The sequence below is a fragment of the Gordonia sp. (in: high G+C Gram-positive bacteria) genome (genome assembly GCF_020438995.1).
In the GTDB taxonomy this organism is placed as follows: domain Bacteria; phylum Actinomycetota; class Actinomycetes; order Mycobacteriales; family Mycobacteriaceae; genus Gordonia.
Map to the genome: position 1 here is coordinate 1 of NZ_JAGQTN010000239.1, position 57,671 is coordinate 57,671.

Sequence of the window (57,671 nt, forward strand, 5' to 3'; positions counted from 1 at the left end):
AGATCTGCGGTTGCCGCAGTCGTCTTCTTTTGATTCACAACCTCAGATCATGGCGCGGCAACCGCCCTGACCAGGGTAAACACACGCGTGATCGTCACCACTCCCGATCTACGGCTGTAGTACTAGCGGCCTACTAAAGACACCGAAGAGGTAATCGTGTCCGACACTATTCGACACTTCCAAAGCAATAACGCCCACGGACCCGTAATAATGTATATCGATGACCATGGTCGAGTGGCTCTGGTATGCGAGGAGGACGGGACATCCTGGGATCTCGGCGTCATCGCGAAAGCGACGAAGGAGCCTGCAAAGACAGCCACCAAGCGCTTGGCGCGCCGAACTCCAGCAATCAGAGATTCAGAGACAATTGGCTCTGACTTGGAATCTGACAAATCTAAGAAATCTCGGAAGCATACCGGCCCTAAACCCACGACTGACGAGATCGCTAGGAATCTCTGGCGATCGTAGCCGTACATCACCTAACACGTGACAACGTGTTCCCATATAGGTCCGATGACATAACCAAGCCTTGGCGATTGTTCGACCACCACACACTCCTGAATCAGGTCTTCCAGGTAGACGAGTCACGACATCATCGACCGCCTATGGTCCCGCCCACCGAAGTGCACAAACACGTCCCGCGCGGATAGGAAAAGGCTATGAAAAGCGCACGCAGGCGTATGAGATACTTGACGTTGGTTATGTCGCTGGTCACGGCGACCTGGATCACGGTGGTGGATTCAGGGCCCGCACATGCTGTGGTATCCAATAAGACCGGGATCGCCGGATTCGCGCAGATTCCGGGTCACGCCAGTTGTTCCTACATGCGCACCAATACCGCCGGGTGGTTGGCATTCTCGGGGATCTTCCCGAGCATGTCGGACAACTTTGCTGCCAGTTCCGGATTCCGGAACTGGCAGCAAAGTTTGTCCTCGTTTCCACATCGAGCGAGAAGCGGCTACGGCCGCACGGTGTGCACCCGCACGGATGGGTATCGTGCGGCGAGTTTGCGGTCGAGCGTCGCCAGACCGGCGACCGCAACCCGCTGATCCCGGAATCCGGAACCAGCGGCAAGGTTGTACGGCGCCTTCCTTCGACGCTAACGGCCGAAGACGTCGTCGAGGGTCGCAGCGCCCTCGACGAGTCTTGAACTCCATCGAATGATCTGCTCTTCCGTTGCGCCGGCCACCAGGTCGTGAGCGCCCTTGTCGAGGGTGCCGAATTTGCGGGTGAGCATGCTCGTCAGCAGCGATGCCAGGCCTTCGGCGTGCCCCTCGGCGCGTCCTTCGACTCGGCCTTCGACTCGGCCTTCGATGAAGCCCTTGGCACGGAGCTGTTCTGCGGTTGTCATAGCGGCCTCCTCTGCGGCGGGTCCGAGCGTCGCTCCGAACCGGATCAAGTGGTCGACGGGTGTTGTGCCGGTCCTTAAAAGATACGTGAAAATCCCTTTGAGCAGCCGTTCGTGATCCCACAGACCCGTCAGCCGGATGAAGTCGTCGAACCACTGACCGAGCCAGGTGGTGACATCATCGTCTCCCGGCGCCTTCGTGATCACCACGAAGGTGATGCGGGCCGCCGGAGTGAGCGGACGTGCCCGCAGTGCCGCGTCATCGAGGGTCGTCAGGTCGTCGACGAGGTAACTCACATGAGGCACGAGCTCACCGGCGTCCGCTTTGAGTTCGTCGTCGGCGTCGATGAGGCCGGCGATGTCGGTAGCTGCGGTCCACCGGCGTGGGCCTTGATAAATGACTACCGGGATGATCAGCGGCAGCGGTCCCGACGGTGCCGCAGTCCGGTCGGTCCTCAGGTGGTGGTCCCAGATTCGGGTCTGATAGGTCATCATCCTCAACGCCATCCGCGGGTCGGATGTGCGCTGATGCTCCACGAGCAGGTACAGGTAGCCATCGCGGCCACCGGCGGCGGTGGTCCGGAACAGCAGGTCGACATGTCGGTGCCGTAGTTCGGGATCGACAAACGTTCCCGGCTGTGGCTGGAGGTTGTCGAGGTCGATGCGGGCGGCGAGCCGCGGCGGCAGGACCGACCGAAGTTCGGAGGAAGCGTTGTCGGGGTCGGCGAAAACCAGCCGGAAAAGCGCATCGTGCGGTTGGCCGTTCGGCTCTTGGGTCGTCACACACAGGACCATACCGATGGGTTCTGACATGCCGGCGTGGCCGACGAGCACTGTTTTACGAGTCGCCCTGCCGGACAGTGCATACACGGACGGATGGGTATCGTGCGGCTGACTTGCGGTCGAGCGTCGCCAGACCGGCGCCCGCCGAATGCGCGAACGCCAGGTCTGCGCCATCGCGTAGACAGGTATCCGCAAATAGTCGTGCAGCAAGTTCGTAAATAGTACAGTATCTATGCCGTGAATAGTAGTGTAGGCAGCTCGCATCCCGGCTACCATCGGGGTATGGACTATCTGCTGCGCACCGTCGACCGAGAGCTTGACGAACTCCTGCCGGCCGCTGCGGCGATCGCGGTCGACGGACCCAAAGGTGTCGGCAAGACCGACACCGCCCGGCGCCGGGCGGATGCTGCCCTGTATCTGGACGACCCCGCTCAGCGCGAGGTTGTCCGGGCCGACTTCACCCTTTCGTCGCTGCCCACCGGCACCGTCCTTCTGGATGAATGGCAGAAGCTTCCACAGGTCTGGGATGCGGTTCGGCGACAAGTCGATTCCGGCGCACCGGCCGGACGCTTCCTGCTCACCGGGTCGGCCACACCGACCGATGCCGCCGGTACCCACAGTGGCGCCGGCCGAATCGTATCGCTCCGGATGCGGCCGATGGGTTTGCACGAGCGAGGGCTGGTGACCCCCACGGTCTCGCTCTCGTCGCTACTCGACGGAACCGGGGAGATTTCAGGTGAAACAACCTTCGGCATAACCGATTACGCCGAAGCAATCGTCAGCGGCGGTCTTCCCGGAATCATGAGCGCCCCACCACGGCTGCAATGCCGACTCCTCGACGCATACCTACAGAGAGTCATCGACAGGGACCTGCCAGAGCTGGGCTTCACAGTTCGCCGACCCGAAACTCTTCGCCGCTGGATGTCGGCATACGCCGCCGCGTCATCGACAACCACCGCATACTCACGGCTACTTGATGCCACCACCGACGGCGACGGACAGCAACCGGCCAAAACCACCACCATCGCCTACCGCGATCACCTCAGCCAACTCTGGCTCCTCGACCCGCTGCCCGGCTGGCTGCCGGCGAGCAACGAAATCAACAGGCTCCAACAAGCGCCCAAACACCAACTGGCCGATCCGGCACTCGCCGCCCGGCTGCTCAATATCTCCGCGACCTCGCTGCTCGGGCCGCAAGGCGCACATATGGTCGGCCAACTCTTCGAATCACTTGTGGTGCTGGGAGTTCGAGTGATGGCCCAGGCAGCCGAAGCCCGTGTCAGCCACCTCCGCATCACCGGAGGCGACCGCGAGATCGACCTCATCATCGAAGGTGTCGACGGCCAGATCATCGGCATCGAAGTCAAACTCGCACCCGAAGTGACCACGAAAGATGTACGTCACCTCGCCTGGCTCCGCGAAAAGATGCCCAACCGGGTCGTCGACCTCATAGTGATAACTACAGGCCGCACCGCCTACCGCCGCTCGGACGGGATCGCCGTCATACCACTGGCACTCCTGGGAGCGTAGCCCTCCACACTGCTAGGCGATTCGCCGGGATCGGGCCTTTCTTCCCCGCTAACGATCGAAGACGTCGTCGAGGGTGGTAGCGCCCTCGACGAGTCGGGAGCTCCATAGAATGATCTGCTCCTCAGTGGCCTGAGCCACGAGGTCGTGAGTGTCGATGTCGAGGGGGCCGAACTTGCGAGTGAGCATGCTCGTCAGCAGCAATGCCTGGCCTTCGGCACGTCCCTCGGTGCGCCCTTCGAGGCGTCCTTCGGCGCGACCGTCGGTACGTCCCTCGGCTCGGCCTTCGATGTAGCCCTTGGCGCGGAGTTGTTCTGCAGTGGTCATTGCGGCCTCCTGTGCATCGGATCCGAGTGTCCCAGCGAACCGGACCAGGTGTTCGACGGGTGTAGTGGTTGTCCTTAGAAGATACGTGAAAATACCCGTGAGCAGCCGCTCGTGATCCCACAACCCCGTCAGGTGAATCAAGTCATCGAACCACTGGCCGAGCCATCTTGTCGCATCATCGTCCCCCGGCGCTTTCGTGAACACCACGAAGGTGATGCGGGCCGCAGGAGTGAGCGGCCGCGCGCGAAGCGCCGCGTCATCAACAGTGGTCAGATCATCGATGAAGTAGCGCACACGCGGGACGAGATCACCGGCGTCGGCTATGAGATCAGCGTCGGCGTCGATAAGGTCGGCGACGTCGGTGACAGCACCCCAGCGACGGGGACCCTGGTAGATCACGACCGGGATGATCAGCGGTAACGGCCCCGACGAGGCAATCGCCGGGTCGGTGGTGCGGTGATGTTCCCAGATGCGAGTCTGGTAGATCATCATCCGCAACGCCATCAACGGATCGGATGTGCGCTGATGCTCAACAAGCAGGTACAGGTACGCGTCGCGGTCACCGGCGGTGGTGCGAAACAACAGGTCGGTGTGCCGGTGCCGCAGCTCCGGGTCGACGAACGTTCCCGGTTGCGGCCGCAGGTTCGCGAGGTCGATACGGGCGGCAAGGCGTGGTGGTAGCACCGACCGCAGCTCGGAGGCGGTGTTGTCGGGGTCACCGAAAACCAGCCGGAAAAGAGCATCGTGCGGTTGGCCGTTCGGTTCATGGGTTGTCACACCGCGAACCATACCGACGGGTTCTGACATTTTCGGGACCAGTCCACGAGCACGACCACCGGGGGAAGTCCTGCTTGCTCGTCGTCCGGCCGTGCGATGATGACTCGAACCGACGGGTATCGCGCGGCGAGTTCGCCGTCGAGTGTCGCCAGCCACGAGGATCCAGCGACAAACGTGTACACCGGGATTACGAGATCTACGACGCCCGAACGGGTGAAATCGGTAGGCGGTGTCGCTGCGACCTGGGCAGATGTCGGTTGGGTAGCCTTCATGTGACAAGCAAGTGGCCCGTTTTCGATCATTGCCCCCCCACTTTCGGCAATGGTTGACGGCAACAGGCTGACCACAGGAAGTGCCATGCGAATCTCAAACAAGAAGCGTGCTCGCCTGATCGCCGCCGCGGCCGGAATCGACCTGCCCCGCAAGCGCGACCGGGCGACCGTCGACGACGTCACATCGCAGTCCGCTGCGGCCGGGTCCGGTACTCCAGAGTCCGGTACATCCGTGTCCGGCACGCCAGAGCCCGGTGCACCGTCACCGAGCGACACCGGTGGCGAATCCGGATCGCCGCGCGAGGAGCCGGACACGACCACACTGACCACGGTGCTGACCCGTGTCGATCAACCCGCCGATGAGGCCGACGCGGCAACCGCTGCCGCCCCCGGCCCCGCCCCCTGGACCTTGGTCTGGTGGACCCGCCGCACCCGATCCCTGGTGAACAATCAGGGATCGGGAGGCACGCCCACACTCACCCCCACCGCCGACGGCTGCACCATCGACCTCGGCATCGCCGGCCCCGTCACCATCAACGCACAACCTGCCCACGGCACCGTCGCGCTCAACGCCGACGGCACCATCGGCTACGTCCCAGGCCCCGGCAGCACCGCCGCCGACCAATTCACCGTCACCCTTCCCGACGACGCACCGTTCGCCGGTCAGAACTCCCACAACCGCGCGGTGACCATCACCGTCCCCTCCGTCACCGGCCTGCCGCTCGCGGTCGACCCGACCCGGCAACCGTCCGACGCCCGCACCGGCACTGTCGTCGTCACCGGCCTGACGACCATCATCGCCGACCCCGACGACGACCCGCTGACCCTGACCACCGCCGACACCACCATCGTCTTCGACTCACAGGACGCGGACGCCTTCACCTGGACTCCCGGTGTCGAAACCCTCAACAGCACAAGCGATTCCGATGCGCTGCCAACTCGTACCGTGACCGTCGTCTCCGATGACAGAGATGGCGCCACCATCGGCCTCCTGGTGACCGAGCCTGTCGATCCGACGATCACTACCTCGGCACCGTCGACACCGGCGGCCGGATCCGGAGTCGTCACCGGAACACTCACAGCGGCCGGTACCGGTCCACACGATCCGGCCTTCACCGTCTCCGGCGCAACGGCTTCCGGCACAGACACTTTCACCACCGCACGGGGTGGCACACTGATCATCGACCCGGACTCGTGCACCTACACGTACACCCCGTCGGGCGAACAACGTATGGCCGCCTCATATCTCAACGCCACCACCGCGGACACCGCCGAAACGATCACGGTCACCGCCGACGACGGCCAGGGCGGAACGGTCAGCGAGACCTTTACCGTTCCGGTAGACGGAATCACGCTCCCCGGTACGCCGTTCGACGTCACATCCGACAACAGCGCCCCGGCCGCCGGCACATATCGCATCACCACTGTCGCCCAAGCCGGCACCGCGACAACAACGCTCCCCGGAACGCCCACCGCCGACACGCAGGTCGCCCCCGACGGCTCCCTGTACCAGGCCACGTCGACCGGTACCACCTGCGACATCACCCACATCGGTCCCACCGGCACCACGACCACCGCTCTGGGCGGCAAACCGCACAACAGCATGCAGATCGCCCCCGACAGCACCGCCTACCAGGTGACCTCCGCCGGTACCACGCACAGCGTCGTCCACATCACACCTACCGGCAGCACAACCACCAAGATCACCGGTCCCCCGTACAGCAGCATGCAGGTCGCTGCCGACAACTCCGTCCACCAAACCACGCTCTCCGGAAAAACCCGAACTCGTATCACACACGTCACCGCCGGCGATGCCACGAGCACCACCCACCCCGGCACCCCACACGGCGGCGTCCAGGTCAGCCCCGACGGGACCGCCTACCAGATCACCGCCAAAGGCGACATCTACCGGGTCTTCGCCGTCGCCTCAGAGGACACGACCGCCACCACACTCACCGGCGAACCCTTCGACGTGGTCCAGTTCACCCCGGACGGCACCGCCTATATCGGCACCCGGACGGGCGATGCCGACGTCGGCTACACCACCCACATCACTCACATCACCGCAACCGGCACCACGATCACCACCTATCCCGGCAAGCCCTTCGACAGCATCCAGATCGCCGCCGACGGCACCGCCTACCACACCACCTGCTCCGGCGACACCTACAGCATCAACACGATCACCCCGAAGGAAGTCGTGACCACGGCGCTCACCGGAACGCCGTATGGCAGCACTCAGATCGGTCCCGACGGCACCGCCTACCGAACCACCCGCACCGGCGACGCCGCCACCGGCTACGCCACCCACATCACACACGTCACACCCACCGGAACGACGACAACGACACTCCCCGGCACGCCTTCCGGCGGCATCCAGTTCGACGCGGATGGCGCAGCCCACCAAATCACTTGCAATGCAAGCACTTATGAAATCTCCACGATCTCCGAGACCGGTACGACAACCACAGCCCTCCCCGGGGCACCCGTCGGCGACATCCGCTTCGCTCCCGACGGGACGGTCCGCCTGACCACCTACGCCGGAGTCTCGACCACCCATATCACCACCATCGCCGCCGACGACACGACGACAACCGAACTCGACGGCGAACCGGTGGGCGGGATTCGGCTCGTCCCCGACGGCACCGCATACCAAATCACCACCACCGACAACACCTACGCCATCGCCGCCATCACGCCCGCCGGCGTCACTACCACCGCACTTCCGGGCGCCCCCCACGGCGACCTCCAGATCGCACCCAAAGGCTCCATACTCCTGACGACGGTGACGAGTTCCGGCACGACCAGAATCGTCGTGATCAAGCGCGCAAACTGACCCGCAAACATTGCGGTTGGTTCCGTAATCCGGAACCAACCGCAATGTTTGGCGACCACCGAATGCTTTGTACGGCAAATGAACTATCTTGTAGTCCGAACGGACCAACTTAACACTCGAGGACGCTCCCACCTGCGATGACCCCGGCAGGAGTAGTCAAAAGGCAAATCGGGCACCTCAGCACCTATCATTCCCGGGGAATTTCCGCCATCGTTGATTACATCTGTCTACCCGCAGGAAGAGCGCCATGCGAATCTCACACAAGAGCCGTGCCCGTCTGATCGCCGCCGCCGCCGGCGTCAGCCTTTTCCTCAGCCCCGGGCACGCCACCGCCGACGACGACACCGGTTCCCAGCCCGGCTCCTCCTCGCAGAGTGATGCCGGGTCCGGGTCAGAGTCGTCGAACGATGATTCCGCAGATGGACCCGGAGGCGCCGGCGCTGGTGATCCCTCGTCGGCGACATCGTCGCCTTCGAGTCCGTCCGGCGGTTCAGATTCGTCGGATGGTTCCGGTTCCGGGGGCGGCACGGCCGGCGGCGACAGCGGCGACGGCGGCGGTGCGCCGAAGTCCACCGAGCCGGGTACAACCGAACCCGCCGACGGCACCCCAGATACCGACACGTCAACCACCGACGTAGCTGGTACCGACACCGCAAGCACCAACACAGCGGGCACCGACACAGCAAGCACCAACACTACGAGCACCAACACGCCGCCGACGGACACAAGCGTGACGTCGACGACCCCTGCGGACAACACCACGTCGACGGGTGCCGATCCCTCAGTCGGCGGTACCACGACGACCACCGACACCGGCCCGTCGGAACCCGTCTATGCCCCCATCGTCCCGGACACCACCAACACCTGGACCGCCCGGACGACCACCGACACCGGAACCGGGACCGGGACCGGGACCGGGACCGGGACCGGGACCGGGACAGCAGAACCCGAAACCGGTGAAGCCGACAACAGCACAACCGGAACCGAACCAACCGAAGGCGCGGAAGGCAACTCGGAGCCCGACGACACCTCGACGTTTGCCGCGCGGCCCCTGGCCCTTATCGCTCCGAGCGTCGCCGACGACACCGAAACCACCGGCGATACCGAAACCCTGGATGCACCCCAAACATTCAGCAACGCAACGTTTTTCGTATCCACCTCGACAACACCGGGTAGCACCACCAACACCAGCACCCCGCTGACAACCCTGCTGACCTTCCTGGGCCTCCCCCAAACCGGCGGACCTTCCACCACAACCACCTTCGCCACCAGCCCCGCACCCTGGACCCTGCTCTGGTGGATCCAACGCACCCAATCCCTGGTCAACAACCAAACCCCCAACGCCGCACCAACATTGGCCCCCGCAACCGATGGCTACACCATCAGCCTGAACGCCACCGACCCCGATGGCGACCCACTCACGACCACCATCACCACCCAACCCACCAACGGGACAGCAACGGTCAACACCGACGGCACCATCAGCTACACACGTAACCAAAACTCCACCGCCGCAGACCAATTCACCGTCAGAATCTCCGACACCGGCCCCCACCTGCACGGTCTGGCCAGCATCCTGGCACTGTTCACCGGCCAGAACCCGCACAATCGCACGGTCACCGTCACCATCCCCGAAACCCCGTCCAACCAGGCCCCGGTCATCGACCCGGCACAGAACCCGACCATCGGCACACCGGACCCGACCACCGGTGCCGTCGTCGTCACCGGCCTGACCGACATCGTCACCGACCCCGACGGCGACCCACTCACCTTCTCCTCCACCGACACCAACGTCGTCTTCGACACGCAGAACCCGGGCACCTTCACCTGGACCCCGACCACCCAAATCCGCCACGACGCAGCCGTTCCCGGCGCACCGCAAACCCACACCGTCACCGTCACCGCCGACGACGGCAACGGCGGTACAACCACCTACGACGTCGCAGTCCCCATCGCCTGGCAAAACAACGACCCCACCGTCTCCGTGTCAGCGCCTTCGGCACCGGCGGTGGGCTCGGGAAGCGTCACCGGAACCCTCACCGCATCCGACTCCGACTCCGACGACCTGACCTTCACGGTCACCGGCGGAACTGCTTCCAGCACAAACACTTTCACCACCGCAAATGGTGGAACACTGGTGATCGACACGCTCCCGGGCCTCTACACCTACACCTACACGCCGTCGGAGGCACAGCGTCTGGCCGCCTCGTATGTCAACGCCACCGCCGCCCAGACAACCGAGACCATCACCATCACCGTCGATGACGGCCACGGCGGAACGGTGAGCGAAACCATCACGGTGACGGTCGACGGGATCACCGTCGTCGGCTACCCTGTCGATGCTCTCCACGTCGGCGCCGGCGGCACCGCGTACCAGGTGACCGAATCCGCGTCCGGCACCCAGATCACGATGATCACCAGCACCGGCACCACGACCGTCAACCTCCCCGGCACGACGTACTACGGATTGCACTTCGCCCCCGACGGCTCCGCCTACCAGTCCACCTATATCGGCGACACGTACTATCTGACCGCCATCTCACCCTCCGGAACCACCACGGCCACCCTGCCCGGCACGCCGTACAACCTCTACACCGTCATCGCTGTCGGCCCAGACAGCCGCGCTCACCAGATCTCCTACACGGGCGACTATTCGACCGGCTTCACGTACCACCTCACCACCATCACCCCCACCGGCAGCACGACAACGACGCTCCCCGGCACACCGGATTACTTGCCCGAGATGACGACCGGTTCCGACGGGACCGCGTACCAGTTGACCACCTCGAACGGCACCTATTACCTCACCGCGATCGGCCCCACCGGCACCCCGTCAACAGCGACGCTCACCGGCGCACCCTACGGCGGTACCCGCGTGGACCCCAACGGCATCGCTCACCAGATCACCCGCACGGGCAACTCCACCAGCGGGTACACCTACTACGTCACCACCGTCACCCCCACCGGTGTTTCCAGCACTGCGCTGCCGGGTTCGCTCCAGAACAATCTCCTGATCGCTCCCGACGGCACCGCATATCAGGTCACCGGTTCGGCCGGCACCTACTACATCAACGCCATCACGCCCACCGGTGTCACATCGACGGTGCTCACCGGAGCACCGGTCGGCAACATCGACATCGCCGCCGACGAAACCGTGTACCTGGCCTCTTACACCGGCGACCCCACCGCCGGCTACGTCACCCACATCACTGCGATCAGTTCGACCGGAACCGTGGTCACCGACTTCATCGGCATGCCCACCCATGGCGTCCAGGTCTCACCCGACGGAACCGTCTACCACGTCAGCTATGTCGGCGACACCCACTACCTCAGCACCATCACGTCCACCGGATCATCAACGACGACGCTCCCCGGCATCACCAGCGGCGCCCTCATGTTCGCCGCCGACGGCACCGCGTACCAGATCACGCGCAGCGGCACGCTCAACCCCACGTACTCCATCACCCGCATCACGCCCAACGGCACCACCACGACCCCGCTCACGGCGGCGTACGAGGATCTCCGGCTCGCGCCCGACGGAACCGCCTACCAGACCACGCGCGCCGTTTTTTCCCCCAACTTCTACTTCTACGTCACCACCATCAACTCCACCGGTTCCACAATCACACAGTTGCCCGAAGGCTCACGCATCGGTGGGATCGTGATCGGGCCCGACAGCGTCGGATATCAAACCACCCGCCTCGGCAACACCTACACCATCACCACGTTCAGACCGACCGGCACCACCCAAACCATCATTCCCGGCAACCGGATGGGCGACATCCAGGTCGCATCCGACGGAACCGCCTACCAAGCGAGCGTCGACGGCAACGAGTACAAGATCACCGCCATCAGACCTTCCGGCGACACGACCACCACGATTCCCGGCACCTACTTCCAGAACTTCCAGATCGCCCCCGACGGCACCGTTTACCAGACCAGTAGGACCACCGATCCGGTCACCGGTCAAGTCACCACCCATGTCACCGCCATCACCTCCGCCGGCGAAACAACCAGCTCATTCGCCGGCATGCCCCCCAGCGGCGTCCGGATCACCTCCGACGGTGCGGTGCTGCAGACAGTGATGACCGACGGCTACAACACCAGAATCGTGGTGATCAAACCCGCGAATCCGCCTACAGGGGTGTGACGCTCCGCCCCAAGACTGCACAAGCACGCGGTCGAGTGCTTACCGTTCACAATCGTTTTCGCAATCGCCAATCGCAACTGCCTGATCACCGGAGAGTGCCATGCGAATTTCACACAAGAACCGTGCACGCCTGATCGCCGCCGCCGCGGGCATCAGCCTCTTCCTCAACCCCGGCCACGCAACCGCCGACGACGAATCGGGCTCCGGCTCTGGTTCTCCGTCCGAGTCGTCCTCGCAGAGCGATTCCGGCGGTGGTTCGGATTCGTCGGGCGGGGATTCCTCGCCGGGCGGTTCGGCACCATCACCACCCGCCGGTGGTTCCCAATCGTCAAACAATTCCGAGGCAAGCAGCACCGGATCACCGGGCGGATCTGAATCCGGCGGCGGCGACAGCGGTACATCCGGTGACAGCGGTTCATCCGGTGACAGTGGTGCATCCGGTGACAGCAACGGATCCGGCGACGGCAGCCCGGGAGCCTCCGGACCAGGCGGGAACGAACCGACCGGCGACACCCCGGATACCGAAACAACAGAGACCGACACCTCCGGTACCGGCACGCCCACCCCAGACACGAATACGGTGGGCACCAACACGACGGACACGCCACCGGCTCAAAACACCACGTCGCCGGACACCGGGCCGTCAGACAACGGCACCACCACCTCGACCTACACCGAACCCGCAACCACCACCACCGAGACCACCGAGACCACCGAACCTTCGGAACCCACCTACACCCCCACCAGCCCGGACACCACCGGCAGCACAGGCACCTGGACCGACCCCACAACCAACAAAACACCCATCAGCACAACCGAACCCAACAACACCAGCACCAACCCGCCCACCGCGGACAACACAGACACCACCACCCCCGACAACACCGAGAACAGCACCGACCCCACCGACTCCCCGACCAGCAACCTACGCACCCTCGGCTTCACCGCCCTCACTCTCACCGACGACGACACCCAAACCGACGACACACAAACCACCGACGCACCCCAAACCTTCAGCAACGCAACATTCTTCGCCTCCACCACAGCAACCCCACAAGGCACCACCACAACCACCACCCCACTGACCACCCTGCTCAGCTTCCTCGGCATCCCCCAAACCGGCGGGCCTTCCACACCCACCGTCACCACCAGCCCTGCCCCCTGGACCCTGCTCTGGTGGATCCAACGCACCCAATCCCTACTCAACAACCAAACACCCACCGCCACATCCACACTCGCCCCCGTCACCGACGGCTATACCATCAGCCTGATCACCAACGACCCCGACGGCGACCCACTGACCACCACCATCACCACCGGCCCCACCAACGGCACCGCCACCCTCAACACCGACGGCACCATCAGCTACACCCGCACCCCCGGCACCACCGCCGCCGACCAATTCACCGTGCAGGTCTCCGACAACGGACCCCACATCCACGGCCTGAACACCCTCATCTCCCTGTTCACCGGAGCGGACCCCCACTCCACCACCGTCACCGTCACCATCCCCCAAGTCACCGCACCACCGGTCAACAACGCACCGTCCATCACCGATATCCACTACACCTACCTCGACCCGAGCGGCCTCGTCACCGGCTACGTCGACGGCCTCGACATCGACAACGACCCCATCACCTACTCCTTCACCTGGGACGCCGGCAAGGGCGCATTCAACTACGACGACGCCACCGGCGACTTCTACTTCATGCCCACGCCCGAAGCCCGGCACGCCGCCGCGGCCGACAACGCCACCGACGCCGACAAGAAGCTCACCGCCACCGTCACCGTGTCCGACGGAAGCCTCACCAGCACACAAGCTCTCAACATCACCATCACCCCCGACAACCAAGCACTCGTTCCGGTGGCACCCACCGGAACACTGGGCACCGTCGACCGCGACCTACAAGCCCCCACATTCGGCAACACCACCGGTTCCTTGACCGGTATCGCCACCGACGCCAACAACGACACCCTCACCTACACCGTCCCCACCCAACCCGCCAACGGCACCGTCACCATCACCGGCGACACCTTCACCTACACCCCCAACAGCGACAGTCGCGTACGCACCGACACATTCACGGTCACCGTCAACGACGGCCACGGCAGTACCACCGACGTTCCTGTCACCGTCAATACCGTGCCCATGTACTTCCACGCCATCGACCCCACCAACCAATTCTGGGATCCTTCGGATGCAGACTTCTACAACGGCTATCTGGAGGCCGGTTCACCGGACGGACTGGTCAACTATTCCGTCGACGGCGACGGCAAGGTCGTCATCCACAACATCGGCACCGAACCCATCATCGTCATGGCCGCCACCGTCGAGCAGATGTCAACAATGCAGTCCGGTGGTCCGGCGAATGTCGACTTCACCGTCATCGCGCCCGGCACCTCCCACACCATGCCGTCCCGGCCGGGGCTGCCCGATCCCGGCGGAACCGGTGACGAACTGATCTTCGTGCAGGCCCCGAGGAATCCTGCGGGCTCCGGGGTCGGGCTCGGCATGATCGTCCTCAACCAGGGCACCGTGTACAACTCAAGCATTCCCGTCAATCACGCACCGGTCGTCTACAGCTGGCAGTGGTGGTACAGCGGCCAGAAGTCTGTCGGTGGCGCGGTCATCGCCGGGGACCCGGACCCCGGTGACGTCCTCACGTACACCTATTACTGGGATGCCACCAAGGGCAACTTCAGCTACATCCCCACCGCCGCAGGATTCGCATTCACGCCCAACGCGGCAGCCCAGCATGCCGCGGCGGCCGACGACGCCCCCTACACCGACCGCTATCTCCAGCTTTCGGTGACCATATCCGACGGGACGCTCAGTACCAGCAGCACCTACGACATCCCCATCGTCCCCGCCAACCAGGCTGTCGCCGCCACACCGCCCATGGACCCGCTGGGGACCATCGACCGCGACCTCGGCTCCGGAACCTACGGCACCACAACAGGATCACTGGCCGGTATCGCCACCGACGACGACAACGACACCCTCACCTATACCGTCCACACCAACGGCGCCAACGGCTCGGTCACCATCATCGGGGACACCTTCACCTACACCCCGAACGCCGACAGCCACGCCGACATCGACACGTTCACCGTCACCGTCAACGACGGCCACGGCAGCACCACCAACGTCGTCATCGCGGTCGACACGGTCCCCATGTGGTACCACGCCATCGACCCCACCAACCTATTCTGGGATCCGTCAGACGAAGACTACCCCGCCCCGTCAGGGATGGAATTCCCTGACCCAACCGGACTGGTCGACTACCTCCAAACCGTTGACGGCATAGTTATCCGCAATACCGGACCCGACCCCATCATGGTCTGGTCGATGACCGGCGACGAATACCTGGCGGTCCTCTCGGGCGACCCGCCGACCTTCGACGCACTCGTCATCGCTTCGGGAACGTCGGCGACCATTCCCCCGCGGACCACCACACCCGGCTCCGCCTGGGACGGCTTGGTCCTGCTGCAATCTCCGCGCGGACCGGGCTACGTCAATCAACTCGGCTCTTTCCAGATCGGTGCCGGAGTCATCGTCGACGATTCCGGTATCCCGCAAACCCCGGTCACCCTCGCACCCAGTACCGACGGCCAGGTCACCGGACAGATCCTCAACCACCAACCAGGAACCACCTATTCGGTTCAGGGCGCCACCCCAACGACAAACCCCGGCACCTACACCACCACCGACGGCAGCACCATCGTCATCGACGACACCACCGGAACATTCACCTTCACCCCCAACCCCACCACCCAATTCTGGGCCGGTGCCGGTGGTCCCACCACCCAAACATTCACCATCATCGCCGACGACGGCACCAGCACCACCCCCATCGTCGTCTTCGCACCCATCACCCCAACCAGCCACGTCACCGTCGACGCCACAAATCTGAACACCACCGACTCACCGCGCTATTCGTACGGAATCACCGACAACAGCGGCAGCCCGGTGCTCACCGTCCTGGACCACAACACTGCCCAAACCGCCACCATCGCACTCCCCGCCGGCCACGACACCACATCAACAGTCACCTTCAGCTCCGACAACAACTACGCCCAGATCACCGACACCACCGGCACCAACGTCAGCGTCATCGACCTGACCACCGGGCAGATCGTCGGCGCCTACACCGTCACCGACAACGGCGACGGCACCAAAACCCTCACCTGGACCAACGGCGCACCCCAAGCATTCTCGATGAGAGGCATGGCCGCCCCCGACACCGACGGCCCCGGCTTCTCCCTCATGGGATTCACCACGAACTCCTTCGACACCGGCGACATCACCGGCACCGACTTCCGCGTCGTCACCGACGGCACCCAAGCCATCATCATCGCCCGGCAAGCCGACAACACCTACGACATCTACCTCGGCGACACCACCACCGGCACCCACACCCCGGTCTCCACCGGCACCCCCCTGGCCTACCCGGCCAGTCAGTACGTCCCTGAAGCCGGCTTCGTCCCCGGCACCACCATCGCACTGGTCCGCGACGGATCGACGATCACAAGCATCTCCACCACCGACGCCACCATCCTGAACCACTCCCAGTCCTCATACGACTTCACCGCACAATGGCAGATCACACCGGACGGCGAGTTCGCCTACACGACTGAGCGGTTTGGCGGCATCGGTGGCATCGGAGGACTGGCATCTGTCGATGTGCTCAACCTGACCACCGGGACCCTTTCCCGAATCGAATTTCCGGGTGGGTGGTCGGGTTCCAGCGGAGTTGTCGACGCCGCCCACTCAACGGCATACGGATACGACTTCGTCGACCAGTTCACCGTACGTATCACCCGCTATGAATTCAGCGACCCAACCAATACGGCTTCCATTACCGTGGACGGCACGAACACCATCACAATTCCGTATCAGATGTTGGGGTATTATCCCTTCGATGCAGATGGCAATTTCTACTACGCCACCTACACATGGACCACCGTCGAAGGTTCACCTGATCCTGTCGCAGAGAATAGCAAGATCCACGTCATCGACCCCGGACTCAACGAGATCGGTACCGTCTATCTGGATGCCGGAAACAAAGTCGCTCTCGGCGCCTTCGTGATCGATGGCACCCTCTACGCATTGATGTCGAACCTGACGGACACCACCGATGGTGGGACATATCGGGTTGCCCCAGACGGCTCCATCACACTCGTGATACCCGAATACGGCATCCTAGCCGCCGACCAACAGCACCTGTTCGTACCCGCGGTGGGAGCCTCGTACGAGCCGTCGTCGTTCAGTGTTTTCGACCTGACCATCGGCACCCGGTCCACACCGCTTGTAGTGCCCGCCAATTCACTGAACAACTTCCGAGTGTTCGGCGGGAAATACCTGGCGATCTCGGAAAAGGACGGCGCCGATACCCTCATCCACATCCTCGATGTCAACGGAAACATCACCACGGTAACCATCCCCAACTCATCATTCGCACAGTTCGACTACACCGACGACCTCTTCACCGTCACCACCACCAACGGCACCACCGACCAGCTCACCCTCATCCGGATGACGACAGCCGCCCCCAACCAGGCACCGGTACTCAATGTCGGCCAGGAACCGACAATCGATGAGATCAACACCATGACAGGCACGGTGACAGTGACCGGCCTGACAAGCTATGTCACCGACCCCGAAGGCAGCACAATCACCTTCACCTCCCCCGACAGCAACACCGTCTTCGACACCAACACCCCAGGCACCTTCTACTGGACACCGACCACCGAAATACGGCACGCCGCAGCCATCCCCGGCGCCCCACAAAGCCACGGCGTCATCATCATCGCCGACGACGGCAACGGCGCCACCCGCACCTTCACCGTCGACGTCCCCGTACTCGCCCAAAACCAAGCCCCATTCGTGACCGTCTCCACCCCGTCGAATCCGGCCGACCATACCGGCACAGTCACCGGAACCATCATCGTCACCGACGGTGACGGCGACACCACGATATTCACAATCGACGGCGGAACAGCCACCGGCGCAAATACTTTCACCACCCTCGGCGGCGGCACACTCGTCATCGACCCAGCTGCCGGAACATACACGTTCACCCCGTCCGGCACCCAGCGCCTGGCCGCCTCACATATCAACGCAACCGCCGACGACACCTCCGAAACGATCATCATCATCGTGGACGACGGTCACGGCGGCATCACCAGCGAATCGATCACAACCGCGATCACCGCGATCACCGCTCCCGGCGACTTGGTCAACACCGCCCTGTACGGCACCGACGGCACCGCCTATCTGCACACCTCAACCTACGATCCGGATACCGGCCTCTACAGCTACCACCTCGCCACCATCACCCCCACCGGGACGGTGGTCGCCACACCGGTGATCGGTGACCCGATCAACGACCTACTGCTGGGCCCCACCGGCATCGCATATCTGAATTCGGAAAGTTATGACGCCGACGCGGATGTCTTCACCTACTACCTGACGATGATCAACGCTTCCGCGTCGACGAGCAGCATCGAACAATTGCCGGGCAATCCGTACAGTCTGGTCCTCGGCCCGGACGGAACCGCCTACCAGTCCACCTGGGCCAACGACCCTGACACCGGGAGCACGATCTATCACCTGACGATCATCAGGGCAGACGGCACCGCGACCACGGCAGTCGTACCCGTCCCCCCGACATCCGATCTCCAGATCGGCCCAAACGGTAGCGCCTACCAGACCTTGGGCAACTGGGATCCCCATACCGGCAATACGACCTACTACCTCGTCACCGTGACCACTGACGGGGTCGTGACCACCGCGCAGATTCCCGGAGAAAATGCCTTTCTGCCCAGTGATCTTCAGATCGGGCCCGACGGCACCGCCTACCAGATCAGCTATCAGTGGGCAGTAAACCCCGATCCCAATGCGTCGCAGTACGTCTACTACCTCACAACCCTCACGCCCGCCGGAACCACAACCACCGTAGATCTGCCCGACTCTCCTGTGGAGACGATTCAGTTCGGCGCTGACGGCACAGCGTATCTGACCTTCTCGCTACACGACACGGCCACCGATACCGATACGACGCATCTCCTCGGTGTGACGCCGGAAGGAACCGTCTCCACCGTCGCCGTGGCAGCCGGAGCCGCTCCCTATGCCGCGCAAGTTATTTCAGACGGCACCATCTACCTGGTGACCCACACCGTCGCCGACGACAGCACTCACATCACGACCGTCGTCCCGGGCGGAACCCCCACCGCTTTGGCCACGCTTTCCGGCTCGCCTACCGGCCGACCGGCACTCGGCCCCGACGGCACCTTCTACCAGGGCACTCTCGTGCCCGACCCCATCAACTTCCAGAACACGTACTACCTCAATGCCGTCACGCCTTCGGGCACCGTCACCACCACCTCCGCGTTCCCCGGCTATCCTTCCAGTTCGCTGTCGTTCCGTCCCGACGGGACCGTCCACCAACTCACCTGGGATCTTGATCCCGACCCCGCCTACTACGGGGCTTCGTTCTCCTACTCCAACTCTTTCACGCCCGACGGAGTCGTCACCTCGACTCTGTTGCCCGCAACAGCCGACGAAGGCGTGATCTTCGGCCCCGACGGGACCACCTACATCGCCACCCGCGAGTACGTCCCCGATCCGGCCGATCCCGGTATCTATCGCATCACCGACTACATCACCGTCATCTCGTCCGCCGGAACCGTGACGGATATCCAGCTCGTCGGGATAGCTGCCGAAGGCGCACTACTCCAAGCCGGGCCCGACGGGTCGGTGTACAAGACCACAGATACCGGGGACCCCGACAACCCCATCACCTACGTGACCACCGTCAATGCCACCGGAATCGCGACAACCACCACCATCGTCGGATTGGCCGCCGGCACGGTGCGGTTCGGACCGGACGGCACTGTGTATCAGACCACGTCCGACCCCAATTCCGGCACTACCTACGTCACGACGATCTCAACCGATGGCACCACGACGACCGTCGCGATCACTAACGGCAGCCCTGCCGGCACAGTACAATTCGCCCCGGACGGTACGGTGTCGCAGATCGTGACCGGAAACGGCGCTACCCGGTTGGTGGTGCTATAACGATCCTGAATCTCCGCTGACCACAACGGTTTCGCAGAGTCTGGAGGGTGTCCCATGAACAATTCGGACAGAATCGGCGCCGGACCCGACACCAAAGACCTCCCGCGCAAAGGCATCTTCTTCGTCGAGCTGAGAACGCATGGTGTCAGCGGAACCCCGCCCGAGGGGATTCTCGACGCCGATGCCAAGGTGGTGCCGTTTGTCGGTGACAAGCTCGCCAACTTCTGGCACCGGAAGCGGCATTCCGATGCGGAGCGATATCAGCGAGCGGGCCTCACCGAATGGCAGGCCGGCGACGGCGACCCCACCGGCGATGCACCGGCCGTGATCATCGAGGGGTACCGGTGGGGCAATCTCACTGCCGGAAGCGTCAAGAAGGCCATGTGGGCGTTCCTGTTTCCGTTCGCGCTCACCAATCTCGCCGCCTGGATGGTGCCCCCGGTCCGCCAGGATGCTGACATGTCGGCGTGGCGCCCAAAGCTGCTCGGCTTTGTCCGTAGCGATAACGACCAGGCGTCGCGCCAGAAAGCCGGAATGTCTGAACGGCAGCTACGGTTCGTACGGCACCTACGTCGCTTCCGGCTCCTAAAGACCGTGCAGCTCGTCCGTCGATTGAAGAACAAGGACGCCGGTACCCGCAGCGGAGCACCTGCGGGGATCATCCGGATGTTCGGCGTTCTGCTGACCGGGCTGTTCGTGATGCAGGCCGTCGTCATACTGGCCGATCTGATGGCAGCTCAATGTATTTCGCGTAATACTGATGTGTGCTTGAACGTGCCGGCACGACTGTCGTGGGTACGCAGCACCATCAACCACTTCGCCGGTCATCCGCTGACGCTCGCCTTGATCATCGGGATACTCGTCGGCGTGCTGGTCAGCCTTGCGACACTGCTGACCGTCGTGCCCGGGCACCGGCCCGAGGCCGCCGAAGCACGCGAACCGGGTGCTGCCGGCACACCGACAGACGCCCGAGAACAAGCGGCAGCAGTCACAACCATTTCGCCGAAGCCCGGGTTGGGAGAGAACTCATTCGTCGACGGCGACGACCCACGGGTCCCCGCACTCCGCTCGCTGCACGCACTGGCGGCGTTCGCGGCGCCGATCCTGTTGCTGTCCGCCGATGACGGCATCCAGGACAACTGGTGGTGGTGGACCGGGTTTGCGATGGCGATGATCTCGGTGATCGGCGCGCTGTTCCTCGGCCCAGGGGCCGGTCCGGTGTTCACGGTCTACATGTGGGTATTCGGCGGGCACCGTCGAGGATGGGTGACGCTCGTCGTCGGCATCACGATCTGGCTCGTCTTCATCGGGTCCGCGATGCCCGACCGCCTCGGCAACGCCACGTCGTCCACCCTGATCGGTGGTGGTGGCGACTGGACACTGACCTTCGTGCTGTTGTCGCTGACCGGGTGCGCGGTGGCGCTGCTGCTGTCATTGCTGCCCTTCCGGATTCGGCGGAAGTATTCAAGCCGGTCGTCCGGCGTCCCGCCCGCCTTCCGGCCGTGGCTGTACGGGACCGCATCTGTCGCCGTTCTCGGGTTCACCTCGATGCTCGGCTCCGGTCTGGGCACGGGCCTGGCGATCATCACCACGAACACGCTGGCCGAGGCCTCCGAGAAGGACTCCGACGGAAAGCGGCTCCTGGTCCTGAAACTCCCCTCGGCATACGAGACGTTCGGAGTGTTCTGGGGCATCGTGGCCGTCCTGGTGTTCGTCACCCTCTCGGCCATGTTGGTGGTCTTCGTGTGTCGACCGTCGGCACTGCTGCGGAAGAATCTGCGGATGATCGCCCAGCGCATCCAGTACGGCGCGGAACTCGACAGTCTTGTGCGTCCGAAGCCCAGGATCCGTGCATGGGTAGTCGGTAACGCGAAGTCCCACGGCTACCTCATCATCGTCGGGCTGGTCGTCTTCGGCGTGATCGCGCTTCCGATCTCATTGTCGGATTCGCTACTGCTGCACGATGATCTGCCACATCAGGCGGTCAGCACACTCAAGGCCGTCGGTGTTCTTCTCCTCATCGCATTCGCGACGTTCCTCTTCGGTGCCGTGTACACCGCGAGCAAGAAGCCGAAGGTCCACGGCCGTCGTCTCGGTATTCTCTGGGATCTGGTGTCGTTCTGGCCGCGTGAGGCGCACCCGGTGGTACCCGGCGAGTACGCGCCACGCGCGGTCAACGATATCATCTGCCGCGTCCGTGCGTACCTCGCCCATGACAATGCCCGTATCATCCTCTGCGGCCATAGTCAGGGTTCGGTGATCATGTACGCGGTTGTGCTGCAACTGATCCGTACCGAACCGGAGTTACTCAAACGCATCGGGCTGATCACCTACGGTTCGCCGCTCCAGTGGGCGTACACCCGCGGCTTCCCGGCCATGCTGTCGTACGAATCGCACAAGGCGGTCGCCGAGCAGTTGGGTGGCGGCTGGCGCAACATCATCCGGGCCACAGATCCCATCGGCGGCCCCGTCCTCACCTGGAACCAGACCGCCGTCGTCGAGGACGGTGTCGTGCGGTCTATGACCGCCAATCATCTCCGCCAGGACACCGGTAACGCTCCCGAGGAGTTCACGCGACTCAAGCGCAGCAGCCGGAACCCGGGTGCGCACAAAGTGGGCAGCGAGTACTGGATCACCGACCCCGACCTAGGCGACCCGACGGAAACGACCCGCGGCCACAGCGACTACTTCCACGACCCCGTCTGGCCACGAGTCGTTGCCGACACCGTGAAAACCTTGCTGGCGGCTCCGGATTCCGAAACCAGCAGCAAGGTTTGACCATGACGCCACGCGCCCGCAGGGAATGACCACCGAATCGAGCCGGTACCGAAATTGACCTCACAAACGCAACAAATTGCATGTGAAATGTCCGGTTCCACGGCGCGGATACCGCGTTCACGTCCGGATTCGGTTGGATATGTAGGGTGTAAAGCGCCTAAAGCAGTGAGGCTTTGGTCCCAATGCCGAATGTCGTTGTCCGGGTGAGCGGTTACCTTTCGGACCCCGCAACCCCACACCCATCGGTGCCCGTGATCTATCCGCGATCAACGACAGCAGTCGCTCGTATGGTGAGCCCATGGCCCGCTCAACTGATGTTCAGGGGAAGGCCGCGACCGCCCTCCTCGACCTCGGCAGGTTCTTCACGCGCTGGGACGAATCCGACGACGGTCGGGTCGTGTTCAAGCGGGGTGGACGCGCCGGTGACGTGTTCTATCGGGACCGGTGGAGTCACGACAAGATTGTCCGGTCCACGCACGGGGTCAATTGCACGGGTTCGTGTTCGTGGAAGGTGTACGTCAAGGACGGCATCATCACCTGGGAGACGCAGGAAACCGACTATCCGTCGGTAGGGCCGGACCGCCCCGAATACGAGCCTCGTGGCTGTCCGCGCGGGGCCGCGTTCTCCTGGTACACCTACTCACCCACCCGGGTGCGCTATCCGTACGCACGTGGGGTGCTGGTGGAGATGTTCCGGGAAGCCAGGGCACGCCTGGGTGATTCGGTACTGGCGTGGGCCGACATCGTCGCCGATCCGTTGCGCCGGCGGTCGTATCAGCAGGCGCGCGGCAAGGGCGGGCTGGTGCGGGTGAGTTGGGAGGAAGCGATCGACATCGCCGCCGCCGCGCACGTGCACACCATCAAGACGTACGGCCCCGACCGCTGTTCCGGATTCTCCCCGATCCCCGCGATGTCGATGGTGTCGCATTGTGTGGGAACACGTTTCATCCAGCTCATTGGCGGGGTGATGACCTCGTTCTACGACTGGTACGCCGATCTGCCGGTCGCCAGTCCGCAGGTGTTCGGCGATCAGACCGACGTCCCCGAGTCCGGCGACTGGTGGGATGCCACGTATCTGATGATGTGGGGCTCCAACGTCCCGGTCACCCGCACTCCGGACGCGCACTGGATGGCGGAGGTCCGCTACCGGGGTACCAAGGTGGTGACCGTCAGCCCCGACTACGCCGACAACACGAAGTTCGCCGACGAGTGGCTGCCCGCGCAGGCCGGTACCGATGCCGCCCTCGCGATGGCGATGGGGCATGTGATCCTCAAGGAGTTCTTCGTCGACGCCCGCACCGAATTCTTCGACAAGTATGTGCGCACCTACACCGACCTACCCTTCCTCATTCACCTCGACGAACACGAAACAGGTTATGTACCAGGCAAGTTCGTCACCGCCGATGATCTCGGCAAGGAGAACGGGGGCGAGGAGGGTGACGACGCCGCCTGGCGCACAGTGATTCTCGACGACAACACCGGAAAACCGGTGGTGCCCAACGGCTCGATGGGCTACCGCTACTCGGCCGACGGCAACGGTAGATGGAACCTCGACCTCGAAGGTGTGACACCGGCGCTCTCGATCTACGGACGTGCCGGGGCCGAACCGGTCCCGGTGTCCTTCCCCGCCTTCGACACCCCCGACGGCAGCGGCGTCATCGTCTCACGAGGAGTTCCGGCGACCCGCGTCAACGGCCATCTGGTGACCACCGTGTTCGACCTGATGCTGGCGCAGTACGGCGTCGGCCGCGACGGCCTGCCCGGGCACTGGCCCACCGGCTACGACGACGCGAGCGCCCCCTACACGCCGGCCTGGCAGGCCGAGATCACCGGCGTTCCCGCCGAGGCCGCGATCCGGGTGGCCCGCGAGTTCGCCACCAACGCCGTCGACTCCGACGGTCGTTCGATGATCATCATGGGTGCCGGTATCTGTCAGTGGTTCCACGGCGATGCCACCTACCGCGCCATCCTCACACTGCTGATCCTCACCGGGTGCATGGGCCGCAACGGTGGAGGCTGGGCCCATTATGTGGGGCAGGAGAAGTGCCGGCCGATCACCGGGTGGATCTCGCTGGCCAACGCCCTGGACTGGTCGCGGCCGCCGCGCACCATGACCGGTACGTCGTACTGGTACATGCACACAGGGCAGTGGCGCAACGACGGCTACTCCACGGCCTCGCTGGCCTCCCCGCTGTCGACCGGCACGCTGGGTGACAGGCACACCGCCGACGCCATCGCCCAGTCGGCGCGGCTGGGCTGGATGCCGTTCTATCCGCAGTTCAGCCGCAACCCCCTCGACGTCGCCGACGAGGCGACCGCTGCGGTCGACGCCGGAGACGCCGAGAATCCGGGCGCCTACATCGCCGCAAAGTTGCGGGACGGGTCGCTGACCCCGGCGATCAGCGACGTCGACGCCCCGGAAAACTGGCCGCGCACCCTCGTGTTGTGGCGGTCCAATCTGCTCGGATCCTCCGCCAAGGGAAACGAGTACTTCCTGCGAACCTTGCTCGGTACTCATCACAACGTGCTGGGCTCGGAGAACCCCAATGCTCCGCGCCCGAAAGATGTGGCGTGGCACGATGACCCGCCCGAGGGCAAGCTCGATCTGCTGCTGTCGGCGGATTTCCGGATGACCTCGACCACTCTGCTCTCGGACGTCGTGCTGCCCGCGGCCACCTGGTACGAGAAGCACGATCTGTCGTCGACGGACATGCACCCCTACGTGCATGCCTTCTCCCCGGCGATCAATCCCCCGTGGGAGGCGAAAACCGACTTCGACCTGTTCCACCTGCTGGCCGGTCGGCTGTCGGAACTCGCCCGTACCCATCTGGGTGTGCGCAAGGATCTGGTGAGTGTGCCGGTGCAGCACGACACCCCGGGCGAGATGGCGCAGCCACACGGTCGCGTCATGGACTGGCAGGACGGGAAACACCCGATCCGGCCGGGCAGTAACGCACCCAACTTTGTTGTTGCCGAACGTGATTACACTGCGATCGCCGACAAGCTGGCCGCGGTCGGGCCGCTCGCCGACAAGCTGGGGTTCACCGTCAAGAACGTCACCTTCGACCTCACCGAGCAGACCGGGAAGCTGGCGCAGGAGAACGGGGTGATGCTCGGCGGTGCCGCCGACGGCCGCCCCGCCATCGACACTGACTCCAAACTCGCCGAGGCGATCCTGACGCTGTCGGGAACCACCAACGGCGAACTCGCGGTCCAGGGATTCCGCACGCTGCAGCGGCGCGTCGGATTCCTGCTCGACGACCTCGCCCGCGGTTCGCAGGAGAAGCGGATCACCTTCGCCGACACCCAGCGCGCCCCGGTCCCCGTGATCACCTCACCCGAATGGTCCGGCTCGGAAACCGGTGGTCGTCGGTACGCCCCGTTCACGGTGAACATCGAGCGGCTCAAACCTTTTCACACCCTCACCGGCCGCATGCACTTCTACCTCGATCACGACTGGATGATCGACACCGGCGAATCGCTGCCCACCTACCGCCCACCGCTGGACATGCACAAACTGTTCGCCGAGCCGACATTGAGACCCGATGGAGCGCAACAGATCACGGTGCGCTACCTGACACCCCATTCCAAATGGTCGATTCATTCGGAGTATCAGGACAACCTGTTCATGCTGTCGCTCTCCCGTGGTGGTCCGACCGCGTGGATGAGTCCCGAGGACGCCGCCGCCATCGACGTCTCCGACAACGACTGGATCGAATGCACCAACGCCAACGGTGTGCTGGTGGGGCGGGCCGTCGTCAGTCACCGGATGCCGAAAGGTGTTGTGTACGTGCACCACGCACAGGAGCGCACCATCGACGTGCCCAAATCGGAGGCCACCGGACGGCGCGGCGGAATCCACAATTCGGTGACCCGGCTGCTGGTCAAACCCACCCACCTCATCGGCGGGTACGCCCAACTCTCGTACGCGTTCAACTATCTCGGCCCCACCGGCAATCAGCGCGACATGGTCTCGACGATCCGCAAACGCAACCAGGAGGTGACCTACTGATGCGCGTCATGGCTCAGGTCGGGATGGTGATGAATCTCGACAAATGCATCGGCTGCCACACCTGCTCGGTCACCTGTAAGCAGGCCTGGACCAACCGCGCGGGCACCGAATACGTGTGGTTCAACAATGTGGAAACCCGCCCCGGACAGGGCTACCCACGTCGCCACGAGGATCAGGAGAAGTGGCGCGGCGGGTGGACACTCAACCGGCGGGGCAAATTGCGGCTGCGCACCGGTGGGCGGCTGCAGAAGCTGCTGACCCTGTTCGCCAGTCCGGTACAGCCCACCATCGCCGACTATTACGAGCCGTGGACCTACGACTATCAAACCCTTGTCGAGGCACCGCTCGGCGACGACTTTCCCGTCGCCCGGCCCAAATCGCTCCTCACCGGCGAGGACATGAAAGTCAAGTGGTCGGCCAACTGGGACGACAACCTCGGCGGCACAACCGAACTCGGACATCTCGACCCGATCGTCGCCAAGCTGCGCGCAGAGTCCGAGGAGGCGATCAAGTTCAGCTTTGAACAGACCTTCATGTTCTATCTGCCCCGCATCTGCGAGCACTGCCTGAATCCGTCGTGCATGGCGTCGTGTCCGTCGGGCGCCATCTACAAGCGCAGCGAGGACGGCATCGTGCTGGTCGACCAGGACCAGTGCCGCGGTTGGCGGCAGTGCATCACCGGCTGCCCGTACAAGAAGATCTACTTCAACCACAAATCCGGGAAAGCCGAGAAATGCACACTCTGCTATCCGCGGGTGGAGGCGGGCCTGCCGACGGTGTGCTCCGAAACGTGCGTCGGCAGGCTGCGGTATCTCGGGGTGTTCCTCTACGACGCAGACAAGGTGACAGCCGCCGCGTCGACACCGGACGAAAAGGATCTGTACCAGGCGCAACTGGATCTGCTGCTCGATCCGGCCGACCCGGAGGTCATCACCGCCGCCCGAGCCGCCGGAATCAGCGACGACTGGCTGGAGGCGGCGCGCAGATCCCCGGTGTACGCACTGGCCAAGAAGTACAAGGTGGCGTTGCCGCTGCATCCGGAATACCGCACTATGCCGATGGTCTGGTACATCCCGCCGCTGTCCCCGATCGTCGACCTGCTCGCCGGACAAGGCCACGACGCCGAGTCACACACCAACCTCTTCGGCGCCATCGAGGCGTTGCGGATCCCGGTGGAATACCTGGCCGAACTGTTCACCGCGGGCGACGCCGCCGTCGTCGACGGGGTGCTGCGCAAGCTTGCCGCGATGCGCTCGTACATGCGCGATGTGACCCTCGGCCGCGAGACCCGGCCCGAGATCCCCGCATCGGTCGGGATGACCGAGGAACGGGTGTACGAGATGTACCGCCTCCTGGCGATCGCCAAATACCATGACCGCTATGTGATTCCGACAGCCCACAGCGAACAGGCCGTCGGTCTCGACGAATCGGCCTGCTCGCTGGATTTCGACGGCGGCCCCGGAATGTTCGACTCGGGAATCTTCGGCGAAGCCAGCGGGCGGCCGGCACCGGTATCGGTGGAGACCTTTCACGCGCTCAAACAGCGGCAGACCAGCGACTCGGCCGCCGGGCGATCCGCCATGGCCGGGCGCACCAATCTGCTCAACTGGGACGGCAACGGCGCCCCCGCCGGGCTGTTCCCGGAACGGGTGCCGCGGTCATGAAAATCCCCCTCCTGCAACGCAAGGAATCACCGGAACAGGCCGGCTCGGCACAGTGGCCGATCGTCTACCAGGTCGCCTCGTGGTGCCTGAGCTACCCCGACGACCAACTGCTCGAACTCCTTCCACTGTTGACCGACGCCCTCGCTGAGCAACCCGGCAGCCGGCCGATCGTCCTGCTGCGCTCAGTGGTCGACGCCTTGCGCTCGGGTGCGCCCGACGAACTGCGCCACGACTACGTCGACGTGTTCGACCTGTCCCGCGCGCACACCCTGTACCTGACGTATTGGACCGACGGCGACACCCGGCGCCGCGGGGAGGCCCTGGCCGCCGTCAAACAGCTCTACCGCGACAGCGGCTACCTCACCGACCTGCACGGCGAATTACCCGACCATCTGCCCATCGTGCTGGAGTTCTGCGCGCGGGTCGACCACGACGGAGGACGTGAGCTTCTCGGCCGATTTCGAGGTGCGCTCGAGAAGATCGAACGGGCGCTGCGCGAGCGTCGCAGCGTCTACGCCGACGCGCTGGCCGCAATCGTCCTCACCTTGCCGGAGAGCGACACGAATCCGATTGCCCCGCAACAGACACCGGTCGAGTTCGTCGGACTCGAACCCTACGGTCCGCGGCTGCTGCCGTTGCAGCCCACGGGGCAGGCGAACCGGAGGTAGCAGATGAACATCTTGCTGTGGGGCGTGATCCCCTACATCACATTGTTTCTCGTCATCGGCGGCACCATGTGGCGCTACCGGTTCGACAAATTCGGCTGGACCACAAGGTCATCGGAGCTGTACGAGTCGCGGCTGCTGCGCATCGCGTCACCGCTGTTCCACTACGGTGTACTCGTGGTGATCGCCGGTCACGCCATCGGACTGGTGATCCCCGAGTCGTGGACCGAGTTCTTCGGCATCACAGAGAGCCTCTACCACTGGACGGCCGCCATATCCGGCCTGATCGCCGCCGCCGCAACACTTGTCGGCTGCGGTCTGCTCATCTACCGGCGCCGGCGTACCGGACCGGTGTTCATGGCCACCACCCGCAACGACAAACTCATGTACGCCGCACTCGTATCCGCGCTGCTGGCAGGAACTTTCATCACCCTCGTCGGCACCGTCGACCCGCACGGCGAAGGCGTCAACTACCGCGAGACCGTCTCGCCCTGGTTCCGGTCGATCTTCTACCTCAACCCCGACATCGACGCGATGTCCGGGGCACCGCTGCGTTTCCACGTGCATGTGCTGATCGGGATGACGTTGTTCTGCCTCGTCCCGTTCACCCGTCTCGTCCACATCTTCACCGCCCCACTGCATTACCTGTTCCGGCCCTACATCGTCTACCGCAGCCGTGACCGGATTCCGGCACCGGGCGCACGGCCGGCGCGGCGTGGTTGGGCGCCCATCGGAGTGAAGGATCGCGACCAATGACCACCGAGACAGCGGCACCGGCCATCACCTCCCGCGACCAGGCCACCAACCTCGCACTGGCGACGCTGGCGTTCGGCATCAGCTTCTGGGCGTGGAACCTGGTGGGCCCCTTGGCCATCAGATATGCCACCGACCTGAACCTGTCGGCGGGCCAGAAGTCCGTGCTGGTCGCTATTCCGGTGCTCGTCGGATCGCTTGGCCGTATCATCACCGGAGCACTCACCGACCGCTACGGCGGGCGGACCATGTTCCCGGCGCTACTGCTCCTGACGGTACCGTTCGTGCTGCTCATCGCCGTCGCCGGGGAACTGGAAAGCTACGCACTGCTTCTGGTGATCGGATTCTTCCTCGGTGTCGGCGGCACCACCTTCGCCGTCGGCATTCCATTCGTGAACGCCTGGTACGACCCCTCCCGCCGTGGTTTCGCCACAGGCGTTTTCGGTGCCGGGATGGGCGGTACCGCACTGTCGGCATTCTTCACCCCCCGATTCGTGAATTGGTTCGGCTATTTCGCCACGCATGTGATCATCGCCGTGGCGCTCGTGGTGGTTGCCGTGATCTGCCGGGTCTTCATGCACGACTCACCCCGGTGGTCACCCAACCACGATCCGGTGGTCCCCAAGTTGATGGGCGCCGCCAAGCTGCCCATCACCTGGGAGATGGGCTTTCTCTACGCGGCGGCCTTCGGCGGATTCGTCGCCTTCTCCACCTATCTGCCCACCTACCTCAACGACGTATACGCCGTCGACGCCCAGGGCGCCGGCACCCGCACCGCCGGATTCGCGATCGCCGCGGTGATCGCCCGCCCGTGCGGTGGTGTGCTCGCCGACAAGTTCGGGCCCCGCCTGATCACGTTCATCTCGTGCGCCGGTGCCGCGATCCTGGCCATCTGGATGCTCACCGAACCGCCCCTGGAGATCCCGGCGGGCATCAACTTCGTGCTCATGGCGCTGTTCATGGGCCTCGGCTCGGGGTCGGTGTTCACCTGGGTTGCCCAGGTCGCCCCCGCCGAACGAGTCGGCGCGGTCACCGGGATCGTCGGTGCCGCGGGCGGACTCGGCGGCTTCTTCCCACCGATGGCCATGGGCGCTACCTACGACGCCGACGCCCACAGCTACACCCTCGGCCTGGCACTGCTCAGCGTGTTCGCCGTAGCCGCAGCTCTGATCACCGCCTTCGTCATCCGCAAACAAGACCGCACCTGAGTGCGACAAGGTTGCTGACGACGCGACCCCACCTTCTGCAAGAAGGTGGGGTCGTCCGATGTCATTACCGGCTCAGTGAGCCGGAGGCGTCACCAGCTGGACTTCTGCACGCCCGGCAGCTCGCCGGCGTGAGCCATGTCGCGCAGGCACACGCGGCACAGGCCGAACTTGCGGTACACCGAGTGCGGACGGCCGCACTTGTTGCACCGGGTGTAGCCGCGCACGGCGAACTTCGGCTTCTTGGCGGCCTTGTTGACCAGAGCCTTCTTTGCCATGTCAGGCCTCCTTGGCGTTGTTGTCTTTGAACGGGAAGCCGAGGTGACGCAGCAGCGCACGGCCTTCGTCGTCGTTGGTGGCGGTGGTGACGACGGTGATGTCCATACCGCGCGGACGATCGATCTTGTCGATGTTGATCTCATGGAACATCGACTGCTCGTTCAGGCCGAACGTGTAGTTGCCGTTGCCGTCGAACTGACGGTCCGACAGGCCGCGGAAGTCGCGGATACGGGGCAGCGCGATCGACACGAGACGGTCGAGGAACTCCCACATCCGGTCGCCACGCAGGGTGACGCGGGCGCCGATCGGCATGCCCTCACGCAGCTTGAACTGCGCGATCGACTTGCGGGCGCGACGGATCTCCGGACGCTGACCGGTGATCAGCTCCAGGTCGGCGACGGCGCCGTTGATCAGCTTGGCGTCGCGGGCGGCATCGCCCACACCCATGTTGACGACGACCTTGACCACGCCCGGGATCTGCATCACGTTGGCGTAGTCGAATTCTTTGTTCAGCTCGGCCTTGATTTCCTCGCGGTAGCGGGTCTTCAGGCGGGGAGTGACTTTTTCGGTGGTGGTCATGCTCAGATGTCCTTCCCGCTCTTGCGCGAGATCCGGACCTTCTTGCCGGACTCCTCATCGATGCGGTACCCGACGCGGGTGGGGTTGCCGTCGGAGTCCACAACCATCACGTTGGACACGTGGATGGGGGCTTCCTGAGTCACGATGCCGCCGGAGGAGGCACCGCGCTCGTTGGCCGACGCGGCGGTGTGCTTCTTGATTCGGTTGACGCCCTCGACCAGGACACGCTGCTGCTTCGGGAAGGCCTGGATGACCTTGCCCTTGGCGCCCTTGTCCTTGCCCGAGATGACGATCACGGTGTCACCCTTGTGCACCTTCATGTCAGATCACCTCCGGTGCCAGCGACACGATCTTCATGAACTTCTTGTCACGCAGCTCGCGGCCGACGGGGCCGAAGATGCGGGTACCGCGCGGGTCGCTCTCGTTCTTGAGGATGACGGCGGCATTCTCGTCGAAACGGATGTAGCTGCCGTCCGGGCGGCGACGCTCCTTGACGGTGCGGACGATGACGGCCTTGACGACCTCGCCCTTCTTCACGTTGCCACCGGGGATGGCGTCCTTGACAGTGGCGACGATGACGTCACCAATGCCTGCGTAACGTCGCGACGATCCGCCGAGCACGCGGATGCACAGGATTTCCTTGGCACCGGTGTTGTCGGCGACGCGCAGACGCGATTCCTGCTGAATCACAGTGCGTAGTCTCCTTGACCTGGAACTTTATGTGCGCCGGATTTCCGACCCGACGCACACGGTCTGTCGCCACCGGACACGCGCCTGCCACCGGAAATCACCGAGGTGAGGAGCCGGAGGGGGTTCGCGAACCGATTCACGACGCACGCAGCGCCGTAGGCAACCCGTCAAGTGTAGAAGACTCGCAGGTAGAAACCAAATTCACCATCTATCCAGGCTGGTGTAACCGTCCTGGAGGGCCCGGGCGAACAGGTGGGTCTTGGTGGGGGCGGTACGGCCGGCCGCCGCGTACTTGGCCCGGATACGGGCGAGGTGGGTACTGACCGTGGACGCCGAGATGAACAGGGTGTCGGCGGCCTGTTCCTTGGATTCCGACGCGAGCCAGGTGAGCAGCACCTCGACCTCACGGGCGGACAGGTCGGGTTTGGTCAGCTGACCGAACACCGAGTCGGGGCGGTAGTCGGCCAGGCGCGCGAGCGGGGCCTCGCCCGACACGTCCCGACGCAGCGGCGCCCGGTTCATTCCCGCGGTGCTGTGCCGCACCGCGCGGGCCGAAGCCCTGCCATCAAATCCCATGTCCTAACCCCCTACGGATCGGCTTTGAGTCTTTATGAGAGACGACACCGGGGAGGGTGGTCTCACATGTGGCCAAAAGGCTATCGGGCAGGCGAACTTGGACGCTAGACCCAGAAATAGGGTCATCGGGGCCGCAACCGGCAAACGCTCAGGTCAGAGAGCCGTCGACACCGAATTCGAGACGAACACCACCGTCCGGCGAGCGGGAGACGACGGTCGCAAGGTGCTCGCGGCCCATCGGCAGGATCCGTACCGTCACCTCGTCCGGGCTGTCCGCCCCGGCGATGACCTCGATCGCCGCCTCGTGCACCCGTTCGAGCGCGTCCCGCATGACCTGTCCCCCACCGGACCGGTCGTCGAGCAGGGTCACCCGTACCCCGCGATCGCGCGCCGCCCAGACGGTGTCGGACAGTTCGGGGGTGTCCAGGCTCGGCGCCCGGATCCCGTCCCGCAGCCGGGCCTGGATGAGCCGGCAGCGATGGACGTCGGCGGCGGTGAACTCCTCGCCCGCCGCGATCCGTTCGAGCATGTCGCGGGTGTCGTCGTCGAGCCTGCCCAGTTGGGCGTCGCGTTCCCGCAATGCCGCGGCCTGCGCCGCCGCCGCGGCGGCCTCCTGCATGATCTGCGTGCGCATGTCCATCACGGCCGACACCGCGGGCCGGGCGATGATCCCGCACAGGCCGACCACCGCCAGGGCCGGCGCGAGATTGAAGTGCTGGACCAACTGCGGCACCGGGTCGATACCCGCGACCGTGGCCACCGACCAGCCCACGAGGATGTGCACCCCCATCGCCACACAGGTCAGCACCACAGCTCCGCGCAGGAACAACAACACGGCGCTCAGTGACCCGACGCCGATCAGGGTGAGCGCACCGATACAGGCCTGCCCGTCATAGGCGAGGAGGATCGCCGGATACGTCGTCATGGACAGCCCCGCGGCGAGCGCCGCGCTCCGGGTCTCGATCGGGTCACCCGGTGCCCGCGCGGCAACCTCGATACCGATGGTCGCCAGCATCAGGCCGGGTACGTAGATCCACCAATTCACCGGCGTCGGATCGACCGCCGCGATGATCACGCACATGACCACGAAGAACATGACCTGCAGCGCGAACCGGTACGTCCGCAGGCCCATCGCGTCGATCAGACCGTGTCGGCCCGGATCGAGCAGGTAGCGCTGTCTCAGCATCGACGTCATGAGCCGCTCCAGCCGACCTGCACCGTGGTACCCCGGTCGATGACGCTGCGCAGCCTGCCCCAGCCGCCGTCGATCAGCGCCATCCTGCGACCGATACTGACCGCGATACCGAGCCTTTCAGGAGGAACGGCGTCCGCATCGAAACCCTTGCCGTCGTCGGACACCGTCACGCGGACAAACCGGGACCTCATCTCGATGAGCACGGCGATGTTCGCCTCCGGACCGGCGTGCCGCAGGCTGTTGCGTACCGCTTCGCCCATGGCCTCGGTGATCGCATGGACCACCGGTGACGGATAGGACACCGGTCCGGAATCGTCAGCGCCGGGATCTTCAAGACCGGGAACTTCAAGATCGGGAACTTCCGGATCGGGACCGCGAGAGGCATCCGCGCCGAGCTGGGCCTCGACTCGCACTTCCACCCGGTCGCTGAGACCGGACACCGCATCGCGCATCCGGGCCAGGGCCTCGGTCCCGCCGAGCGTTGCCCCATCGGTTCCGCCCGAGGCCAGCCTGTCGAGTTCGCTCAGCGCGGACCGCGCCTGGGTGATGGTCGTGTCGCTTTGCGGACCCGGTTCGGCCGCGATGAGCGTGGCGATGACGCGATCGTGGACGAGGGCGTCAAATCGGGCGCGTTCACGGTTGCGCGCGACCAGTCCCGCCTCGATGACGGCCTCCTCGATCGCCAGCGCCCGCGCGCCGTCGTATTCACGGACCGTCTCCAGGGTCTTGTACGCGAGAGACAGCAGCAGTCCGGCGAAGATCAAGGGCCAAATCCCGGTCGCGATCAACTCCCGGCTCAACCCCTCCGCCGCCGTCGCGGCGTTCATCCAGACGCACCCCACGATGCTGGCGATGAGCACCAGCATCGCCTTCCCGAACGATCGGGTGATCACGGTCGCGAACGCCGCCATGCCGGCCAGCGTGGTCAGCCAGTTGACCGGCGTGTCCTCAATCCGCACACCGTCCCAAGCGGCAAACCACAGCCCGATGTCCGCGAAGTACGCCCACACGTAGCCGTTCGTGCCGATTCCCAGCAGGCGCATGTTGCGATTCCACGCCGCGATCGCCACACCGATGGTCGGAACGGTGAGCAGCGCGAGTGCCACCGGGTCGAACCATGCCGCCGCGTGCTCGGTCGGCATCGCCGGGATGGCGAGCCCCAGACTCACCAGCACACCGCTGAGCAACAGGTAGCCGCCGAATACCTGCAGACGCGCGGTCTGTGAGGCGACGATCCTCTTGCGATCGGTGCGCGGGCGCATCAGGATCTCGGCGACACGCGCCCGCAGCATCGTCTGCCGCTCCCGCCACCCTGCCGGCGGGTGTCCTGCGGTCAACGGTCGCCGTCGGCGGGTCCGGCGAGCCTGTCGGATCCGCGTTCGGGTACCGGCAGCCAGCCGTCCTCGACGGCACGTTTGAACAGGTCGACCTTGGTACGGGTGGGCCTGCCCGCGTCGGCGTACTTCTGCCTGATCCGTTTGAGGTACTCGTTGACCGTGTCGGCGGTGACGCCGAGTTCGCGGCCGACGGTCACCGACGTCTCCCCCGAGGCGTAGAGGGCGAGAACCTTCTGCAACTGTGGGCTGAGGTCGACCGCGGCCAGTTCCGGATCGCCGTCGATGGCGGCGGCCCACTCGGTGGTCAGCACCTCGTTGCCCTGGGCGGCGGCGCGGATGGCGCCGATGATCTCGGCCTCCGACGCCGACTTGAGCACCACTCCGAGCACGCCTGCCTTGGCCGCCGAACGCAGCAGCGCCGGGTGTTCACCGGAGGTGTACACCACCGTGCCGATCCCCGCGTCGGTCAGACGGTTCACATTCTCCCTGGGAGTGGACGCGTCACCGAGCCGCAGATCCAGGATCACGATATCCAGACCTTCGTTCTGCAGTTGCGAGTGCGCGAGTAATTCGTCGACGGTGCTCGCCGCGCACACGAGTTCCAGGTCCGGTTCCGATTCCAGCAGCCGTTCAATGCCCCAGATCGGCGATCGGTGGTCGTCGACCATCCCGACCCGCAGTACTCGGTCGCCCGATAGCCCCGTCATGGGTGTGGAGTTTAGTGCCCTGGGGCGCCGGTCCGATCGGCCACTCGGAAACTGCCGCGCATGGCATCATCAACAAAAGAGAACATGTTCTAGTTTTCTTCCCGATCACTCAGGAGCTGACCCGATGCCGCCGGCGACCCCCACTACCCACAAGGTCCTCGACCAGACCGTCACCATGCCTGTCCACATCCGTCACGCCACCTGCTTCGTCGCGGGATTCACCGCCGACGCGGACGCGGCATCGGCGGCGATCGCACGGGCGGGCGACGGCACCGCGCGCTTGCGCCCGCTGCAGATCCGGCCCGGCCGCACCATGTGCATGCTCGTTTTCGTCGACTACATCGACGGTGATCTCGGACCCTACAACGAGTTCGGGGTGTGCTTCCTCGTCGAGGATCCCGCCGACCCGCCCTCATCCAGGCTGGCCGCGCTGCGTTCGCTCGCCAAGGGCGATGCCCGCGCCCTCATCCACCGGCTCCCCGTCGACGGCGAGTTCACCATGGCCGCGGGCCGCGGCATCTGGGGCTTTCCCAAGATCCTCGCCGACTTCGACGTCGACCACGACTCCCCCACCAAACACGGCCGGGTCAGCGCCGACGGCCAGCTGATCGTCGACCTGTCCGTCCGCAAGGGCGTGCCCGTCCCCGATACCACCGGCGAGACGGTTCTCAATGCCTACTCGCAACTCGACGGTGTGCTGCGGTCGACACCGTGGCGGATGACCGCGACAGCGAACACCCGCACCCGGATCGGCGGCGCCTCGCTCACCGTCGGTGACCACGAGATCGCCCAGGAACTGCGCGGGCTCAAGCTGAGCAAACATGCCCTGATGACCAGTTCCGTCGGGCATCTGGAGATGACCTTCGGCGATGCGGAGGAAGTGGACACGACACAGGAGTGAACCCGCTCCACCACGGTGACAAAGACATGCAGCCGATGTGTCGTGTCCGCGCGAACCGTTAGAATCGCGCAACAGTGCGGCCATGCCACGACGCATCACCACCTGGGCCGCTCACACCAGGATGGAGCGAGATGACTTTCCACACCGCCCGGCCACGCCCGCACCAGCCGGGTCGTACTTCGCTGACCACGGTCGTCACGGCCCTGTCGGCCGTCTTCGCGACCGTGCTCGCGATGATCGCGGGGGCCGGTGCTGCGGCGGCCGCCCCCTCCCACATCGTCTACAACACCAAGGTCGACGACCAGCAGGTGACACTCACCGTCTACTCCGCATCGATGGACAAGAACATCCCGGTCACCGTCCTGGTGCCGCGCAACCGGAACCGGCCCAGCCCGACTCTGTACCTGCTCAACGGCGCCGGCGGCGGCGAGGACGGCGCGCAATGGGACCAGAGGACCAAGTACAAGCAGTACTTCGCCAAGGAGAACGTCTATGTGGTGACCCCGATCGGCGGCGCGTTCTCGTACTACACCGACTGGCAGAAGGACGACCCCCAGCTCGGCCGCAACAAATGGACTACCTTCCTGACCAAGGAACTCCCCCCGCTCATCGAGTCGACCTTCAACACGAGCAAGGTCCGGGGCATCGCCGGCATCTCGATGGCGGGTACCTCGGTGCTGGGTCTGGCGATCGCGGCGCCGAGGCTCTACCGGGCGGTCGCCGGCTTCAGCGGCTGCGCCCGAACCAGCGATCCACTGGGGCAGGAGTACATCAAGACCGTCATCGGACTCCGCGGCGACGCCGACGTGACCAACATGTGGGGCCCGCTCGACGGTCCGGGCTGGAAGGCGAACGATCCCTATCTCAACGCCGGCAAGCTGCGCGGCACCGGGACGAAGGTGTATCTGACCGCCGGTACCGGTCTGCCCGGGCCGTACGACCGGTTTGACAATCCCCGGGTCGAGGGCAGCCCGCTGGTGTTCGCCGACCTGATTGTGCAGGGCGGACTGATCGAGGCGGCCGTCAATAAGTGCACCCGCGAGGTCGCGGCCCGGCTACGTGCCCTCAAGGTGCCACTCGACCTGCGCCTGCGTCCCAACGGCACCCACTCATGGGACTACTGGGAGAGCGACCTCAAGGCCACCTGGCCCAAGCTGCGTGTCGACCTGGGAGCCTGACGGGCTTAGTAGGTTGCCCTGAGACCACTTTCGATGCGGCTAGATTGATGGTGGCCAACCCGAATACGAGGAGTGACAGATGAGAATTCGACAGTCCGCCGCGGCCGTGGCGATCGCCGGCGCGGTGGTGCTCGGTATCGGCGCCTGCTCCGACGATGCCGACGACACCAGCACCTCGGCGAGCACCTCGCAGGCCGCCGACGCCTCGGCTCCCGCATCCGGGTCGGCACCTGCGGACGAGTCCGGCGCCGAGACCCCCGCCTCCGAGCTGACCAGCGAGAGCGCACAGCAGATCCTGCGCGTCGCGGTCGATGCCAAGTCGAGCAAGGAGGATGTCGAGAAAGTCGTCGACACCACCATCCCCGGAACCGTGATGATGGTCCAGGCATACGCGAAGGCGTCCAACGCCGCCGGCTACACCCCCGACATCTACACGGTCAAGAGTGTGGCGGTCACCGGAGACAAGGCCGAGGCCACCATTGCCGTCAAAAGCCCGCACGCGCCGATGCCCGTCGACGTCAAGCTGAACTACGCGAAGATCGACGGCCAGTGGAAACTGAGTTCCGACGCCGTCAAGATGCTCGCCTCGTTCGGTCAGCAGTACGGAGGCTGATCCGGTCCCGCCCGGGCCTGTCCGATCAGTCGTCCTGCCCGAATCAACCGTTTGGGGGCTAACGTCTGCCCTTTTGGTGACGATAATGGTACAAGTTTGACGCTGAGCGGTTATTCCTATGCCGCCGCTCGACGTAAGCGCTGCCACAGCTACTGTGAGGCGGGGATTCGGGACACAGTCGGTGCCCCGGGGGTTGTCGTGCCACTGCGCGACAAGAACGGAGACGGTTGATGATTTCTGGGAAGACGCGCGCACCGGGCCTGCGCACACGGCTGCTGACCGTCACGGTGGCAGCCGCTGCCGCGGCCATTCTGCCGCTGGCTTCGGGCGGTGCGGCGGTCGCGGCACCCGAGAAGCCCAGCAGCATCACCAAGGTCACCGACGTCAACCCGCGGGAAGTCACCCTATCGGTGTACTCGAAGTCGATGGACAAGAAGATCGACGTCTCGGTCCTGGTGCCCAAGGACCGCAAGAAGGCCGCACCGGTCCTATACCTGCTGCAGGGCGCCAACGGCGGCATCATGAACTCCGGCTGGGCGGGACAGACCAAGTTCAAGGAGTACTTCACCGACAAGCAGGTGTACGTGGTGTCCTTCGTCGGCGGTCAGTATTCGTACTACACCGACTGGCAGCGTGATGATCGCAGCCTGGGCCGCAACAAGTGGGCCACCTTCATCACCGAGGAGCTTCCCCCGCTGATCGCCAAGCAGTTCAGCACGACGGGCGCCAACGCCGTCGCCGGCATCTCGATGGCCGGCACGTCCGTGTTCAATCTCGCGCTCAAGGCGCCCAAGTTGTATCGTTCGATCGCCGCCTTCAGCGGATGTGCCCGCACCAGCGACCCGCTCGGCCAGCAGTACATCAAGTACGTCGTCGAGCAGCGGGGCAAGGCCGACGTGACCAACATGTGGGGTCCGCTCAACGGCCCGGGCTGGCGGGAGAACGACCCGTACATCAACGCGGCCAAGCTGCGCGGCACCAAGATCTACATCACCTCTGGAACGGGCATCCCCGGCAAGCACGATCAGATCGACTACATCCACGACCTCAACGACGCGTTCTTCTGGTCGGATCGGTACGTCGCCGGCGGGTTCATCGAAGCCGTCACCAACCAGTGCACCCATCAGATGGTCGACCGCCTACACCAGCTCAAGATCCCTGTGACGGTCAACTACCGCCCCACGGGCACGCACTCCTGGGGATACTGGGAAGACGACCTGCACACCACCTGGCCGAAGATCGAGCGCGACCTCCAGTGACCAGCAGTCGCTGACCACTCAGACGGAACAAGGTGCCCCCAACCCATAGCGGTGGGTGCACCTTGCTTCGTATCACCTCTGTGGTGCGGATCCTGTCTCAGCTGACGATGCGGAGACCGCGCTGGGCGGGGGGTTCCAAACCGCGGCCGAGCCACAGTGCGGCATCATTGATTCGCCGGGCACAGGCTTCACCCGCGTCCTGTCCAAGACCTGGCGCGCAGTGCATGAGTGCGGCGGCGAACGAGGAGCCGTCGGACATGCCGTAACGCTCCAGCACTTCGCCGTACCCCGCAAGACCCTCATCGAGCTGCCGGTACGTGATGGCCCGTCCGGCCATCCGGACAGCAACCAGATTGGGCGTGCTTTGAGCACGCCGACGGATGTCGGTGATGACGTCTACGATCTCGGGATCGGTGCGCATGGCGCCTACCTCCTGCCCTTCAACTCCCGTGTTCGACGGGAATACCGCCGACTACAAGTTTGCCCGACTAACGTTGCTTCATCAATAGATACGGCGGATTCTGTAACAAATCGGTATCACGACGTAACAACAGCTGAGGCGCAACGCAAGTTGAGTGGCCAGTATGACTCCAGTGACTCACGTCATGTTGTCGAATCGTTATCTCGACCCCCCATTTCGGGGGCGGAACGATATGCACCCTGGACCCGGCGTCGACAGAGATCAGCGACTGCCGACCGAGGGTCGAGAAGGCAAACGCCCCCGCCGGCGGATGCCGGCCGGGGGCGCCCCGCGGAGAGTGCGATCAGCCCTGGGCCTTATCGGCCTCCATGGCGTCGATAAGGCTCTTGGGCCGCAGATCGGTCCAGTTCTCCTCGACATACTTCAGGCACGCCTCGCGACTGTCCTCACCGAAAACCTTGGTCCACCCCGCCGGGATGTCGGCGAAAGTAGGCCACAGCGAGTGCTGATTCTCGTGATTGACCAGCACGAAGAATCGGCCATTCTCGTCGTCAAAGGGGTTGGTCATCCATTTTCTCCTTCTCTCAGGGTCATATTGTAGGCGTCAGCGGTCCGTGGACGGACCGGCAGGGAACGCGGCGTCGGCCGCATCGAGTGCACGGCTGAGCTCGGGCCCGATCACCTCGAGCGACTGCGGGTCGGCCATCCCGAGATGGTAGGTGTCGACGAGGACCTCGCGGATCTCCCCGGTGACAAAGGCACGCCACGCCTGTGCCAGCGCCCTCGGGTCACTCTTGTCCTGGGTTGCCACGAACAGCTGCACGTCACCGGTGTAATCCAGCGGACGGTACCCGCCCACCAGCGAGGGTGCCGTCTGGAAGCCCTCGACGACACGGTCGACCTCGTCGGCGGTGAGCAGTCCCAGCGAGGCGATCTGGTCACGGATCATCCCGATCAGATCCTCCTCAGAGCTGATCTGGGTGCTCTCGTCGAGATTGAACAGTTCGCGCCAGCCGCCGAGCAGATCGGCCGCGATCCCGGTGTCGGTGACCCCCGCAGCCTCCTCCTGCCCGGTGACGCCGTCGATGTCGCTCCCGGGCACGTCAGCCCCATCGCCGACGACAGCGTCCGTGCCGACAGCGGATTCATCGGCGCTCCCGGATTCATCGGCGCTCTGAGATTCATCATCGACGGGCAACAGCACCGCATCCATCACACCCAGGTATGCGACGGTGTCACCCTCGCGCTGCAACAACGCGACGACCGCATGGGCGATCGTGCCGCCGAGCGACCAGCCGAGGACATTGTACGGACCCGCCGGCTGGATCTGCTTCATCTCCTGGACATAACGCTCGGCCAGTTCCACCACGTCGGTCGCAGCCGGCTCGTCGGCCACGACGTGCGGGTCCTGCAGGCCGTAGATCGGTCTGTCAGCAAGATACGGCACGAAACCGCCGTAGAACCACGCCACACCACCGGCCGGATGGACGCAGAACAGCGGCCGTCGGCTCCCCTGGGTCCGCAGGACCAGCAGCACCCCGTTGTTGGCCCGCACCCCCGATTCGATCAGAGCCGCGACGGCCCGGACTGACGGATCGGAGAACAGCGAGGCGAGCCCCACATCGATGGTGAACTCCTTGCGGAGCCTGTCGACGACCCGCACCGCCGACAGCGAGTTGCCGCCGAGGTCGAAGAACGACGCCGCCGCCGACACCTGCTCGAGGCCGAGGACATCGGCGAAGATCGCGGCGACGATGTTCTCGTAGTGCCCTTCCGGCGCGACGTAGGCCTCCTGCAGCAACGTCGGATCGTGTGCCGGCAACGCGCGCCGGTCGATCTTGCCCGCGCTGTTGAGCGGCAACTCATCGAGTGTCATCCAGGCCGACGGAATCATGTACTCGGCCAGCGACGCACGTGCCGACGACGCGACGGCGGCAACGTCCGCTTCGGCAGGCGAGACGTAGCCGACCAGGTAGTCACCGCCGCCGGGCGCCTTGGCGACGATCACCGCCGCGTTCACCACACCCGGTGCCGCCGCGATCACCGCCTCGATCTCACCCAGCTCGACTCGCTGGCCCCGCAACTTCACCTGGAAGTCGGTGCGGCCGAGGTACTCCAGCACCCCGTCCGCGCGGCGCCGCACGAGGTCACCGGTCCGGTACAGGCGCTCACCCGACCCGAACGGATCAGCGACGAACCGCTCGGCCGTCAGATCCGGACGCGCGGCGTAACCCCGGGCCAGTTGCACCCCGCCCAGGTACAACTCGCCGACCACCCCGTCGGGAACACGATGCAGCCTGCCGTCGAGAACGTGCGAGGTGCTGTTCCACACCGGCACACCGATCGGCACCGACGAGTCGGTGGCGTCGGCGCGTTCGATGCTCTCGCAGGTGATCTCGACCGCGGCCTCGGTGGGACCGTACAAGTTGTAGAACAGGATGTCCGGCAACGCCGAACGCAGGTCGGCGGCCACCGCCGGCGGCACCGCCTCACCCGTCAGCGAGATGATCCGCACCGAGTCCATCCGGGAGATGCGCTCGACCCCGACGACGTCGACGAAGACCGCGAGCATCGACGGCACGAAGTGCACCATCGTCGCCCGGGTCCGCTCGACGATCTCGGCGACGTAGAGCGGCTCGATGTGGCCGCCCCCTTTGAGCACCACCATGCGGGCGCCGATCATCAACGGCGCGAACAACTCCGGCACCGACACGTCAAAGGTGTACGGCGTCTTGAGCACCACCGAATCCGACTCGTCGATGGGTAGTTCGTCCAGTCCCCACCACAACCGGTTGAGCACCGCGGCGTGCGAGAGTGTCACACCCTTCGGCTTGCCGGTGGATCCGGAGGTGAACAGGGTGTAGATCGCGTTGTCGGGCCGCAGCGGCGTGAGCCGGTCGGCATCGGTCACCGGCGCGACGGACAGGTCGGCCGGCCCCGAACAATCGACCACGACGGTGCGGGCATCGCCCACCTCCGGCGTACCCGCGGCACCGACCAGCACGAGTTCCACACCCGCGGTCTCCATCATGTACTGCACCCGGTCGGCCGGGGCGTCGGTGGCGATGGGCACGTACTGGCCGCCCGCGGCCACCACCGCGTGGATCGCGACGACCATCTCAATGCTGCGGTCGATGCTCACCCCGACGGCGGCATCGGTGCCGATCCCTGCCGAGATCAGCTCGCGGGCAAGCACACTGACCCGGGCCGAGAACTCGGCGTAGGACACCTCGCGTCCCTCGTACCACAGGGCAACCGCATCCGGATTGCTCGCGGCCCGGGCAGCGAGCACGCCGGGCAGCGACCCTTCCGGGATCGTCACGGCGCCGCCCGCCGATTCCCGCGCCACCTGCTTGGCATCGTCTGCGGACAGCCAGTCGATGTCGCCGACGGCTGTGGACGGCTGCGCGGTCAGCCCCTCGAGCACCCGGACGAAGGTTCCGGCGAACGCGTCGATCGTCGACGCGTCGAACAGGTCGACCGCGTAGACGATGCCGCCCTCCCAGGCCGACCCGTCCGGCGCCGAGGAGACGACGACGGACAGGTCGAGCTGCGCGGGAATCAGCGGCAGCGGCAGGGTGGCGATCGACAGCCCGGTCAGCGACATCTCCGCATCGGTGGCCGAAGCCCCCGGATCGAAGGAGAACATCACCTGCGCCAGCGGCGAGAACGCCTCCGACCGCACCGGATCGACCGCCTCAACGACCGATTCGAACGGTACGTCCGCGTGGGTGAATCCGGCCAGATCAACGCTGCGTATCTGATCGAGCAGCGTCGTGAACGAAGCCGAAGGATCGACCTCGGCGCGCAGGACGAGGGTGTTGACGAACATGCCCACCAGCGGTTCCAGGACACTGCGGCCCCGGCCGGCGATCGGGGTGGCCACCGCGATGTCGGTGCTCGCGCTCAGCCGTGCCAGCAGTACCGACAGTGCGGCGTGTACCACCATGAACGGTGTCGCACCACTGTCGCGGGCCAGGCGCTCGACGACCTGCCCGATGTGCGCCGGGATCTCGAACGACACACTGTCACCCCGGCGGGAGGCCACCTGGGGGCGCGGCCGGTCGGTGGGCAACTCGATCACCTCGGGCAACCCGGCGAGGTGCTCGCGCCAGTACGCGAGCTGCCTGCCGAGCACCGAGGTCTCCTCGCTCGCCGATCCGAGCACCTCGTGCTGCCAGATGGCGAAGTCGGCGAACTGCACCGCCAGCGGCTGCCACGCGGGTTCCTGTCCCGCCGACCGCGCCGTGTACGCGGTCACGATGTCCGAGAGCAGCGGCAGCATCGACTCGCCGTCGGCCGCGATGTGGTGTACCACCAGACCAAGCAGGTACTCGTCGCCGCTCACGTGCAGCAGACGCACGCGCAGCGGCCATTCGGAGCTGACGTCGAAGCCCGCCGACACCTCGGTGAGCAACTGTTCCTCGGTGTCCACGATCTGCCAGATGCCGCGCTGCCCGAACTCGGTGACATCGCAGATCCGTTGTCCCGGAACACCCTCAACGGTCGGGAAGACAGTCCGCAGCACCTGCTGGCGTTCGACGAGGTCGACGAGGGAGCGTTCGAGCGCACCGGTGTCGAGGTCACCGGTCAGCCTCAGGACGGCGGGCACGTTGTAGGTGGACTGCGTGGTGTCGTACTGGTTGATGAACCACATCCGCGCCTGCGCGAACGACAACGGGATCTGGTCGGGGCGGGGTTCGACCGCGACGATCGGCGCCAGGGTCGCGGCATTGCCGGACACCGCGGCGATCAGCTCACGCACCGACGGCGCGTCGAAGACCTCGCGCACCGACACCGCCACACCGAGCACCTCCGACGCCCGCGCCACCACCCGCGTCGCCGACAGCGAGTTGCCGCCGAGGTCGAAGAACGATGCCGTGACCGACACCTCGTCGACGTCGAGGATGTCGGCGTAGATCCGAGCGACCGCCGCTTCGGCATCGGTGGCCGGCGCCACGAACCGGTGCGCCTCGATCATCGGATCCGGCAGCGCCCGCTTGTCGAGCTTGCCGACCGGGGTCAGCGGCATCGTGTCGAGGACCGTCACCGAGGCTGGCACCATGTGGACCGGCATCCGCTGTGCGACAAATGCTTTCAGCTCTGCCACGTCGACGCTGCCGGCGTCGCCGACCACATAGGCGGCCAGCGCGGTCGCGTTCTGTCCGCCGACACCGATGACCACCGCCGAACTCACCTCGGGGTGGCTGTTGAGCACCGCCTCGATCTCGCCGAGCTCGATCCGCAGACCCCGCAGTTTCACCTGGTCGTCGTTGCGGCCGGAGTACTCCAGGACCGGCCTGCCCAGGTGGTCGTACCGCCAGCGCACCACGTCGCCGGTGCGGTACATCCGCTCGCCGGGCGCACCGTATGGGTTGGCCACGAACCTGTCCGCGGTCACGTCGGGCCGGTGCAGGTAGCCACGGGCCAGCGGGCATCCGGCGATGTACAGTTCGCCGGACACGCCCACCGGGACCGGGCCGAGCAGCGCGTCGAGAACCATCAGGTCGGCGCCGGCGATCGGCCCGCCGAGGTCCACCAGGTCGCCCGGGCGCATCGCGTCGGTGATGGTGACACCCACCGTCGCCTCCGTCGGCCCGTACAGGTTGTGCATCGGCCAGCGCGATGCCCACTCGTCGACGAGCAGCTGACTGATGGCCTCGCCGCCGACGTAGATACGGTTCGGCGTCCTCAACGTGCCGGGGTCGAGGGTCGCGAGCACGGTGGGCGTGAGTCCGACCAGCGTGATGCCCTGTCCGTTGATGAAGTCCTGCAGCACCTCACCGCCGAGCGCGTCCTGCGGTCGGTACACCAGGGTGCCGCCGGTCATCGTCGCCATCATGTACTCGAACACCGACGCGTCGAAGCTCGGCGTCGCAAAGCCCAGCACCCGCGCGCCTTCGGGCACCTCGGCCCGCCGGACCTCCTCTGTTCCCAGATTCAGCAGACCGGAGTGGGTGACCGCGACGCCCTTGGGCTTTCCGGTGGAACCCGAGGTGTAGATGACGTAGGCGATGTTGGTCTCCCGGACCGGGGAGACGAGCTCGCCCGGCGCGATCGTCGCCGCGCTCTGTGCGGCGATCTCTCCGGCGATGCCCGGTTCGTCCAGCCGGGCCCAGGTCGCCGCACCGGTGACGGGGAATTCCCCGACAGCGGTGGTGCTCAGCCCCAGGATTGCGGCCGAATCCTCGATCATGTGCGCGACCCGATCGGCCGGATAGTCCGGGTCGACCGCGACGTAGCCGGCACCGGTCTTGGCCACCGCCCAGATCGCCGTCAGGCCCTGCACCGAGCGCGGGATCGCCAGTGCCACCAGGTCGTCGGCACCGACCCCGTAGCGACCGAGCAACCACCGCGCCAACCTGTTGGACCGCTCATCGAGCTCACGGTAGGTCAGCGTGATGCCGTCACCGGTGACCGCTGGGCGATCACCCCAGCGAGCCGCCGCATCGCTGAGCAGCTCGCCCAGCACCTTGGGTCCGGTCTTCGGGCCGCCGTTGACCACACCCAGCTCACCGGCGAGCCGGATCCCGCCCAGCGGGCGGTCCGTGTCCGCAAGGCCCTCATCGAGGATCCGCAGCAGGCTCTCGGCGAACACGTCCATGGTCGACTCGTCGAACAGGTCGGTCGCGTAGATGATGGATCCGGTCCAGTCGCCCGCGTCGGCCGGGGAGACGGCCACTAGGATGTCCAGGCGCGCGGGAAAGACCTCGGTCGGCATCGGCGTGATGGTCAGACCGGAGTCGGCTCCGGCCGCGGTGATCGACTCCCCGCCCTCATAATCGGCGATACCCGACTTCTCGAATGTCAGTGACACCTGCGAGAACGGTGCGAAGGCCCCGGACCGTGTCGCGTCCGAGGCGTCGACGACGGTGTCGAAGGGGACGTCACTGTGCGCGAACGCATCCAGGTCGGCCGTCCGCACCTGCGCCAGCAGTTCACGCATGCCGGAGCCGAGGTCCACTCGGGTCCGCAGGATGAGGGTGTTGACGAACATGCCGACCAGTCGGTCGAGTGCCTGCTGGCCGCGACCGGCGACCGGGGTGGCGATGGCGATGTCGTCAGTGGCCGACAGCCGGGAGATCAGCGCCGCCAGCGCCGCCTGCACGACCATGAACCGGGTGACACCGAACTCCGTTGCAGCGGCGTCGATCCGATCGGCGATGCCCGACGGCACACCGAAGGTGGTGTAGGCGCCCCGTTCGCTTGCCCGCGGCGGGCGCGGACGGTCGGTCGGGATCTCGACGAGATCAGGCAATCCGGCCAGCGCCGTGCGCCAGTAGGACAGCTGCCGGCTGGCGATCGACTCCGGGTTGTCGGGCGAGCCCAGAACCTCGTGCTGCCAGATCGAGAAGTCCGCGAACTGCACCGGCAACTCGGCGGGGTCGCTGATGCCGGGGGATGTCTCGGCCAGGTATGCCGTCGCCAGGTCTGCGAAGAGCGGCGGAACCGACTCTCCGTCGGCGCTGATGTGGTGCACGACCAGGCCGAGCACCCATTCGCCCGCGCCGTCGGAAGCGGTGGCACCTCCCGTGATCCGCACGCGCACAGGCCATTGCGATGACACGTCGAACCCTCTGGTGAGTTCGGCCCACAGGTCCTCGACCGTGTCGACGGCAGCCCAGTCGAGGGTCTCCTCGACGTCGTCGGCGTCCGAGATCACCTGGTACGGAACACCGTCCACGGCGGGATAGGTGGTGCGCAGGGACTCGTGACGCACCACCAGGTCGACCACCGAGCGGCGCAGCGCCGACAGCTCGAGATGCCCGGTGAGCTTGACCACGAGCGGGATGTTGTACGTGGACGCGTCGGGTTCGAGCTGGTTGATGAACCACATGCGCTGTTGGGCAAAGGCCAGCGGGATCCGCGCCGGCCTCTCCTGCGCCGGCGTGATCGGCGGGAGCATCCCGTCGTTGCCGGATGTCGCCGCGATCAGTCCCCGCACCGACGGTGCCTCGAACACGTCGCGGACCGACACCTTGACGCCGAGCACGTCCGACGCGCGGGCCGCCAGGCGCATCGCCGACAGCGAGTTGCCGCCGAGCGCGAAGAACGAGTCGGTGACGCCGACCCGGTCGTGGCCGAGCAGACCTGCCACCACCGCCGCGAGCAACTCCTCGTCCGCCCCGTCCGGTGCGACGAATTCGTCACCGGCACCGGCGAAGTCGGGAGCAGGCAGGGCGCGGCGATCGAGCTTGCCTGCAGCGCTGAGCGGCACCTCGTCGAGCAGGACCCACGACGTGGGCACCATGTACTCGGGAACCTTTTGTGCCACAACACTCTTCACGGCGTCCACCGGAACGTCGGCCGGGACGAGATAGCCGACCAGATGTTCGGCACCCGATCCGGTCTTCACCACCGCGGCCGCCGCGTGCACCACACCGGGCACCTGCGCCAGCACCGCCTCGACCTCACCGAGCTCCAGCCGCTGACCACGCAGTTTCACCTGAAAGTCGGTACGGCCCAGGTACTCGATCACACCGGCGCCATTCCACTTCACCAGGTCGCCGGTCCGGTACAGCCGGGCACCCGCCGCACCATACGGATCGGCCACGAAACGCTCAGCGGTCAGTCTCGACTGCCCCGCATAACCGCGGGCCACCTGCACACCACCCAGATACAACTCGCCCGGCACGCCCGGCGGCACCGGACGCAACCGCGAGTCCAGCACCAGCGTGGACGTATTCGGCACCGGCACACCGATCGGGATGACGGTGTCACCACGGCCGACCTCATACGCGGTGACATCGACCGCCGCCTCGGTGGGCCCGTACAGGTTCACCAGCCGCACCGCCGGCAACGCCGACAACAACACCTGCGACGGCGGCACCGTCAACGCCTCACCCGAGGTGAACACCACCCGCAGACTCGTCAGCCCCGCCAGCCGCTCGTCACCGAGCGCGTCGACGTACGCCGCCAGCATCGACGGCACGAAGTGCATCACCGAGATCTGCCGTTGCCCGATCAGTTCGGCCAGGTAGTCGGCATCGCCGTGCCGGCCCGGTTCGGCGACCACGAGTTCTGCGCCGATCATGAACGGCAGGAACAACTCCCACACCGACACATCGAACGTGATCGGTGTCTTTTGCACAAAGGTGTCCGCACGGCCCAGGCCGTACCAGTCCCGCATCCATTCCAGCCGGTTCATCAGCGCCCGATGCGACACCGTCACGCCCTTCGGGCGGCCGGTCGAACCCGACGTGAACAGCGTGTACGCCGCATCATCGCGCGACAGCGAAGCGATGCGATCGGCATCGGTCACCGGAGCGACCGTCAAGTCCGCGGCACCCTCACAGGTGACGACCAGGGTGCGGACATTCTCGGCTCGCGCGGTTTCGAGGCTCGTACCTCGCACCTCAACCAACGAGTCGGTCACTCCCCCTACACCGCTCGACGAGTGGGCCGCTGCCCCTCCGCCGGTTGAGGTGCGAGGAGCGTCAGCGACGAGCCTCGAAACCACGTGAGATTCCGCATCGGCGACCAACACCAGAGACACACCGGCCGTCTCCAGCATGTACCGCACCCGATCGGCGGGTGCGTCGGTGGCGATCGGCACATACTGCCCACCCGCGGCCACGACCGCATGGATCGCCACCAGCAGTTCCACCGAGCGGTCGATGGCCACGCCCACGGCCACATTCGGACCGACACCCTGCGAGATCAATTCGCGGGCAAGAGCATTGACCCGCGCACCGAACTCGGCATAAGACACACCACGCCCACCGAACCACAGCGCGGACCCGCGCCGCGACCGCGCGGTCTGCGCCGAGACGAGGTCGACGACCGACTCACCCGGCAGGACGACATCGGTGCCGCGCGAACGCGTGAGCGCACCGTCGATGACCTCGCCCGGAACCCAGGCCACATCTCCGACCGGCAGTGTGGGCCGCGCCGTCAGTCCGTCGAGGATCCGAACCAGCCTGTCGGCGAACACGGCGACGGTCGATTCGTCGAACAGATCCGTCGCCGAGATGATCGTGCCCGCCCAGTCCTGGCCGGCGGGTGCCGACGACACGATGAACGACAGGTCGAGCTGCGCCGGCACCACCGGCGCGGCCACGGGCGCGATGGACAGTCCGGCGACGGCCACCTCGGCCTCTGCCACCGACGCACCCGGATCGAACGACAGCATGACCTGCGCCAGCGGCGAGAAGGCCTCGGAGCGAACCGGATCGACGGCCTCGACCACCGCCTCGAACGGGATGTCGGCGTGCGAGAACGCGTCGAGATCGGCGCTCTTGGCCTGCTCGAGGATCTCGGTGAACGGCGCCGCGGCCGCGACGCGGGTGCGCAGCACGAGGGTGTTGACGAACATGCCGACGAGCGGATCGAGGGCGCTCTGTCCCCGGCCGGCCACCGGAGTCGCCACAGCGATGTCATCGGAGGCGCTCAGCCTGGCCAACAGCACCGACAGCGCCGCGTGCACCACCATGAACGGTGTGACACCGGCCTCACGGGCGACGGCGTCGATCCGCTCCCCGACCGCCGCCGGGATACCGAACGACGTGCGCTGTCCCCGGTAGGACGCGACCGGCGGGCGCGGCCGGTCCGACGGCAACTCCAGCACGTCCGGCAGATCGGCGAGTTGTTCGCGCCAGTAGCCTAGCTGCCGCGACAGCGCCGACGACGGGTCGTCCGGCGCTCCGAGCACCTCACGCTGCCAGATCGTGTAGTCGGCGTACTGCACCGCTAGCGGGGCGAACGCCGGGTCGGTGCCCGCCGCCCGGGCCGAGTACGCGGTCACCAGGTCAGTCACCAGCGGGAGCTGGGACTCACCGTCGGCCGCGATGTGGTGGGTGATGACCGCGAGCAGGTGCTCGCCGCCGGCCGTGCGGCACAATCGCACCCGCACCGGCCACTGCGCAGCAACATCGAACCCCGTCGCGGCGTCGGTGAAAAGCTCGGCCTCGGAGTCTGTTTCGCGCCAGATCCCGCGCCTGTCGAACTCCTCGACAGCACCGATCAGCTGCCTGGGCACCCCGTCGACGGCGGGGAACGAGGTTCGCAGGATCTCGTGCCGCGCGAGCACGTCGATGACGGCCGCACGCAACGCGGCGACGTCGAGTTCACCGGTGAGCCGCAGCACGGCGGGCACGTTGTAGGTGATCGCCGTGGTGTCGAACTGGTTGATGAACCACATGCGCTGCTGCGCGTAGGACAACGGGACCGGTTCGGGGCGCGGCGAGATCGCGGTGACGGGTGTCACCGCGGCGGTGTGGCCCGACACAGCGGCGATCAGGGCCCGGACGGACGGCGCCTCGAAGACGTCGCGCACCGACACCTCGACACCGAGGACGGCACCGGCGCGGGCGGCCAGCCGCATCGCCGACAGCGAGTTGCCACCGAGGTCGAAGAACGATGCCGCCACCGAAACCTGTGGCAGGCCCAGCAGATCCGCGAACACACCGGCGACGGCCGTCTCGGTGCCGGTCTCCGGTGCCACGTACTCGTCGAGGGCGCCGAAATCCGGGTCGGGCAGGGCTTTCCGGTCGATCTTGCCCGAGGCGTTCAGCGGCAGCTCGTCGAGAACAACCCACACCGTCGGCACCATGAAAGGCGGAAGCGATTGCGCGACATGCTCTTGCACGTCGTCGAGAGCCAGCGACGCCGGCGAGACATAGCCCACCAGGTGCTGGGCACCGCCGTCGGCGACGGCCACCGCGGCGGCGGAATGCAACACACCCGGAGCCGCGTCGAGCGCGGCCTCGACCTCACCGAGCTCGAGCCGCTGACCGCGGAGCTTGACCTGGAAGTCGGTGCGCCCCAGGAAGTCCAGCTCACCGCCGGACGTCCGGCGGACCAGGTCGCCGGTGCGGTACATACGCGTACCCGGTGCGGCGGCGAAGGGATCGGCGAGGAACCGTTCGGCCGTGAGGCCGACCCGCGAGGCATAGCCCCGGGCGACCTGATCGCCGCCGATGTACAGCTCACCCGGCATGCCGGGCGGCACCGGCCGCAGCCGGTCGTCGAGCACGTAGGTGCGGTTACCGCGGGCGGAGCCGCCGATGTTGACCGTGGGCGCCTGCGGGTCGATGACCTTGCGGGTGGAGTAGATGGTGGTCTCGGTGGGTCCGTACTGGTTACGCAGGCGCACCTGCGGCCAGGCGCGTACGGCCTGCGCCGCCAGCGCGGGCGGCACCGTCTCGCCGCCGATACCCACGTCCCGCAAGGTCGAGGCCCAACTCGCGTCGGCAGCGAACTCATCGAGCATGACCGACAGCATCGAGGTGACGAAGAACGCGGTGGTGATGCGGTGCCGGGTCACGAGGCGGGCGATGACCTGCGGGTCGCGGTACTCGTCCTGACCGACCAGCACCAAGGTGCCACCGGCCAGGACCGGGCGCAGCAGTTCGAGCACGAACGGGTCGAAGGTGTAGGCCAGTTCCTGCAGGAACACGTCGGAGGCGGCGAAACCGTTCTCGGCTCCGTCGGAACCGAGAAGTGTCAGGAATGCCTCGTGGGTCACCGTGACGCCCTTGGGACGTCCGGTGGAGCCGGAGGTGAAGATCGTGTACAGCGCGTTGCCCGCACGCAGCGGTCCACGCCGCCGGGCATCGGTCACCGCATCCACGGCAGATCCGACCGGGGACGAGCAGTCCACGGTCACGGTCCGCACGCCGGGCTGGGCGAACGTCGAACCCGCGCCGACGAGCACGATGTCCGCACCCGAGGTCTCCAGGACATAGCGCACCCGGTCCGACGGTGCCTCGACGTCGACGGGCACGAAGTGGCCGCCGGCGACGATCACCGCGTGGAGGGCGACGACCATCTCGATGCTGCGCGGAACCCGGACGGCGACGGCTGTCTCGGGCCCGACGCCCATCGCGATGAGCTCGGCGGCCAGGGTGTTGACGCGGGCGCCGAGTTCGCCGTAGGTGACCTCACGATCGTCCAGCACCAGCGCGCGTCCGTCGGGATTGCCGGTGAACTGTGCGGCGAGCAGATCGGCGACGGTCCCCGACGGACGCTGCGGTTCGCCGCCGTCGGCGAACTCCAGCGCGGCGGCGGCACTGTCGGCGGAGGTGAGCGCGATGTCGGCGATCAGTGCCGCCGGGTCGGTGGCGATGGCGCGGACGATCTCGGCGAGCGCCGAGATGAACACCCGCACCTGCGCTTCGGTGAACGCGGTGGGCAGGTAGTGCAGCCGCAGCCTGAGCGCATCACCGGCGGGCGAGGTGCCCATATTGAGCGGGTAGTGCGTGGAGTCGCTGAATCCCGCGGAGGTGATCGCCAGACCCTCACCCCCGGAACCGGTTTCGGCAGCATCCGGGTCGCCGGTGTCCGCCGGTGCCGCCGAGGTCAGCGAATCGGCGTCCACGGGGTACGACTCGTGGACCACGAGGGTGTCGAATCCGACGCCCACGCCCGCGGCGGAGCTGATCTCGGGCAGGCTCAGATGCTGGTAGTCGAGCACCTTGATCTTGTCGGCCTGCAGCGCGGCCAGCGCATCGGCAATGGTGGCCTCGGGGTTAACGTCGACCGCGACGGGCAGCGTGTTGATGAACAGGCCCACCATCGATTCGACGCCGGGGAGGTCAGCGGGCCTGCCGGACACGGTCTCGCCGAAAGTGACCACCCGGTCGCCGGTGAGCCGAGACAGGAACACCGCCCACGCGAACTGCAGTGCGGTGGCCAGGGTGGCACCGCTCGCACGCGCCGCGGCCTCCAGCCCAGCCACCAGATCCGGCGTCAACTGCGTTCTGATGTCTTGTGGCAGCACTTCTTTCGAGGCGGTGTAGCCGGGTGCGACGAGCGTCGGACCGACGACCGGTGCCAGCACCTGCCGCCACGCCGCCTCACCGGTGGACTTCTCGCGCGACCAGATCAGGTCCAGGTAGTCACCGAAGTCGTGACCGGCCGCTCCGGTACGGGTGTAGGTCTCGCCCGTCGCGTACAGCGCGAGAATGTCGGCCATCACCAGCGGACCGGACCAGCCGTCGAGGATCAGATGGTGGTTGGTGGCCACGAGCGTCGACGAATTGCCGTGCGTGGCAAGGACGAATCGCAGTAGCGGCGGTGCGGACAAATCGAAGGGCAGCACCCGCTGTTCGGCGGCGATCGCCTCCACCCGGGCGTGTACCTCGTCGGCGCCGAGGTCGCCGAGGTCGACCTCGGTCCACGGCAGCTCCACATGTTCGGGTACCACCGTGACCACCGCACCGCTGGGTGCGGTCACGAATCCCGAACGCAACACCCGGTGGTGGGTGAGTAGCGCCTGCGCGGCTTCGCGAAGCCGGGCGGCGTCGATGCCGGCGAGTTCCACAACCGCCTGTGCCACATACACATCCACCGCACCGGCGGTGCCGGCGGCGAGTTCGGACTGGAAGAACAGCCCCTGCTGCAATGGTGCGGGCGGCCAGATCGCGGCACCGGGGAACCGCCCGGTGATCACGTCCAGGTCGTGCTGGGTCAGGTCGGTGCCCGGAATGTCGGACGGTGACGGCCCGGGTTCATTGCCCGCGGCGACGAACTCGACGATCCCGGACAGCTCGGAGGTCCACCGGTCGGCGAGATCACGAACCTCATCCTCGGTGAACAGCGCGGACGGGAACGACACGGTCGCGCTCAGCCGGCCCAGGCCGTCGACCGATGCGTTGATACTCAGCGGCGCGCCGACGATCATCCGCCCGGCGGGCAGCGCCGAGAGGCCGGGTGCGCCGGCCCTGCTGAACGGCAACGGTGCGTTCTGTTGCGGCTCTTCATCCGGCTTCTCAGATACGGCAGCACCTTTCGCGGTTCGTCCGCCTGCGCCGAGATAGTTGAAGATGATCGGCGGCAGGGGCCGATCGGCCACTTCGCCGGGCAACCCGTACCGCAGGAATCCGAACCCGGCGCCCGAGTCGGGCTGTCCGAGGCGTTCCTCCTTGGCCGCCTTGACCGCGTGCACGACGTCGGTGCCGGGCTCCACGCGTATCGGGGCGATCGAGGTGAACCAGCCGACCGATCGCGACAGGTCGGCGCGGACCGCGCCGGGTGCGGTGGCCAGCACCTCCTCGTACCTGCCGTGGCCTTCGACGAGGACGGTGAGAGCATCGTCGGACCCACCGGTCCGGTCGGTCTGCCACGAGCGGACAGCACGGGCGAGGGCACCGAGGAGTGCGTCGTTCACGTGACCGCCGAACGCTTCGGGCACCGCGGTGACCAGCGATTCGGTCAGCTCCGGATCAATATGGTGCACAAAGGAAATCGCGGTGTTCTCCCGGTCCCGATCGCGATCGATCGCGGGGAACCGGGTGTGTTCGGGCAGCCGGGCGAGCCAGTACGCCTCCGCGGCGCCATCGGTGCGGGTCGTCATGCGGGCACTGAGCGCGCTCATCCAGGCCCGCTCGGAGGTGCCGACGGCCCGCAGATGGTAGGGATGCCCCGCGCTGCGCTGGGCCCAGGCCACGATCAGGTCCTCGATGATCGCCTGCCAGGACACCGCGTCCACACCGAGGTGGTGGATCACCACCACGACGCGGCCGGCTCCGGCGGGGTCCCTGACGAGCGCCGCGCGGACCAGCCCACCGGCGGCCGGATCGAGTTGTGCGGCGGCCGCGGCGTGAGCACGGACCAGGTCCGCATCGAAACCCTCTGTGTCCACGGCGAATTCGGAGGTCAGCGCGGACACCGCGGCTACAGCGTCGAATCCGGTGCCCGCGGTCAGCTCATACCTGGCCGAGGGCGTGAGTTCGAGCCGGGCGGTGAGCATCGGGTGGTGATCGACGACCACTCCGAGCACTTCGGCGAGTGCTTCGACGCTCAGCCCATCGGGTGCGGTGAGGACGGCCGACTGGTTGAAGTCGGCGAAATCCTCCGGCTCCGATGACTGCTCGACCATCATCGATACGGTTGGTGGCAGTGGAATACGGCCGGCACCGCCGCCATCCGGTTCGGCCAGCGGTGGCAGCTGTGCGCTCTCGTCGGTCATCGCCCGTGCGATGGCGCGAACCGTACGGTGCACGAAGATCTCCCGCGGCGACAGCGCAAAACCCGACGCCCGCATCGCCGAGGCCAACTGGATCGACATGATCGAGTCGCCGCCGAGCGCGAAGAACGACTCGGTGACCGACACGCGTTCGACGTGCAACAGCCCGGCGATCACCGAGGCCAGCAGCTCTTCGACCGCCCCGAGCGGCGCGACATACGCCGAGGCCGCACCGAAGTCGGGTGCGGGCAACGCTTTCCGGTCGACCTTGCCGGAACTGTTCAGCGGAATCTCGGCGAGCTCATTCCATACGGTCGGCACCATGAATGCCGCAAGCTTTTCCGACGCAACGGTCTTGACGGCTTCCATATCGAGTGACGAGCCGGACACGTAGGCCACCAGGTGCTGGGCACCGGTCTCCGTCGATGCGACGGCGGCCGCCGCGTACCGCACGCCCGGGGCACTCACCAGGACCGTCTCGATCTCACCTAGTTCGATCCGCTGGCCGCGCAGTTTGATCTGGAAGTCCTTGCGGCCCAAGTATTCCAGCAATCCACCAGACCACCGGACGGTGTCGCCGGTGCGGTACAGCCGGGAACCGGCGGGGCCGAACGGATCGGCGACGAAACGTTCGGCGGTGGTCACGGTCTGCGAGCTGTAACCACGCGCCACCTGATCGCCGCCGAGATACAGTTCACCCGCGACACCGTCGGGCACCAGCCCGAGCCGGTCGTCGAGAACGTAGGCCCGGATACCGGCGACGGGTTTGCCGATGGCGATCCGGCCGGTTGCCGGGTCGTAGTCGTGGATCGTCGAGTAGATGGTGGTCTCGGTGGGCCCGTACTGATT

The 57,671-nt window shown here is 65.7% G+C and carries 27 protein-coding genes (1 of these 27 running past the window's edge); 14 read left to right on the plus strand and 13 right to left on the minus strand.

Going from position 1 to position 57,671, the window contains the following annotated elements; all coding sequences use genetic code 11:
- Window positions 1–1,099: 1,099 nt before the first annotated feature.
- Window positions 1,100–2,131: an Rpn family recombination-promoting nuclease/putative transposase gene (locus tag KDB67_RS16745; RefSeq protein WP_291017956.1), complete on the minus strand. Its 1,032-nt coding sequence runs from the start codon at window positions 2,129–2,131 to the stop codon at window positions 1,100–1,102.
- Between the two features lie 282 nt (window positions 2,132–2,413).
- On the opposite strand from KDB67_RS16745, the gene KDB67_RS16750 reads away from it, so the two are divergent.
- Window positions 2,414–3,661: a DUF4143 domain-containing protein gene (locus KDB67_RS16750; protein WP_291017958.1), complete on the plus strand. Its 1,248-nt coding sequence runs from the start codon at window positions 2,414–2,416 to the stop codon at window positions 3,659–3,661.
- A gap of 48 nt (window positions 3,662–3,709) precedes the next feature.
- On the opposite strand, the gene KDB67_RS16755 is transcribed toward KDB67_RS16750, so the two are convergent.
- The gene (locus tag KDB67_RS16755; RefSeq protein ID WP_291017960.1) at window positions 3,710–4,762 is read right to left on the minus strand and encodes an Rpn family recombination-promoting nuclease/putative transposase; all 1,053 of its coding nucleotides are present in this window, start codon (window positions 4,760–4,762) and stop codon (window positions 3,710–3,712) included.
- Between the two features lie 357 nt (window positions 4,763–5,119).
- Here KDB67_RS16755 and KDB67_RS16760 point away from each other — a divergent pair, with 357 nt between their 5' ends.
- From KDB67_RS16760 to KDB67_RS16800, 9 genes are all read left to right on the plus strand, one after another.
- On the plus strand, window positions 5,120–7,870 hold the full coding sequence (locus tag KDB67_RS16760; protein WP_291017963.1) for an Ig-like domain-containing protein: 2,751 nt from the start codon (window positions 5,120–5,122) through the stop codon (window positions 7,868–7,870).
- Between the two features lie 247 nt (window positions 7,871–8,117).
- A complete protein-coding gene (locus KDB67_RS16765; RefSeq protein ID WP_291017965.1) occupies window positions 8,118–12,020 on the plus strand; it encodes an Ig-like domain-containing protein in 3,903 nt (1,300 codons plus the stop codon).
- A gap of 100 nt (window positions 12,021–12,120) precedes the next feature.
- A complete protein-coding gene (locus KDB67_RS16770) occupies window positions 12,121–20,103 on the plus strand; it encodes an Ig-like domain-containing protein (RefSeq protein ID WP_291017967.1) in 7,983 nt (2,660 codons plus the stop codon).
- Window positions 20,104–20,157: 54 nt separating this feature from the next.
- Window positions 20,158–22,881: a hypothetical protein gene (locus KDB67_RS16775; RefSeq protein WP_291017969.1), complete on the plus strand. Its 2,724-nt coding sequence runs from the start codon at window positions 20,158–20,160 to the stop codon at window positions 22,879–22,881.
- Between the two features lie 298 nt (window positions 22,882–23,179).
- The gene (locus KDB67_RS16780) at window positions 23,180–26,893 is read left to right on the plus strand and encodes a nitrate reductase subunit alpha (RefSeq protein ID WP_291017972.1); all 3,714 of its coding nucleotides are present in this window, start codon (window positions 23,180–23,182) and stop codon (window positions 26,891–26,893) included.
- Window positions 26,893–28,557: a nitrate reductase subunit beta gene (narH, locus tag KDB67_RS16785; RefSeq protein WP_291017974.1), complete on the plus strand. Its 1,665-nt coding sequence runs from the start codon at window positions 26,893–26,895 to the stop codon at window positions 28,555–28,557. The genes KDB67_RS16780 and narH overlap by 1 nt, the downstream gene beginning before the upstream one ends.
- A complete protein-coding gene (narJ, locus tag KDB67_RS16790; RefSeq protein WP_291017977.1) occupies window positions 28,554–29,225 on the plus strand; it encodes a nitrate reductase molybdenum cofactor assembly chaperone in 672 nt (223 codons plus the stop codon). The genes narH and narJ overlap by 4 nt, the downstream gene beginning before the upstream one ends.
- Before the next feature lie 3 nt (window positions 29,226–29,228).
- Window positions 29,229–29,978, plus strand: a complete 750-nt coding sequence (gene narI, locus KDB67_RS16795; protein WP_291017980.1) for a respiratory nitrate reductase subunit gamma — start codon at window positions 29,229–29,231, stop codon at window positions 29,976–29,978.
- Complete coding sequence (locus KDB67_RS16800; RefSeq protein WP_291017984.1) at window positions 29,975–31,183, plus strand: MFS transporter; 1,209 nt, start codon at window positions 29,975–29,977, stop codon at window positions 31,181–31,183. The genes narI and KDB67_RS16800 overlap by 4 nt, the downstream gene beginning before the upstream one ends.
- Window positions 31,184–31,272: 89 nt before the next feature.
- Here the strand turns inward: KDB67_RS16800 and KDB67_RS16805 are convergent, their stop codons facing one another.
- From KDB67_RS16805 to KDB67_RS16840, 8 genes are all read right to left on the minus strand, one after another.
- Entirely contained in the window at window positions 31,273–31,458 is a 186-nt protein-coding gene (locus tag KDB67_RS16805; RefSeq protein WP_005185621.1) for a type Z 30S ribosomal protein S14, read from the minus strand.
- 1 nt (window position 31,459) lies between these two features.
- Window positions 31,460–32,038, minus strand: coding sequence for a 50S ribosomal protein L5 (gene rplE, locus KDB67_RS16810; protein ID WP_005185625.1), 579 nt, complete (start codon window positions 32,036–32,038; stop codon window positions 31,460–31,462).
- 2 nt (window positions 32,039–32,040) lie between these two features.
- Window positions 32,041–32,358: a 50S ribosomal protein L24 gene (gene rplX, locus KDB67_RS16815; RefSeq protein ID WP_005185628.1), complete on the minus strand. Its 318-nt coding sequence runs from the start codon at window positions 32,356–32,358 to the stop codon at window positions 32,041–32,043.
- A 1-nt stretch (window position 32,359) separates the two neighbouring features.
- Window positions 32,360–32,728 carry a 50S ribosomal protein L14 gene (gene rplN / locus KDB67_RS16820; RefSeq protein ID WP_005185631.1) on the minus strand — a complete coding sequence of 123 codons (369 nt, stop codon included), beginning with the start codon at window positions 32,726–32,728 and terminating at the stop codon, window positions 32,360–32,362.
- 201 nt (window positions 32,729–32,929) lie between these two features.
- Window positions 32,930–33,250, minus strand: coding sequence for a LuxR C-terminal-related transcriptional regulator (locus KDB67_RS16825; RefSeq protein ID WP_050942645.1), 321 nt, complete (start codon window positions 33,248–33,250; stop codon window positions 32,930–32,932).
- A gap of 202 nt (window positions 33,251–33,452) precedes the next feature.
- Window positions 33,453–34,499, minus strand: coding sequence for a hypothetical protein (locus KDB67_RS16830; RefSeq protein WP_005185636.1), 1,047 nt, complete (start codon window positions 34,497–34,499; stop codon window positions 33,453–33,455).
- A complete protein-coding gene (locus KDB67_RS16835; protein ID WP_050942643.1) occupies window positions 34,496–35,791 on the minus strand; it encodes an ATP-binding protein in 1,296 nt (431 codons plus the stop codon). Before KDB67_RS16835 ends, KDB67_RS16830 begins: the two co-directional genes overlap by 4 nt.
- A gap of 41 nt (window positions 35,792–35,832) precedes the next feature.
- Window positions 35,833–36,543 carry a response regulator transcription factor gene (locus KDB67_RS16840; RefSeq protein WP_040514761.1) on the minus strand — a complete coding sequence of 237 codons (711 nt, stop codon included), beginning with the start codon at window positions 36,541–36,543 and terminating at the stop codon, window positions 35,833–35,835.
- A 124-nt stretch (window positions 36,544–36,667) separates the two neighbouring features.
- Between KDB67_RS16840 and KDB67_RS16845 the strand changes: the two genes are divergently transcribed.
- From KDB67_RS16845 to KDB67_RS16860, 4 genes are all read left to right on the plus strand, one after another.
- The gene (locus tag KDB67_RS16845) at window positions 36,668–37,444 is read left to right on the plus strand and encodes an acetoacetate decarboxylase family protein (protein WP_005185642.1); all 777 of its coding nucleotides are present in this window, start codon (window positions 36,668–36,670) and stop codon (window positions 37,442–37,444) included.
- A gap of 233 nt (window positions 37,445–37,677) precedes the next feature.
- Entirely contained in the window at window positions 37,678–38,622 is a 945-nt protein-coding gene (locus tag KDB67_RS16850; protein WP_138943648.1) for an alpha/beta hydrolase family protein, read from the plus strand.
- 79 nt (window positions 38,623–38,701) lie between these two features.
- Window positions 38,702–39,235: a hypothetical protein gene (locus KDB67_RS16855; RefSeq protein ID WP_005185647.1), complete on the plus strand. Its 534-nt coding sequence runs from the start codon at window positions 38,702–38,704 to the stop codon at window positions 39,233–39,235.
- Between the two features lie 230 nt (window positions 39,236–39,465).
- The gene (locus KDB67_RS16860) at window positions 39,466–40,494 is read left to right on the plus strand and encodes an alpha/beta hydrolase family protein (RefSeq protein WP_005185650.1); all 1,029 of its coding nucleotides are present in this window, start codon (window positions 39,466–39,468) and stop codon (window positions 40,492–40,494) included.
- A gap of 97 nt (window positions 40,495–40,591) precedes the next feature.
- Here the strand turns inward: KDB67_RS16860 and KDB67_RS16865 are convergent, their stop codons facing one another.
- From KDB67_RS16865 to KDB67_RS16875, 3 genes are all read right to left on the minus strand, one after another.
- Window positions 40,592–40,915 carry a hypothetical protein gene (locus tag KDB67_RS16865; RefSeq protein ID WP_005185651.1) on the minus strand — a complete coding sequence of 108 codons (324 nt, stop codon included), beginning with the start codon at window positions 40,913–40,915 and terminating at the stop codon, window positions 40,592–40,594.
- Window positions 40,916–41,258: 343 nt separating this feature from the next.
- Entirely contained in the window at window positions 41,259–41,483 is a 225-nt protein-coding gene (locus KDB67_RS16870) for an MbtH family protein (RefSeq protein ID WP_005185652.1), read from the minus strand.
- Window positions 41,484–41,519: 36 nt separating this feature from the next.
- Window positions 41,520–57,671: the 3' portion of a non-ribosomal peptide synthase/polyketide synthase gene (locus tag KDB67_RS16875; RefSeq protein WP_291018006.1), read on the minus strand. The gene runs 10,524 nt beyond the window's last position; 16,152 of the gene's 26,676 nt are visible here — the last part of the coding sequence; its start codon lies off the right edge, out of view; the stop codon is at window positions 41,520–41,522.

What these genes read in the sequence shown, in the direction of transcription:
- KDB67_RS16750 (WP_291017958.1), top strand. Translation starts at nt 2,414, where the DNA reads ATGGACTATCTGCTGCGCACCGTCGACCGAGAGCTTGACGAACTCCTG.
- KDB67_RS16760 (WP_291017963.1), top strand. Translation starts at nt 5,120, where the DNA reads ATGCGAATCTCAAACAAGAAGCGTGCTCGCCTGATCGCCGCCGCGGCC.
- KDB67_RS16765 (WP_291017965.1), top strand. Translation starts at nt 8,118, where the DNA reads ATGCGAATCTCACACAAGAGCCGTGCCCGTCTGATCGCCGCCGCCGCC.
- KDB67_RS16770 (WP_291017967.1), top strand. Translation starts at nt 12,121, where the DNA reads ATGCGAATTTCACACAAGAACCGTGCACGCCTGATCGCCGCCGCCGCG.
- KDB67_RS16775 (WP_291017969.1), top strand. Translation starts at nt 20,158, where the DNA reads ATGAACAATTCGGACAGAATCGGCGCCGGACCCGACACCAAAGACCTC.
- KDB67_RS16780 (WP_291017972.1), top strand. Translation starts at nt 23,180, where the DNA reads ATGGCCCGCTCAACTGATGTTCAGGGGAAGGCCGCGACCGCCCTCCTC.
- narH (WP_291017974.1), top strand. Translation starts at nt 26,893, where the DNA reads ATGCGCGTCATGGCTCAGGTCGGGATGGTGATGAATCTCGACAAATGC.
- narJ (WP_291017977.1), top strand. Translation starts at nt 28,554, where the DNA reads ATGAAAATCCCCCTCCTGCAACGCAAGGAATCACCGGAACAGGCCGGC.
- narI (WP_291017980.1), top strand. Translation starts at nt 29,229, where the DNA reads ATGAACATCTTGCTGTGGGGCGTGATCCCCTACATCACATTGTTTCTC.
- KDB67_RS16800 (WP_291017984.1), top strand. Translation starts at nt 29,975, where the DNA reads ATGACCACCGAGACAGCGGCACCGGCCATCACCTCCCGCGACCAGGCC.
- KDB67_RS16805 (WP_005185621.1), bottom strand. Translation starts at nt 31,458, where the DNA reads ATGGCAAAGAAGGCTCTGGTCAACAAGGCCGCCAAGAAGCCGAAGTTC.
- rplE (WP_005185625.1), bottom strand. Translation starts at nt 32,038, where the DNA reads ATGACCACCACCGAAAAAGTCACTCCCCGCCTGAAGACCCGCTACCGC.
- rplX (WP_005185628.1), bottom strand. Translation starts at nt 32,358, where the DNA reads ATGAAGGTGCACAAGGGTGACACCGTGATCGTCATCTCGGGCAAGGAC.
- KDB67_RS16825 (WP_050942645.1), bottom strand. Translation starts at nt 33,250, where the DNA reads ATGAACCGGGCGCCGCTGCGTCGGGACGTGTCGGGCGAGGCCCCGCTC.
- KDB67_RS16830 (WP_005185636.1), bottom strand. Translation starts at nt 34,499, where the DNA reads ATGACGTCGATGCTGAGACAGCGCTACCTGCTCGATCCGGGCCGACAC.
- KDB67_RS16835 (WP_050942643.1), bottom strand. Translation starts at nt 35,791, where the DNA reads ATGCTGCGGGCGCGTGTCGCCGAGATCCTGATGCGCCCGCGCACCGAT.
- KDB67_RS16840 (WP_040514761.1), bottom strand. Translation starts at nt 36,543, where the DNA reads ATGACGGGGCTATCGGGCGACCGAGTACTGCGGGTCGGGATGGTCGAC.
- KDB67_RS16845 (WP_005185642.1), top strand. Translation starts at nt 36,668, where the DNA reads ATGCCGCCGGCGACCCCCACTACCCACAAGGTCCTCGACCAGACCGTC.
- KDB67_RS16850 (WP_138943648.1), top strand. Translation starts at nt 37,678, where the DNA reads ATGATCGCGGGGGCCGGTGCTGCGGCGGCCGCCCCCTCCCACATCGTC.
- KDB67_RS16855 (WP_005185647.1), top strand. Translation starts at nt 38,702, where the DNA reads ATGAGAATTCGACAGTCCGCCGCGGCCGTGGCGATCGCCGGCGCGGTG.
- KDB67_RS16860 (WP_005185650.1), top strand. Translation starts at nt 39,466, where the DNA reads ATGATTTCTGGGAAGACGCGCGCACCGGGCCTGCGCACACGGCTGCTG.
- KDB67_RS16865 (WP_005185651.1), bottom strand. Translation starts at nt 40,915, where the DNA reads ATGCGCACCGATCCCGAGATCGTAGACGTCATCACCGACATCCGTCGG.
- KDB67_RS16870 (WP_005185652.1), bottom strand. Translation starts at nt 41,483, where the DNA reads ATGACCAACCCCTTTGACGACGAGAATGGCCGATTCTTCGTGCTGGTC.